The following is a 54,275-nucleotide window of genomic DNA, read 5'->3' as shown; positions in this document are numbered from 1 at the left end:
GCGCCCGGGGGACAAACGAGTGTCAGCCGTTGAGGACGAACACCGCGGTCGACAGCGTGCTGATGGCGTACTTGGCGTACCGGCGAACAGTCTTGACCATGGGACTCTCCCTATTCGTTCGGGATCGGGGGCTTTCGGGCTGCCCCTCTGCCTGTAAACGATCAACCCAGGTCCTACAAACCGGCTACAGAGCCGGTACACGCCTTCGCCGGCGCAGGAGGAGGCCGGTGGCGGAGGAGAGGATGAGCAGGAAGCCCACTCCCATCAGCACCCGCCCATCGGGTCCGGCCTCGCCACCGCCTCCTGTCTCGGCTCCTCCCTCCGGGGTCCTTGTGGTGGTGGCGGTGGATGTCGGCTGGGGGCTTGTGCTCTCTTGATCGCTGGCCTCGGGGCTGGGACTGGTCGACTGTCCCGTTCCGGGGATGGTGAGGGGGTACATCGTCAGGGCGCTCTTGTTCTGGACCTCGCACTTGATCGCGGGATCGTTGTTCCGGGGCCCGAAGTTGATGGACGCCGCGCGCACGGTGCCGGTGCCCGGGTTGTTCGGCGTCGTCTTCATCTCGACCGTCGTCGTGGGGAGCGGGATCGGCTCTCTTGGAGTGATCGTCCCGATCGGGGCGACTCCGGTGGCCGACGTGAGCCGGTCGATGTCGCTGATGCCCGCATACGCGTACAGGTTGATCTCGCCCTCCAGACCCGTGGTGGGGGCGCGCAGCTCGAAGCCGTCGACGTAGGAGCCGTTCCAGCCGATCGTCATCTCCTCGCCCACCTCGGCGTCCGTGGGCACCGTCAGCTCGACGTTGACCTTGACGTTCTGCGTCTCGGCCGTGCCTTGGAAGGCGCACTTGTACTCCACGACATCGGCCTGGGCGGCGGCGGACGAGAGTAACAGGGTGGCGGCTGGGACGAGCAGCAGGACACGCACGGCGGCTCCCTTGCTACGGACGGGGCACATGAGGAGACGGGGCGCGAGCGTGCCGGGTTGACACCTCTGTCCAAGTTCGGACAAGTACCTTCTGATCGGCTGCCTGTCCTTACGCATTCCCGCAGGCCAGAGCGGGCCCGGCCCGTAACGGATGTCACTCGTGTGCTGGGTCGGGAGAGGCGGGGCCTCTCAGCGGGAGTGACCGGTCGCCTTGGCGGCGGCGAGATGATCTTGCAGTTCGGCGTGGCGAAACTGGTAGAAGGGTCCAACGGTTCGCAGGACGCCCAGGTGGTGCCGGTTCGACGATCAGCCCGGCCACCACCGCCGCCACGATGGTGCCAGCGAGTCAAGAGCCCGTCAGGCGCGGCTCGGTGCCGGCTCCGGCTCGGAGAGAAGGGCGGCCGGGCGGCGGGGGAGCAGCAGCGGGGTCGCCAGCAGGAGCACGCCGGCCAGGCCGATGGCCGTACGCGGGCCGAGCAGGCCGCCCAGCACGCCCCAGACGGCCGTCAGGAGCGCGGTCGAGGCCTTGGTCGTCACCGCCCAGGCGGACAGCATGCGGGCGACCCGGTCGGTCGCGGTGCGCTCGAGGCGGTAAGTGGCGCAGACGGGGTTGAAGACCCCGCAGCAGAAGATGAGCCCAAGCTCGACGCCCATCACCAGCAGCAGCCCTCCGGTGCCCGGCCCCAGGAAGGCCAGGCCGACGGGCCAGAGCGCGCGCAGCGCCCCGACCACGACCAGGACCTGGTGCTGCCCGAACCAAGTGACGAGCGGTCGGGCCAGCCGCGAACCGAGCAGCCCACCGATCGAGGGCGCGGCGAAGGCGAGGCCGTACTGCCAGGGTGCGAACCCGAGTTGGCCGAGCATCAGGACGGTCAGCAGCGGCTGGGTGGCCATCACCAGGCCGTTGAACAGGGCGGTGTTGAACAACAGCCGACGCAGCGTCGCGTCGGCGCGGATGTACCGCCAACCGTCGAGCAGGTCCCCGGCCCGCATGCGCGCGGCCTCCCGGCGCTGGGGCCGCGGCTCGTGCCCGCCCATCGCGCCGATGCCCAAGGCCGAGAGCAGGTAGCTGACCGCGTCGGCCACCACCGTCGCCACCGGACCGAGGAGCCCGATCGCCGCGCCGCCCAGTGGCGGTCCGATGATCGTGGTCGTCCAGGCCGTGGACTCGAATCGGGCGTTGGCGACGAGCAGGTCCTCGGCCTGCAGCAGCGTCTTCAGGTACGCGCCGGAGGCGGCGCGGAAGGTGATGTCGGCCGCCGCGACGACGACCGAGACCAGCAGGAGCTGAAGGAAGGTGAGCACACCGAGCGCGAACGCGGTGGGGATCGTCAGCAGCGCCGCGAACCGCACCAGGTCCATCGCGATCAGCACCGGCCGCTTGCGGCGGAACTCCACCCACGGGCCGAGCGGCACCGCCACGGCCGCGCCCACCAAAGCCCCCACGCAGGAGAGCGCGGCGACCTCGGCCGGTCCGGCGTGCAACACCTGAATGGCGATCAGCGGGAACGCGCCGAAGGCGAGCCACGTACCGAGCGCGCTGGTCCCGTACGCTCCCCAGAGCCACCCGAACCGCCGCCCCAGCCGATGTCCGCGCAGATATCCCACCCGGTGCCCGCTCCTCATGCCCGACGCTCCTCGCTACTCACCCGTACAACCGATCCGCGATCGGAAGCATCAAAGCGCGCACCATACCCGGGGATCAAACAACTGCAGGGCCGTCGGCCACAACCAGCGGTTGTGCCCATAGAGTGTCGGCGTGGACCTCGACACCGTCCGGACCTTCGTCGCCGCCGCCGACGCGGGGCAGTTTCAGGAGGCCGCCGCCGAGCTGGCGGTCACCCAGCAGGCTGTCTCCAAGCGCATCGCCGCGCTGGAGCGCAACCTCGGCGTGCGGCTGTTCACCCGCACGCCGCGCGGCGCCGAGCTCACCATCGATGGGCAGGCGTTCCTGCCCCACGCGCGCGAACTGCTGCGCGTCGCCGAGCGCGCGGTCGCGTCCGTGCGCACCGGCCGCCGTCCGCTGCGCGTCGACATGATCGCCTCGCGCAGCGCGGCGTCGGGCCTGATGCGCGGCTTCCACCGCGCGCACCCCGAGATCGAGCTCGACGTGGTGATGCTGTTCGATGTCGAGACGGCCCTCGCCGCCATTCGGTCCGGTGCGATCGACGCGTCCTTCCGCGCCGTCGCCGTGCCCGGCCGGCCCCTTCCCGAGGACATCGAATCCGTCCGGGTGCTCGACGAGCCGCTCCAGCTCCTCACCGGGCCCGCCCACGCGCTGGCCGGCGCCCGGTCGGTGACCCTCGCTCAGCTCGCCGGGCACCGGATCTGGATGCCCGGTATCGTCCCCGGAACCGAGTGGGCCGCCTACTACGACGATCTCGTCGCCGAGTTCGGCCTCACCATCGAGGCGACCGGCCCCAACTTCGGCTCCGACGCGCTCCTCGACACCATCGCCGACACCCCGGCCTTGGCCACTTTCATGGGCGAGCAGACCCGCCTGGTCTGGCCCGCCGACCACGGCCTGCGCCGCATCCCGGTGACCGACCCGACGCCTGTCTACCCGCACTCGCTCCTGTGGCACCGCGACAACCCCCACCCAGCGCTGGCCACCCTCCGCGCCCACCTCGCCGCAGCGGCCGGCCACGACGCCGCCGGGACCTGGACGCCGGGCTGGGTGATTCCGCGCTGAACGCCGCCGCGTCTGCGATCATCGTGGCCGGATCGACGGACGGTGGCTCGGGGCAGGCACGGCCATCGAAAAACTCCGGCTCCGCCCGCCGCAGCGACCCCTCCATCCCGCGCGCCCGGCTCGCCCGGCAGGCCCTACCAACCTTCGCCCCAGCTCTCGCTGTTGCTGCAGATCTTCACCGCGACGCTCTTCCGGAAGCTCTTGGGGGTGACCACCTCGAAGACGATGTTGTACGTGCCGGCGCCCTTCCACGTGATGGACGGAAGCAGGGGCTTCGACGAAGGCGTGCCCTGCTGCCTGCCCTGGTTCTGACCGTTGACGAGCCACCGGTAGCTGTAGGTGCCCGTGGCCGCGACCTTGGCCCAGATGTTCGTGTCGTTGCGCCAGCAGTCGCCCAGCTTGAAGCCCTCGTAGGTGAAGGTCACCGATGTCACGCTCCCCGAGTCGCCGCTGGTCGCGGTCGGTTTGGCGGTGGTGGGTCTGGTGGTGGGCCGCGACGTGGGTTTGGTGGTGGGCTCCGTCGTGGGGTGGGCGGTTGCGCTGGTCTTGGGGGCCTTCGGGGTCTTCGTGGTCTTGGTGGGGCGGGGCTCGGAGGTCGGGTGGGAGGTTTTGGCGGACTTCGTCGCCCCGGCGACGGGGGCGGAGGGGGTGGGGGCCGGGGCTGTGACGATGGTGGCGTTGGTGGTCCGGCCGGGCCATATGGGTGACCAGAGCCAGGCTGCCGCCACGGCACCGGCCACGACGACCGCGGTCCCGCCGGCCACGAAGACCGGCGTGCGCTGGTTGCCGGAGGTCGCCCGGATGGGCCCGGCGTGGCGGTGGTGGACCGGAGGCTGCTGCGGATGCCCGGGTCCGGCGCCCTGGCCGGGGAATCCCGCCGGCGACGGACCGCCCGAGAATGCCGCGTGCCCGGGTCCGTGGCCCGGAAATGGCGCGCGCGCCGGTCCGTGGCCGGGGGAGGCCGTGTGTGCGGGACCGCCCGGCGATGCGTGGTACGCGTGTCCACCTGGAGATGGGGGCGCCTGGCCGCCGATGAGCTGGAAGAGGACGTCCTGCATGGCCGGGCGGACCGCGGGGTCCTTGGCGAGGCACGCGTACACGATCGAGCGCAGCGGCTCGGGCACCCCGTCGAGGCGCGGCTCCTCGTACTGGATCCGCCTGAGCACCGCGGGCAGGGAGTCGTTGCCGAACGGCGGGGCGCCGGTGGCCGCATACACGATGACCGCCCCCCACGCGAACACGTCCACGGCCGGGCCGGCGGCGGCGCCCATGAACTGCTCGGGCGCCATGTACGCGGGCGTCCCCACAATGCTGCTGGTACGGGTCAGCGCGGCGTCCGTGGCCCGGGCGATGCCGAAGTCGATGACGCGCGGCCCGTCCCGTCCGAGCAGGACGTTGGCGGGCTTGAAGTCCCGGTGGACGACGCCCGCGCGGTGGATGGCGGCCAGCGCGGTGGCCGTCGCGACCGCCAGCCGTTGCAGGTCGGCCCCGGCGTGGAGGCCCGCCTTCTGGAGCGAGGGGCCCTCGACGTACTCGGTCACGATGTACGGCCGTGCGCCCAGCGAGGCGTCCAGCACCTGCGCGATGCAGAACGGCTCCACCCGCCGCGCGGCCGCGATCTCCTTGGCGAACCGGCCGTCACCGGGCAGCCCCTCGCGCAGCACCTTGACGGCGACCGGGGTGCCGTCGGGGGCGGTGGCCAGGTAGACCACACCCTGGCCCCCCTCGCCGAGCTGCCTGACGACCCGGTACGGGCCGATGGTCTCCATCGTCACGAGGTTTCTATGGCGCAGACGTTGAACGAGACGCTCTTCTGCGCCGCGGAGGGCGAGGTGACCTTGAGGGTGACGGTGTGGCGCCCGGCCTTGAGCATGTACATCCCCGAAGTCGCGAACGCGGTGTATTGGTCCTCTGGCACCCACGACCTGTTTCGCGAGACCGACTTGCCGTCGAGTAGCCAGGCGTAGGAGACCCAGACCTCACGTCGGGTCGACTCCACATTGGTCTGGAAGTGCACCGGTGGCATGTAGCAGCCTTCGGCGTCGTTCTGGCCGGGACCGCCGAACAGCTCGATCTCGAGGATGCTGGCCCGCGCGTTGGTGACCGGCTTCTTGGTGGTGCGGGTGGGCGTCGGGGTCTTGGTCGGGCGCGCCGTGGTGGCCTTGGGCGTGGTCGAGAGCGTGGGAGTGGTCTTGGGGGTGCTCTTCCGTACGGTGGGCGTATGGGTGGGCTTGCGGGTCTTCCGTGGCGGCGGCGTCGTGGCCGGGTGTTTCGTGGTCTGGGTGGCGGAAGGGCTCGGGGAATCGGCGGCGAGGGATGCCGAGTTGGGCAGCCTCGACCAGGGGGCGAGCCAGACGACGCTGCCGACCAGCGTCACCACCACGACACTCGACACGCCCACGGCCACCGGCACGCCGATCCGGCGACCACCCGTAGCCCGAGCCCTCCGGCCTGGCCCAAGCCCTGCTCCCGGCATCGGCCCCTGGCCGGGCATCGGGCCTAGCCCCTGACCGGGCATCGGGCCAAGCCTCTGGCCGGGCATCGGTCCGGGTCCGTACCCAGGCATAGGCGTTGGTCCGGGCCCTTGGACCCGCACTTGCGCCTGGGCCTGGAAGTCCTGGTGCGGGCTCGGGACCGCGGGGTTCTGCCCGCTCAGCAGCCGCAGGATCACGTCCCGCATGGTCGGCCGGGCGCGCGGATCCTTGGCCAGGCAGTCGTACACGATCGACTGCAACGGCTGCGGCAGGTCACCGAGCTGCGGTTCATTGTGCAGGATGCGGTTGATGATGGCAGGCAACGTGTCATGCCCGAACGGCGGCGTCTCGTTGGCCGCCCACACCATGACCGACGCCCAGGCGAACACGTCGGTGGGCTGCCCCACCGGCTGCCCCGCCAGCTGCTCGGGAGCCATGTACGCGGGCGTCCCGACGATGCTGCTGGTATGCGTGACAGCGTCGTCCATGGCACGGGCGATGCCGAAGTCGATGACGCGCGGCCCGCCGGGACCGAGCAGCACGTTCGCGGGCTTGAAGTCCCGATGCACGATGCCCGCCGCATGGATGGCGGCCAGCGCGGTGGCCGTCGCGACCGCCAGCCGCTGCAGGTCCGCCCCGCTGTGGCGGCCTGCCTGCTGCAGGGAAGGCCCGTCGACGTACTCGGTCACGATGTACGGTCGTTCACCCAGCGAGACGTCCAGCACCTGCGCGATGCAGAACGGCTCCACCCGCCGCGCGGCCGCGATCTCCTTTGCCAGCCTGTCGTCGAAGCCCGCGCCCTCGCGTAGCAGCTTGACAGCCACGTACCGGCCGTCGGGCGTCTGCCCGAGATAGACGGTCCCCTGACCGCCCGCCCCCAGCCGGCCGAGCAAGCGATATGCGCCTAACGCCGCTGGGTCATCCTCCCGCAGCGGTTCGACATGCGCCATGAGAGAAGTGACTCCTGATACGGGTGCGGGTGATCTTTCGTACCATAGCGACTGGAATACAGATTTGTTGCGATGTTCCGGAGTCGTCGAAAACCTTCCCGCGTCAGGACCTGTCCCTGGATTGTCGGTGGCGACTGGCAAGGTATCCCCGGATCTTCGGATCGCACCGGCCACGACGGCCGAGTGCCGACGCCACGGGACCGCATGGGGGCACTTTGTCCGACCGCGCCGGCAAGAGCGCAGCCGCGCCTCAGCCACCCGACTCGAACGCGCCGCGCTCTGACATCCGCGCCGGGACGTCCGCACCGGTCGCTCGGGGCGGTGGCCGTGCTCGTCGCGGCCGTCACTCTGCTGGTGCCGTCGGTTTGGCGCATCCGAGCCGAAGAGGGCTGAACTTTTCGCCACGCCCGCCACTCGAAGCATGAGTACGGTTCGACACTCCCGGGGAGATCATCATGAAGAAGGTGCTCGCAGCGGTTCTGGCAGGCGGGGCTCTGCTCACCGCGGGCACGCCCGCGCTCGCCCAGGCCAGCGCTCAGGCCGGCGCTCAGACCACCGCCAAGACCACGCTGGGGCCGTACGGCTACGGCAAGGTCAGGCTCGGCATGAGCGAGAAGCAGGCCAAGGCGACCGGGCAGATCGTGCTCAAGATGCCCGGCGAGGAGGGCTCGTGCTCCGGCTGGGACCTGAAGGCACACCCCAGTGGCAAGAACGCCGTGGGCCTGTACATCTCCAAGAAGAAGGGTGTGGCCCTGATCGGTGCCCCGAAGGGGGTCAAGACACCCGAGGGCATCGGCATCGGCTCCACGATGAAGCAGATCAAAAAGGCGTACCCGAACGTGAAGACCCCGAAGGACGGGTTCCCGTACGTCAGCGTCCCCGGCAACCCCAAGGCCTACTACGCCCTCCTGGTCTCGAAGGGCAAGATCTACGAGCTGAACCTCCTGCTCAACTCGCAAGACTGCGTCAACTGACGAAGCGATCATCGCGGTGGTCGTACCCGAATGGTCAGCGCACGGGTTGAAGCCGTTCGGGGAGGACCAGCTCACACCTTCCCCCATCAACGACCGTGAGCCCGACCGGCACGGGTTCCCATCCGCGAAGGGGGGAGGTCGCTTCTGGCGGCGTCCACACCCAGCGAAAATGGTCCCATGTTGCACGTGCTGCTGGTGCGCTACACCGCTCCGATCGACCAGGTGACCCCGCATGTTCCCGGCCACGTGGCCTACCTGGAGCGGTGGCACGCCGACGGGACGTTCCTGCTGTCCGGCCAGACCGTTCCCGACAGCGTCGGCGGCGTGATCCTCGCCGTCGGCCCACGCGAGCATGTCGAGAAGGCGGCGGCGGAGGATCCGTTCGCGGTCGCGGGCGTGGCCGAATACGAGATCGTGACCGTCGACCCGGGCCGCGTCCGCGACGACCTGCGCGCGCTGCTCTCCAAGAGTCACTGAGGCTTCCCAAACGTCACTGAAGGGCCCGCGGCAGGGACGCGGTCACGACCAGGCCGCCGCCCTCCCGCGGCTGCGCCCTGACGTCCCCGCCGTGCGCGACCGCCACCGACCGCACGATCGACAGCCCCAGCCCGGCGCTTCTGGCTGTGACCACGCGCTCGGCCCCGTGCCGGTGGAACGGCTTGAACAGCAGCGGGATGTCGTACGGCGGCACGCTCGGCCCGGTGTTGCTCACCTCGACCTCGACCTTCCCGTCCGACACGGTACGGCTCACCACCCGCACCCACCCGGTCCCGTCGTCCACGTTGTGCCGGATGCCGTTCTCGACGAGGTTGTGCACCAGCCGTTCGAGCAGCAACGCGTCCCCGGTGGTGGGCGCCTGAGCGGCGACCTCGTACACGGTGACCTTCGCGTCGTGAGCGTCCCCGGCCGTCTGCGCGACCACGTGCGTCACCACGTCCGCCAGGTCCACCGGCGACCGGTCCGCGATCTCCTGCTCGGACCGGGCCAGCAGGAGCAGGCCGGAGATGAGTCGTTCGTGGCGGGCGTTGATCTCCAGCAGGCTCTCGCCCAGCTCCTTGACCTCAGGAGGGGCCGCACGGCGGTGCATGGCCAGCTCGACCAGCGCCCGGTTCAGGGTCAGTGGCGTGCGCAGCTCGTGCGAGGCGTTCGCCACGAACCTGCGCTGCCCGTCGAAGGACTCGTCCAGCCGCTCCACCATGGTGTCGAACGTGTCGGCGAGCTGCTTGACCTCGTCCGCGGGACCCTGCAGCGCGATCCGCTCGTGCAGCCCGCGTTCGGCCATGGGGGCGGCCGCGATCCTGCGCGCCGTGTCGGTCACACGGTGCAGCGGGGCCAGCGCCCGGCCCGCGACGAACCAGCCGAGCCCCAGCGCCGCGCCGCCGGCCACGACCAGCGCGATCGCGCCCTCCGTGATCAGCGACGTGACGGCCGCGCCGCGTATCTCCCCCTCCTGCCGCCGCAGCCACTCCACCGCGGCGTCGCCGGTGAGCACGACGCCGTCCTCGGCCAGGATCAGGTTCTTCATCTTGCCGGGCTCCGGCTTGTACCGGCTCTCGAACGACTGGGTCAGCTGCTGGTTGAACAGGAGATAGGTGACGCCGAGCAGGGCCAGCCCGGCGACCAGGAAGACGGCGCCGTACATCAACGTGAGCCGCAACCGGAGGGTCATGCGATCCGGTACCCCACCCCCGGCACGGTCTCCACGACCGGCGGGTCGGCGAGCTTGCGGCGCAGCTTGAGAATGGTGAGCCGGACCGCCCCGGTGAACGGGTCCGCGTTCTCGTCCCACGCCTTCTCCAGCAGCTGCTCGGCCGAGACGACGCTCCCGTTCGCCCGCAGCAGCTCGGCCAGCACCGCGAACTCCTTCTTCGACAGCGGCACGAACCGCCCGTTCCTGAACACTTCCCTGCGTGCCGGATCGAGCGTGATCCCGGCCCGCCGCAGCACGGGCGGGACGGCCGGGCGCGAGCGCCGCCCCAGGGCCAGCACGCGGGCGGCCAGCTCGGGGAACGCGAACGGCTTCGCCAGGTAGTCGTCGGCCCCCAAGGACAGCCCGGTCACCCGGTCGTCGAGCTGGGCGGCGGCCGTCAGCATCAGCACCCGCGCGTCCCGCTCCGACTCGACCAGCTCCCTGCACACCTCGTCGCCGTGCACGCGCGGCAGGTCGCGGTCCAGCACGACCACGTCGTAGTCGTTGACGGCGATCCGTTCCAGCGCGGCCTCGCCGTCGTGTGCCAGATCGACCGCATGGGTCTCCTCGCGCAGCCACTCGGCAATCGCGTCGGCGAGCAGCCGCTCGTCCTCAACCACCAGCACCCGCATGGCGTACCTTTCATTCGCTTACGGAGCTGAGTGTGGCCCAGGCGGCATTTGCTCAAAATAAGCGCGAACGGAAACGCTGAGGAAACAGCGACCCCTATTGCATCTCCCCTCGAAACGGCATTCATCCGACAGAGGAGAGATTCCATGCGAGCACGAGTCCTCGGAGCGCTGGCGGCCGCCGCTCTGTTCCTGGCCGGCTGTGGCGCGGACGACGGCGGCGGAGCCGACGTGGCCTCGGTCACCGGCACCGGCACCCAGGCCGCGGCCAGCGCGAAGCCGAGCGAAGACCCGTACCAGAAGATGCTCAAGTTCGCCCAGTGCATGCGCGAGAACGGCGTGCAGATGGACGACCCGCAGCCGGGCAAGGGCATTTTGATGAAGCTCGACGGGAGCGTCCCGAAGGAGACGGTCGACAAGGCTCAGGAGGCGTGCAAGCAGTACGCCCCGAGCGGCGAGCGGTCCGGCCAGCCCGACCCGAAGCGGGGAGAGGCGCTGCGCAAGCTCGCCCAGTGCATGCGTGACAACGGCGTGGAGAGCTTCCCTGACCCCGACGGCGGCGCCATGCGCATCACCGGCGAGGTCGGCGACGACCCCGACTTCAAGTCCGCCCAGCAGAAGTGCCAGAAGGAGTCCGCTGAGGCCGGTATGGGAGGGCTTTGATGGGGATGGCCACCCTTGATGGAAAGGCGGAGCCGGACGCGACGCCCTCCCGTACGCGCCGGCGTCGCGGCCGGGGCAAGGTGGTCGCCGGGCTCCTGATCGTGGTGGCCGTGGCCGGCGGCGGGTTCGTGGCCGTCAACAGCGCGGGCCTGCTCGAAGGCAGCGCCGGCCCCACGCGGTCGGCCAACGCCCTGCCCCCGGCCACCGCCACGGTGACCAGGCAGACCCTGAACGACACCAGGGACGCCGACGGCGAGCTCGGCTACGGCCCGGTGACCACGGCGGTGAGCAGGAAGCCCGGCACGATCACCTGGCTGCCCGACAGCGGCGCGCAGATCACCCGCGGCAGGTCGCTGTACCGGGTGGACAACAAGCCGGTCATGCTCATGTACGGCTCGACGCCCGCGTACCGCGACCTCAAGGCCGGCGTGGAGGGCAAGGACGTCGAGAACCTGGAGCGGAACCTCAGCAAGCTCGGCTACGACGGGTTCACGGTGGACGACGAGTACACCTATGACACGGCCGAGGCGGTCAAGGAGTGGCAGGAGGACCGCGGCCTGGACGAGACGGGCGTGGTCGAGCTGGGCCGGGTCGTCTTCGCCCCTGGCAAGGTGCGCGTGGAGAGCCTGGAGTCCGAGAAGGGCCAGCCGACCGCTCCGGGGCAGAAAGTCCTGACTTATACGGGCACGTCCAAGGTGGTCACGGTGAAGCTGGAGGCCGAAGATCAGCGGATGGCCAGGAAGGGCGCCCAGGTCGATGTCACGCTGCCGGACGGCAAGAGCGTGAAGGGCAAGGTCACCGAGGTGGCCACGGTCATCGAGCCGGGCGAGGGCCAGAACGCGGATCCGGAGACCCGGGTGGAGGCGCTCGTCTCGATCGGGAACGCCAAGGCCGCCAAGGGGCTGGACAAGGCGGCGGTGGACGTGACGTTCACGGCCTCCAAGCGCAAGAACGTGCTGACCGTGCCGGTGGCGGCGCTGGTGGCGCTGCAGGAGGGCGGGTACGGGTTGGAGGTCATCGAAGGAGGCAAGTCCCGATATATCAAGGTCGAGACTGGTCTGTTCTCCGGGGGGCGGGTCGAGGTCAGCGGCGACGGGCTCGCCGAGGGCACGACCGTGGGGATGCCGAAATGACGTACCCCATGATCGCTCTGACGGACGTGTGCAGAACGTACCCGGGCGGCGTGGCGGCGCTGAACTCGGTGTCGCTGCGGATCGAGCACGGCGAACTGGTCGCCATCGCCGGCCCGTCCGGGTCGGGCAAGTCGACGATGCTCAACGTCGTCGGCACCCTCGACCGGCCCACGTCCGGGACCATCCACATCGACGGGTACGACGTGTCGAAGCTGTCGGACAGCCAGCTGTCGGCGTTGCGGGCCACGACGATCGGGTTCGTGTTCCAGTCGTTCCACCTGGCCGCGAAGGTCCCGGCGCTGGACAACGTGGCCGACGGCCTCGTCTACACCGGCCTGGGCAGGTCGGAGCGGCGCCGCCGCGCGGCCCAGGCGCTGGAACGGGTGGGGCTCGGGCACCGGATGGACCACGAGCCGCACGAGCTGTCCGGCGGCGAGCGGCAGCGCGTGGCCATCGCCAGGGCCGTGGCGGGCGACCCGCCGCTGCTCCTCGCCGACGAGCCGACCGGGGCCCTGGACTCGGTGTCGGGCACGGGGGTGATGGAGCTGCTGCACGAGCTGAACGCGGCCGGCACCACCATCGTGATCATCACGCACGACCGGGAGATCGCCGCGAGCCTGCCCAGGCAGGTACGGATGCGCGACGGCCAGATCATCTCCGACACCGCGCGGGTCCCTCTGGAGGCGGTGTGATGGCCGTCGTGGAGGTGGCGCGCCCGAAACTGCGCCCGGCCAGAATGCGGTCCCGCGACGTGATGCGGGTCGGGGCGGTGGGCCTGCGCACCCGGCCGCTGCGGGCGTTCCTGTCCGCGCTGGGCATCGCCATCGGCATCGCGGCCATGGTGGGCGTGGTCGGGCTCTCGTCCTCGTCGGGCGCCGAGCTCGACCGTACGCTCTCCGCGCTCGGCACCAACCTGCTCACGGTCTCGTCCGGCACCACGATCATGGGCGAGGCCGCGCAGATGCCGAAGGAAGCGGAGGCGATGATCGAACGCATCGGCCCCGTCGAGGCCGTCTCGTCGATCGGGCGCATGGGCGACGTCAAGGTCTACCGGTCGGAGGAGATCCCCGAGGCCCAGACCGGCGGCATCGCCACGTACGCGGCCCGCCTCGACCTGCCCGCCACCGTGGGCGCGACCCTGCGGAACGGCACCTGGCTCAACGCGGCCACCGAACGCTACCCGGCCGCCGTGCTCGGCTCCTCCGCGGCGCAGCGGCTCGGCGTCGGCTCGGCCTCGCCCGACACGCAGGTCGTGGTCGGAGGGATCCGCTTCACGGTCGTCGGGATCCTGAACCCGGTGGCGCTCGCCACCGACCTGGACAGCGGCGTCCTGGTCGGCTGGCCGGTGGCGGAGTCCAGGCTGGGCTTCGACGGGCACCCGACCACGCTCTACACCCGCTCGGACGAGGCCAAGCTGGAGGCCGTACGCCAGGTGCTGGCCGGCACCGCCAACCCGGAGGCGCCCAACGAGGTGGACGTATCCCGGCCGTCCGACGCCCTGGCCGCCAAGCAGGCGACCAGCCAGGCGTTCGCCAACCTCCTGCTGGGGGTGGGCGCGGTGGCCCTGCTCGTGGGCGGGGTCGGCGTGGCCAACACCATGGTCATCTCGGTGCTGGAACGCCGCGCGGAGATCGGCCTGCGCCGCTCCCTCGGGGCCACACGCGGCCAGATCCGCACCCAGTTCCTCGCGGAGTCGCTCCTGCTGTCGGCCCTGGGCGGTGGTGGGGGGATCCTGTTGGGGACGGGCGTCACGATGGGGTACGCGCTGTACAGCGGCTGGCCCTCGGTGGTGCCCGCCTGGGCCACCATCGGCGGCCTCGCCGCGACCCTGGTCATCGGCGCGGCAGCGGGCCTCTACCCGGCGATCCGCGCCTCCCGCCTGTCCCCAACGGAAGCCCTCTCCACCCCCTGACGCCCCTCACCCCGGTACCCGCACACTCACACGCCGCCCGGTCCGGGTGCGTCGTTCGCGCCCGACAGCGAGGCTTGGCCGCGACGCTCGGCTTGGCCGCGACGCTCGGCCCGGCCGCGGCGCTGAGGCTCGGGTGTGCTGCTTGGTTGGGGCGTGCCGCTTGCACACCGCCTCGCGGCACGGCTCGGGTGCCGGCCGGTTGCGGGCGTGCGGCTCGCACACCGCCTCGCGGCTCGGCTCAGGTGCCGCTCCCACTCGGGAGCTCGGCTCGGCAGCGCGGCTCGGCTCGGGAGCGTTGTTCTATGGGGGCGCGGCTGTTCGGTTGGAGTGCAGCCGCGCCATCGTCGCGCCGTCGCCGTGCCGTCATGGGTGGCGCCGTCATGCGCTGCGCCGTGCCACTACGCGACCCGTGACCGCAGCAACGCCCTCGGCAGCGGTGTCGGCACGGGGAGGCCTGGCGATGCGGGCACGGGGGAGCCCGGTGGTGGCGACGCGGGCTGTGGCTGCGGGTGCTGATGCGAGCGCCGGGTGCAGGGTCAGGGCGGGTGGCGGTACCCGTGCGGGAGGCGTGTGCCGAGTGGGCGGGTGGAGTTAGTCGGTGGCGTAGCAGGTTGTCTTGCCGACGATGCGGATGCCGGGCTTCTCTCCGGAGATGACGGTCAGCTCGAACGTCAGCCGCGTCTTAGGATTGCGCAACACGGAAATATCCTGATCCCCGTCCCGCAGATCCAGATCGTCGACCACCTTGTCGTACCCCATTGCCTGGAGCCGTTCGAGAAGTCCCGCGGAGGCGTCAGTGAGGTCGCTCTCGGCGCGGAAGTACCGCCGCACCTGCCCTGGCACGCAGGAGCCGTCTTCATCCCGCGCGACGGGCGACAAATGAAGGTCGGAGGCGCTGAGCAGAGCGGTGGCATCGGAGTCGAGCTGCCGGGCGGCCTCTTCGAGACTGGGCAGTCCGGACGCCGTCGCGCAGGCCGTCATCGCCGCGACACAGAAGAGCACCGCGGAAAAACTGTGACGGCGGGCGCGCACGATCGGACCATATCGGAGATCGTCCACGAACACCCGGTAAACGGAACAGAAACCTCTGCGGACCTGATCCGTATAAATCATCTTTTCATGGGCAGAGGCACTACTTATCGCGATAAGGAGTCACTAGCGGAGCAGGATGACCTTCGAAACCAACGACCAAGCTCATGTGACGCCCATTTCGCACCCTTTCGGCCTACGCGTAACCGGTGAGATCGACTACGGCAATCACCGTCTCCTTGCCGGAGCCCTCCAGCGCGCGATTCGCGAGGGCGGCGATGAGATCCACCTCGACCTCGGGGAACTGGCCTTCATCGACGTGGCCGGGCTGCGCGTCATCGTGACGGCCGCCGCCCGATTATCCCCGCCGCGCAGGCTGATCCTCGACCCGATCTCTCCCGTGGTACGCCGCCTCCTCGCCGTAACGGGCTGGGAACGCATCCAGGGCCTGCGAATGGGCTGAGCGGATGGGCGGTCACCTGTCCGGCACGGCCCAAGAGAGGCCGCTGCGGAGCCGGGCGATGAGCCCCAGGTCGTCCACGAACCGGCCCAGGCCGAGGGCCACGCACTCCAGCGGCCGTTCCGCCCTCCGTACCGGCATTCTCAGCGACGCCCGCAGCCGCCGCGCGAGCCCCCGCAGCAGCGCGCCGCCTCCTATCAGCACCGCGCCCCGCCCTCCGAGGTCCGCGGCCAGTTCGGCCGGGCACCGCTCGACCGTCTCCATCGCCGCCCGCACGATCGCCTCGACCGGTTGCCTGGTCGCCTCGTAAATCTGCTGGACGGGCAGCCGTACCTCGCGCTCGTGGCCGGTGTCCGAGTCGCGGGCGTGCACCGTCACGTGCCGGTGCGTCGGTTTCCACTCTGCGCCGATGTGGCGTTTGGCCGACTCGGCCTCGTGCTCGTCGAGGAGGAGGCCGTGCTCGTGTTCGACCAGGCGCACGATGGCCCTGTCGACGGCCTCGCCGCCGCCTGGGACGGCCGTCGTGGACACGGCGGCCCCGGACGAGAGGACGGCGATCCTGGCCGAGTCGCGCCCGATGTCGATCACCATGTTCCCGGCGACGTCGTCGACCGGCAGCCCGGCGCCGAGCGCCGCCGCGAGCGAGTGCGGGACCAGAACGATCCGCCTGGCGTCCGCCTCGAACGCCACGTCGCTCAGCGCCGTCCGCTCGATCGGGGTGGAGCTGTCGGGCAGCGCCATGACCAGGCGTGGCCTGGCGAACGGACGCCGGTGCACCTTGCTCAGGAAATGCCTGACCATGCGCCAGGTGAGCTCGCCGTCGGCCGGCAGGCCGCCGCTGACCGGCCGGCACGTCTCGCCGTCGGCCGCGTCCGCGCCGTACGCGATGACCTTGCCGGTGCGGTCGTCGAGCATGACCGCCGAGGGCTCGTCGAGCACGATGCCCTTGCCCCTGGCGTAGATTCGTGTGCTCGCGCCTCCCAGATCCAGCGCCAGGTCACGGCCCAGGAGGCTCATGGCAGGACCGGGGGCTTGACCATCATGCCGGGTGTATTTCCTGAGCCGCTCCAACCCAACACCAGGAACTGAACGGTTCCCCTTTACCCTGCGGGCAGCACACCCGACGCCAGGAGGACCCAGTGCTCGACTACGACCTCGAGGCCGAACACTATGACGAGACGCAGGGTGGCCTGCCGCGCGCCAGGGCCGCCGCCGACGCCGTGCGGCTTGCCCTGCCCTGCTTTGTAGGAGTGCGATACCCGCCCCCGACCTGAACTGAAGGCCGAGGCATCCTCTCTGGAGAAATTCCGGCAAACATGCCGCTCGCCCTTTTGCTGATCGCAATCGTCGTGCTCCGGCTCCTGAATCGGCCGGGCACTGGGGGGTGGGCGTCCCGACTAGGCCGGCATCGCGATCCTCACCGTGGCCATCGGCGCGCTGCTGCTGACGGGGAAGGGTCTGGACGGGCACACCTGGGCCGACGCCGCCGTGGCCTGGCCGCCGCGCACGCCTCCGCGGCGGCCGTGGTCATCCCGTCGCTGGGGGTGGTGGGAGCGCTGATCGCCCTCGTGGCGTTGGTGGCGATGCCGGGCAGGCGGCTGGACGCGCCGGCGGTCTCGCAAGGCAGGGTCGAAGCCGGTTTCGCGTCGTAAGCGGGGCCATGCGAAGCTGTGAGTTGTCCCCAACACCTTGGAGGTCCTCATGGCGGATACACCGGAGCCGGAAGTCAGCGAAACTCCCGAGGACGAGATGAAGCGCAAGTTCCGCGAGGCGCTGGAGCGTAAGCGCAACCTGCACGCGGACTCGGGCGCGGGTGGCAAGGGCGGCGACCCATCGAAGATCCACGGGGCGCACGGTCCGGCTGCGAGTAAAAGATCGTTCAGGCGCAAGAGCGGCGGCTGAGGCTGGATTTTCAGGGGGTACGGCACTGCCGTACCCCCTTTTTTCTTTGTACGGGAAGGTAGATCTTCTGCCCGTTTCATGACGAAGTGTTTGCGTATGTCCGGAATGCGTGGTTAGAGTGTTGCCCAATTCACAGCCGGTGGCGTGGACCTCACAGAGGAGGAACAGCTGGCTGGCGCCGAATCCCGATCACTCGGGAACCGGGGACCCACCGCAAATGGGGTGAATCCGACCAAGCGTCGGTAGGGCATCTCCACGCCCGAACCCGCCAGCTAACCCGGTAGGCGAGATGGAGAGGACATATGAACGACTTGAACGACCGCGTCGAACTCCCAGACAGCGTGATAGCCGCCGCTTCCTGAGCGGTCCCTTCCTCAGGCTCGTTTCGCGCTCTGCGTAGCTTCTCCCCCCATTGTCAGGTGCTTTGCCCTGCTACGCCCTTTTTCGAGCGAGCGAACCTCCCTGCCCCCGTCGCGAAGGACTTAAATTCATGTCTGCACGTTTTGGCCTGCGTTCTCTCGCTCTGCTCACCAGCTCTACCGTGTGCGCGCTGACCTGCGCCGGCACCGCGGCTCACGCCGACTCAAGCACTGGCGAGAAGGTCCTGCTCAAGGGCTCGACCACCGCTTCATACTTCTGGGACGACTCCTCCGGCCGCGCCGGTGACACCGGCCTGCCCGCCAGCGGCAAGCCCATGCAGAAGGGCCTGGCCGCCAGCCCGAGCTGGCCGCTCATGACCGAGGGCTACGTGGTCTACGAGGGCAAGAAGCTGCCCTTCTTCGTCGGCGACCGCGGCCCGGGTGTGCCCTCCAACAACGGGGTCATGCTGGACCTGGACGCCAAGACCTTCGCGGAGCTCACCGGCGGCACGTTCAACTCCGACACGCTCGGCGTCGACGGCAACGGCGGCGAGGGCCACATCAAGGTCGACTACGTCATCACCAAGTGGGGCCAGGGTCCAGGCAAGAAGAACTACCCGGTCCCGTTCTCGACCGGCGCCTGGGCCGAGGAGGACAACAACCCGGCCGAGCCTCCCGCGGCCAGCGAGGCCGTGCCCGCACCGCTCTCGAAGAGCACGGCCGCCGTCGTGGCCGGCGCCGTGGCCGTGGCGGGCGGCAGCGTGGCGCTCACCAGCGAGCGCATCCGCAACCTCATCAAGATCTGACTTTACGGGCCACCACCAGAATGTCATTCTGGTCCTCGTGACCACCCGTGTAGCCGCGAACGGCATCGAAATCGCCTACGAGAGTTTCGGTTCGCACGAGGGCCGTCCCCTGCTCCTCATCATGGGGCTCGGCGCCCAGCTGATCCACTGGGACGAAGGGCTCTGCGAGCTGCTGGCGGGGCAGGGACACCACGTCGTACGGTTCGACAACCGCGACGCGGGCCTCTCCACCCACTTCCACGACAAGGGCGCTCCCGCGCTGGGGGCGCCCTCGCCGTATCTGCTGGACGACCTGGCCGATGACGCGGCGGGGCTCATGGACGCCCTCGGCTGGCCCGCCGCGCACGTGGTCGGCGCCTCGATGGGCGGCATGATCGCCCAGGCATTGGCCATCCGCCATCCGGACCGGGTGCTGACCCTGACCTCGATCATGTCCACGCCCGGACCCTCGGTGGCCCCGCCGACGGAGGCCGCGCTCGCCGTCCTCCTGGCCAGGCCCGCTCCCGACCGCGGATCCGTCATGGCCCAGGCGGTGCGGACCTGGTCGGTCCTCGGCTCGCCCGGATACGAGCTGGACCCTGAGAGGATCACCGAGCTGGCCGGGCTGGCGTTCGACCGCTGCTTCGACCCCGACGGCACGGCCCGGCAGCTCGCCGCGATCATGGCCTCGGGAGACCGTACGGCACTGCTCACGGGCCTACAGGTGCCCACGCTGGTGCTGCACGGCGAGGCCGACCAGCTCATCCCGGTCGCCGCCGGCCACGCCACGGCCGCGGCCGTCCCCGGTGCCCGCCTGGTGACCTACGCAGGCATGGGCCACGACCTGCCGCGCCCGCTCTGGCCGTCCATCGTGGACGAGATCACCAAGCTCACCGCCACCTGAACCCCTCTTTCCGGCCCTCCCGCCGCACTACGGGGCGGCGGGTCACTCGTGGCGTGTGCCGCCAACGGGATTAGCCGAAGTGGGCACGGGTCTCCGAGAACGCCTGATCCGTGCCCTCCAGAGCCTTCGCCACGTCCGCCTCCGTGTGCGCGGCCGACATGAACCAGTTGTGCCACGGGTGCAGGTAGACCCCGTGCCGCAGGCAGGCGTCGCTCCAGTACATCGCGACGGAGAGGTCGGCGTCCCCGTCGAAGCTGAGCCACGGGATCGTCACCGGCCCCGTCTGGTTCACCACGAACCCGTGGGACTTGGCCTGCGCGTGCAGCCCCTCGCGAAGCTGCGTGCCGGCCCGCTCCATGGCCCCGATGCCGTCCGTGTCGCGCAGGGTCTCGATGGTCGCCTTGGCCGCCGCCATGGCGACCGCCGAGAACCAGAACGAGCCGGTGGAGTACAGCGTCTGCGCCGGTCCGCGCAGGGCGTCCGTGCCGGTGACGGCCGCGAACGGGTGGCCGTTGGCCATGGCCTTCGACCAGGCCGTCAGGTCAGGGCGTACCCCATAGGGCTCCCAGGAGCCGCGCAGGTCGATCCGGAACCCCGCCCGCACGTCGTCGATCACCAGCGCCGCCCCGAGCCGGTCGGCCAGGGCGCGGGCGCCGCGCGCGAACGCGGGCTCCACCAGCTCCTGGTCCTCGAACGAGTCGTGCTTGAACGGCGTCACGATGATCGCCGCCACGTCCCCCTCCACGGTCGCCGCCGCGGCCTCCAGCGACTCCAGGGAGTTGTACGTGAACTCCACCAGGTCCGCCCGCTCGTTGGGTGTCGTGCCCGACAGGGACGGCGTGCACCAGGGGTCCGCCCCGTGATAGGCCCCATGGGCCATCAGCACCTTGGTCCGGCCGGTGGCGGCCCTGGCGACCATGAGCGCCTGGGTGGTGGCGTCGGTGCCGTTCTTGGAGAACATCGCCCAATCGGCGCTGGGCACGGTGTCCACCAGCAGCTCGGCCAGCTCCACCATGATCGGGCCCGGGCCGTTGAGGCAGTCGCCGAGCGCGGCCTGCCTGGCGGCGGCCTCCTCCACGCGCGGGTGTCGGTGCCCGAGCACGACCGGGCCCCAGCTGCACATGAAGTCGATGTACTCGCGCCCGTCCACGTCCCACTGGCGGCAGCCCTCGCCGCGTTCGAAGAACTGCGGGAAGCCGGGGGCGAAGAGGGCGGCGTTGAGGTGCCCGTACATGCCGCCGGGGACGACCTTCAAGGCCCGCCGGCGGAGTTCTGCGTCGGTCATCCGAGGATCCTTAGAGTCGAGTCGAGGTCGGTGAGGCCGGCGTCCGAGCCGAGCCCCGTGGCGACGCGGGCGGCGGCGGCCGTGCCCCAGCGGGCCGCGGTCAGCACGTCCTGCCCGTGCAGGAGCCCCGTCAGGAAGCCGGCGCAGTACGCGTCCCCGCAGCCGGTCGTGTCCGAGACGTCCGTCTTGATGGCGGGCACCGGCTCCGTCCCGTCCGGAGTGACCACGAGGCTGCCCGACGCGCCCAGCGTGACGAGGACGCCGCGCGGCCCGTCCGCCAGCAGTGTCCGAGCGGCCTCCTGGACGTCGGAGCAGCCGGTCATGAGGAGCGCCTGCGACTCGTTCGGCAGCACGTAGTCCACATGCGGCAGAAAAGCCCGGGCCATTCCCAATAAATCCGGCATCTCCGAAAGGAGGTCCATCGTGATGGTGGTGCCCGCGGCACGCACCGAGTCCAGGAGGGCGAAGAAGGCCGGGTCGCCCAGGCCGAACGTGACGTCCATGCCGCCCAGGTGGATCGCGCGCACGCCGCGCAGCACCTCGGCGTCCAGGTCCGCGTACGTCACCGTGAGGTTCGCCCCGGGCACGTGGAAGCTGGGCCGCCCCCCGTCCGGTCTGATGGGCAGGATCGAGGCGGCCGTCTGCTCCCCGGGCCTCCGCACCAGATGCGAGGCGTCCACGCCGCGCTTGGCCAGCACTGCCACCAGGAAGTCGCCCAGCTCGTCGTCGCCGATCGCGCCCATGGTGACCACGGAGTTGCCCAGCTTGACCAGGTCAACGGCTGTCCCGGCGGCGGCGCCGGCGGCGGTGAGGCGGATCTGGTCCACCAGCACGGTGTCCTGGCCCTCAGGAATGTGCTCGACGGGCCTGGCGAGGATGTCGACGATGTGGACGCCGACGGTGGCGACGGTCATAGTCTAAATAGACAGACGTCCGAATAAAAAGTCAATGGAGGAGCCGATGCCCAAGATCGTCGATCACGACGAGCGCAGGCGCGAGGTCCTGTCAGCCGCCCGCCGGGTGATCGTCAGGGACGGCATCGACGCCGCCACCACGCGGGCCATCGCCAAGGAGGCCGGATACTCCAACGGCGTGCTCGCCCACTATTTCGCCGACAAGGACGAGATCCTGCTGTCGGCGCTGCGCCAGTCGCACCAGCGCATCCGAGACCGGCTCACCCGCAAGATCGAGGGAGTGAGCGGGCTGGCCGCGCTGCGCGAGCTGCTGCTGGACAACCTGCCGCTGGACGCGGAGCGTACTCAGGAGACCCGGCTGGAGGTCAGCTTCTGGAGCCGCAGCCTGGCCTCGGACCGCCTGGCGGAGGTGCAGCGCACGGAGGCGGCCGAGCTGCGCGTCGGCGTACGCGACCTGCTGGGGCAGGCCCGCGCGGCCGGCGAGCTCCGCACGGACGACAACCTGGACGACCTGACCGAGCACCTCCTCGCCCTGATGGACGGCCTCAGCCTGCACCTGCTCCTCTACCCGGGGCGGCTCAAGCGCGTCGACATCGAGCGCCTCATGCTCCAGGCACTCGACCGCCTGTGAGGGAGCGCCGTCGCCTCACGGAGTGAGGCCATGAACATTGCTGTAATTCGGACGACCGACTACATTCGAAACGCATGAGCCTGCGCGAGCAGTTGTGCGACTACGGCCGTCGCGCCGTGGAGCTGGGCCTGGTCATCGGCACGTCGGGCAACCTGAGCGTGCGCGAGGGGGAGCTGGTCGCGGTCACGCCCTCGGGGGTGGCGCTCGACCGGCTGACACCGGAGATGTGTCCCGTCGTGGACGTCGAGGGCCACCTGGTGGAAGGCGAGCTCCAGCCGTCCAGCGAGACCCCCATGCACCTGGCCGTCTACCAGACCACGGACGCCCAGGCCATCGTGCACACCCACTCCGTGTTCGGCACGGTCGTGGCCACCACGATGACCGAGCTGCCCCCCGTGCACTACAACGCGCTGCTGCTCGGCGGCACGGTCAGGGTGGCCGCGTACGCCACCTACGGCACCCCCGAACTGGCCGCCAACGTGCGGGCGGCGATGGAGGGCAAGCGGGCCGCCCTCATGGCCAACCACGGCGGGGTGACCATCGGGGCGACGCTGGAGGAGGCGTTCGAGTCCACCCGGCTGCTGGAGTGGCTGTGCGAGGTGTACGTGCGGGGGCTCAGCGTCGGCAAGCCGGCCATCCTCACGGACGAGCAGCTCAACGCGGTGATCGAACGGGCGCTGAACCCCCCGGTGTTCCCCCGTCGGTTATGACAGCGCGACCTGCTCCGCCAGCCCCAGGGGCAGCCCGCCCGACCCGGCGATCCGGTCGTGGAACTCCTTCAGCGACCCCTGGAACGACTGCCGGATGCGGTCGATCTCGATCGCGCCCGTGAGGTAGGAGGGCGCCTGCGTGGGCCAGGCGCAGTAGCGGTTCACCTCGCCCTGGGCCGTGCCGGGAGACAGCGACGCCTTGGTCGCCATGAACGTCTCCGCTTCCTCGATAGACATGTCCTCGCAGTGCAGCGCCGTGTCCACGACGATCCTGGCGGCGCGGAAGATCCGGCAGTCCAGGTGGGCCAGCTCGGTGGCCGGGGTGTCGAAGTAGCCCTGCTCGTGCAGGAGCTTCTCCACGTAAAGGGCCCAGCCCTCCGTGAAGTACGGGGTGCGGAAGACCTTCCTGACGGTACGGGGGTTGCCCGCCATGTACGACAGGTGCCAGTGATGTCCCGGGTAGGCCTCGTGCACGGAGATCGAGGGCATCTGGGCCCGCGAGTTCGTCCGCAGGCGCTGGCGTACCTGCTCGGGGGTGAAGTCGTCGGGCGTGTAGGGGACGAAGAAGACGCCCTTACGTGAGGCGCTCAGCGGGGGCGGCGCGAGGTAGTGGGCGACGGACAGGATCGGGCGGGTGTACTCGGCCGAGGGGAGGACGTCGCACTCCTCGCCACCGGCGAACGTGACCAGGTCGAGCTCCCGCACGAACTCCCTGGCCCGCCGCGTCTCGGCCTCGTACTCGGCGCGCATGTCGGCCAGCGTCGGCGGATGGTCGTCCATGAGGAACTCCATCGCCGCCCGCCAGTCCTCGCCGCCGTTGACCAGGACCGCCACCTCGCGCATCCGCGCGTCCAGCTCGGCCCAGGCGGCCTTGCCCTTCTCGTGCAGCTCGGCGGCGCCGTACCCGAGCAGCTCCTTCTCGCGCAGCAACGTGGAGTAGAGCCGCTCTCCCATCCGCCAGGTGCCGCCGCACTGGAAGCCCTCGAGGAACGTGACAAGTTCGTCGAACGCCCGTGCGGCCGGCTCGGCGGCCTCGGCCAGCTTGGCGGCGAGCTCGGGATCCTCGACCATGGACGGGATCGTGCGGGTGAGGAAGTTGCGGCCGGTACGCGCCTGGCCGAGCCCGCGCTTGATCAGCAGCGGCGCGGCGAGCTCGGGGTCCAGGTTGGCCTGGCAGGCGGCCAGCACGCCGGGCACCTCGGCCAGCCTGGAGAGGGCGGACGACACCAGCTCGGGCTCCGGCTTGAGCCGCCGCTGGAACGGCGTGTACATCGAGGAGAAGATCGCCGAGAGGTAGACGGCGGGGTCGCGCCGCCACTCGGGCCAGGACGCGAGCGCGATCGAGCCTCTCAGCTGGGAGAGGACCAGTTCCCTGTCGATCGCGTCGTCGGGGGAGGCCGTCTCGATGCCCGAGAGGTGTCCGAGCCAGCGGACCTCCTCCCGCTCACGGGCGGTCCAGGCGGAGGCGGTGAAGTCACCGAGGGTGTGATCGTAACCGTCGGCCCCCAATGAGCTGGCCACGACGGGACGGTCGGAAAAGTACCACTTGAGAAACTCGTCCACCGATGCACCATATCCTGAGCAAATGCCCCTGCAGATCACTGGCGCGCTAGGCGATCCTGACCTGATCCGACTCCCCTGGGAAGTGCCGCTCCAAGAGTGGCCGCAGTACCACCTCGTCGATCTACCGCGTGGCATTTCGCGGCACGTCGTGCGGTTCGCGCGGCTGTCCGGCAAGGTGTACGCGATCAAGGAGATCAGCGAGCGTTACGCCAAGCGGGAGTATCAGCTGCTCTGGGATCTCGCCCGTCTCGACGCCCCCGCCGTGGAGCCGGTCGCGTACGTCACCGGCCGCGAGGACGGGCTGGACGCGGCGCTGATCACCAGGCACCTGCAGTTCTCACTGCCCTACCGGGCGGTCATGTCGGGCACGCTGCGGCCCGACACGCTCACCCGGCTGCTGGACGCGCTGGCCGTGCTGCTGGTGCGGCTGCACCTGAACGGCTTCTACTGGGGTGACTGCTCGCTGTCCAACACGCTCTTCCGCAGGGACGCGGGGGCGTTCGCGGCCTACCTCGTGGATGCCGAGACCGGCGAGATGCACCCGATGATCAGCGAGGGCCAGCGGCTGGCCGACATCGACGTCGCGCACACGAACATCTTCGGCGAGATGCTCGACCTGGAGGCCGGCGGGCTGCTGCACCCGTCCATCGACCCCATGGACACGGCCGAGGACATCGTCGCCCGATACCACCGCCTGTGGGATGAGATCACCCAGAGCGAGATCATCGACGAGGTCGACTGGCACCGGGTGGAGCAGCGGATCCGGCGGCTGAACCTGCTGGGCTTCGACGTGGCCGAGATGATGGTGCGGCGCAAGGTCGGCACCGGGCGGCTCATCGTACGGCCCAAGGTCGTGGACTCCGGGCACCACCAGCGGCGGCTGCTCCGGCTGACCGGCCTCGACGTGGAGGAGAACCAGGCACGGCGGCTGCTCAACGACCTCGACGGGTTCAGGGTGGCCAAGGGGCTGCGGCACGAGGACGAGGCCATCGTGGCGCACCGGTGGCTGGCGGAGGTGTTCCAGCCGACTGTCGAGGCCATTCCCGCGGAGCTGCGCGGGAAGCTCGAGCCCGCGCAGCTCTTCCACGAGATACTCGACCACCGCTGGTACCTGTCGGAGGAGCAGGGCGCCGACGTGGGGCTGGCCACGGCCGTGAAGTCGTACGTGGACAACGTGCTCGTGCACAAGCCCGACGAGAAGGCGCTCCTCCCGGACGAGCCGCCCCAATAAGTCAGCCTCAGTAGGCCACCGTGATGCGCTTGCGCGGGTGGGCGCCGTTCTCCAGCTCGTCGGCGACGGCGGCCGCGTAGTCCTCGGCGGAGATGAAGCTGCGGCCGTCGGCGTCGGCCAGCAGCGTGTCGCCGCCGATGCGGTAGACGCCGGTGCGCTCGCCCGGCGCGATCTCGGCGGCCGGCGAGATGTACGTCCAGTCGAGGTCCTCGACCTGCCGGTAGAGGCCGAGGGCCGACCTCTGGGCCAGGGACTCCTTTTTGTAGATCTCCGGGAAGTCGGGCGTGTCGACCAGGTCCTGGCCGGGCGCGATCTGGAGGCTGCCCGCGCCGCCCACGACGATCAGCCTGCGCACGCCGGCCGCGCGCACGCCCTCGATGAGGGCGCGGTTGGCGTCGAGGAACGGCGGCTCGGGCTCGGTGCCGTCACGCGGCGGGGCGATGGCGGAGACGACGGCGTCGTAGCCCTTGGCCAGCGTGGCGGCGTCGTGGACGTCCCCCTTGACCGGGCCCTTGCGGCTGACCGCGGTCACCTGGTGGCCGCGGTTGGTCAGCTCGGCGGCGATGCGCTGACCGATCATGCCGGTCGCGCCAAAGAGCAGGATCTTCATGTGCGCAGAGTATCCATCGGCCTGACCGACGGGCCGAAGCGCTCTGACGGTGCCGGTAATGCTTCCTGAATCCCGGACATGGGGTGAGTGGTGATATCGCCGCTATAAGGGAGAACGGATGGGAGTCGATCCCGAAAGCCGGTTCGAGGAGATCTACGGATCTTCGTATGGGCCGCTGCTCGGGTACGCGTTGCGTCGCTGCTCGGACCCCGACGACGCGGCCGACGTGGTGGCCGAGACATTCATGGTCGCGTGGCGGCGCATAGAGGAGGTCCCCGAGGGCGACGAAGCGAGGTTATGGCTCTTCGGGGTGGCCAGGAACGTGCTGGCCAATCAGCGGCGCGGGGAGCGGCGGCACGAGCAGCGGACCGCCGCGCTGCGCGCGCAACTGGCGGCTTCGCCGCTCGTGGCCGAGCCGCCCGGGGAGGACCTCTCGCAGCTGGGCCGGGTGTTCCGGGCCCTGTCCGAGGACGACAGGGAGCTGCTGGCGCTGGTCGCCTGGGAGCGGCTGGATGCCGGCCAGATCGCCAGGGTTCTCGGCCTCTCACGTAACGCCGTACGAGTCAGGCTCTACCGCGCACGCAAGCGCTTCGCCCGTGGCCTGGCCGAGGCCGGGATCGACTGTTCGCGCGCCGTCGCGATGGAAGGGAACAACCTGTGAACATCGCCGATCTCGCCCGGGTGCGGGACGAACAGCTGGCCGGGGACCCCGTGGGGCAGGCGTCCGGCGCGGGGGCGCGGGCGCTGATGGAGTCGATCATGGCCGAGGAGCGGGTGCCGGCACGAAGGCGTGCCCCGCGCAGAGGACGGTGGCTCGCGCTGGGTGCGGTGACAGTCGCGGCGGCCGCCGTGCTCGTCGTCGGGGTGCCGTTCGGCGGCCCCGTCACCGAATACGCCAACGCCGCCGTCTCGGTCAAGGCCGGCGACGGCTACCTGGAAGTGGCGATCAACGACCCCGAGGCCGAGGCGGAGGAGTTCACGAAGGCGTTCCGGGCGGTCGGGCTGGACGCCGAGGTGAAGAAGGCTCCGGTGGCGCCGGAGGATGTGGGCGAGCTGGTCGGCCCGATCATGGACGGGACCTTCCCGCCTGGCATGGGCGTGACCACCACCTGGGTGGAGAACTGCGCCTCCGCCTGGTGCGGCAAGGTCTCCATACCTGTTCACTTCGCTGGAAAGGTCATTTTCGGCATCGGCCGGCCCGCCGCGCCGGGGGAGCCCTACGCCACCGCGGGTCAGGTCTCCCCGCCCACTGACGGCGAACCCGACGACGGCTACAGAGCTCACGGCAAGCGGGTCTCCGAGGTCAGGGCCGATATGGAGCGGCTCGGACTGAAGATCAGCTACGTGGTGATGTGGCTCAACCCCGACGGCAGGGGTGAGGGGTACCACGTGGAAGACGCGTACATCAAGGACGACTGGATCGTCGAGGATGTCCGCAAGACCGCGTCCGACGCCGTCCAGGTGCATGTCGAAGCCGGCCCCGGGGTGCCGCTGAAGTCGCTGCCGCAGGCTTCCCCGCTCCTGGCCCCCGAGTGGTGGAAGGACTGAACCGCTCTTGCTCTCCTCGCCTCGGTCCACGATCCTGGCTCCAGGAAGCCCGCAGGCGAGGGGATCACGGCAAGGTCACGTCTCGATTGCGCCCCCTTGACGGGTGTCGGTGGCCGTTCGTACGTTCGGGCAAACGTTTAGGAAACTTTCCTAATTCCCAACGGGAGCCCTCATGACCCACCCGGGCGAGATCACTCGGCGTCAGATGCTGCGCCGCCTCGGCATGACCGCGTTCGTCGCCGGCCCCGGCGCGGGCCTCGTGAGCGCCTGCGCCACCGGCGGCACGGGAGGCGAGCCGTCGGCCGCCCCCAGCATCACCGCCTCCGCGAACTCCAAGAACCCGTTCGGCGTCGATCCGAAGAAGCCGCTCGAGGTGGTCATCTTCAGCGGCGGGTACGGCGACGCGTACGCCAAGGACCTGCACGAGGAGCTCTACAAGAAGGAGTTCCCCGGCGTGACGGTCAAGCACAACGCCACCCAGCAGATCGGCACCCAGTTACGCCCCCGCTTCGTCAGCGGCGACGTGCCCGACGTGCTCAACAACTCCGGCCCCGAGTCGATGGACCTGGCCGCGCTGGCCGCCGAGGGGCACCTGGCCGACCTGAGCGTGCTGTTCGACGCCCCCTCCATCGACGACCCGGCCAAGAAGGTACGCGACACCGTCACGCCCGCCGTGATCGACAACGCCAAGATCGACGGCAAGGACCTCGTCCTCAACTACACCGTGTCGCACCGGGCGCTCTGGTACAACGCCAAACTGTTCGCGTCCAAGGGATGGGCGCTGCCGAAGACGTGGGCCGAGTTCACGGCGCTGGGGGACACGGCCAAGCAGGAGGGCATCCTGCTGTTCGCGTACCCGGGGCTGAAGGGCCCGTACTACCAGCTCTGGAACGTCCTCTACACGGCCGCCAAGATCGGCGGGAACCAGGTCATCATTGACATCGACAACCTGGTCGACAACGCCTGGAACGCCGAGCCGATGAAGCAGGCGGTCACGGCCTGGGTGGACATCCAGGCGAAATATGGCGACAAAGCGTACTTCGGCCTCGATCACACCCAGACCCAGATCAAGCAGCTCCAGAACAAGCTGCTCTTCTACCCGGTGGGCTCCTGGATCGAGAACGAGATGGCCAAGGACAAGCCCGGCGACTTCGAATACGCCATCGCTCCTCTTCCCGACGTCACCGCCGCGGACAATATGCCGTACGGCGCCATCCAGGTCGGCGTCGGCGAGAACTTCATCGTGGCGGCCAAGGGCAAGAACCCGCAGGGCGGCCTCGAATATCTGCGCATCATGTTGTCCAAGGAAGGCGCGCGGGGATTCACCGAGAAGACCGAGAACCTCACGGTGGTCAACGGCGCCGCCGAGGGCCTCGACCTGCCGGCCGGGCTGCGGAGCGCCGCCAAGGCCCAGGACGCGGCCGGCCAGAACATCATCACCGACGCACGTTTCGAAGGCTGGTACAAGGAGCTGTTCGACTACGGCACCCAGCAGATCAACGTGGTCATGGCCGGGCGCATCACCCCGGAGAAGTTCTGCGCCGCCATGCAGAAGAAGGCCGACCAGATCAAGAAGGACGACGCGGTCGCCAAGCAGACGCGGAGCCAGTGAGCAGATGGAGCGGCTGCGCAAATACGGGTTCGTCGCCGGGTTTCTCGTCGTCCCGCTCACGCTCTATTCGGTCTTCGTCATCAGCCCGTACGTCCAGGCGTTCCAGCTCTCCCTGACGAGCTGGAACGGATACAGCTCGATCGTGCGGTACGTGGGGCTGGACAACTTCGGCCGGCTGTTCGACGACGAGGTGTTCTGGCAGGCCCTGCGCAATCACGGGATCATGCTGCTCGTGCTGCCGATCGTGACGATCGTCATCGCGCTGTTCCTGTCGTTCCTGCTGAACCTGGGCGGCGGCCCGCGCGGCGCCGGCATGAGCGGGGTGTGGGGGTCGAAGTTCTACCGGGTGGTGTTCTTCTTCCCCCAGGTCCTGGCCGTGGCCGTGGTGGGCGTGCTCTTCCAGTCCGTTTACCGGCCGGACGCGGACGGCGTCCTCAATGGCGTGCTCGCCAGATTCGGCATCGAGCCCGTCGGCTGGCTCACCGAGCCGGGCCTCGCCCTCTGGTCGATCATCGCGGTGATGGTCTGGCAGGGCGTCGGCTTCTACGTGGTGCTGTTCTCGGCGGGCATGGCGGCCATTCCCAAGGACTATTTCGAGGCCGCGGCGCTGGACGGCGCCGGGCGCGTGCGGTTGTTCTTCTCGATGACGCTGCCGCTGCTGCGTGACACCATCCAGGTCGGCTGGATCTATCTGGGGATCGCCGCCTTCGACGGGTTCGCGCTGGTGCAGGTGCTGGCGGGCGACAAAGGCGAGCCGGACGGCGCGACGACCATTCTTCCCGTCACCATCTACAAAACGGCCTTCGCCTACAACAAGGTCGGGTACGCGTCCGCGATGGGTGTGGCGCTGTTCTTCCTCACCGTGACGTTCGCCGTGCTGACATTGCGTACGACCAGGCGTGAGAGGGTTGAGCTCTAGAAATGGCCAGAAACCGTCCGCCGCGCCCCAGCGTGCTAGCCGGGCTCTCGCACATCGCGCTGGCCGTCTGGGCGCTGCTGATCATCCTGCCGCTGCTGTGGACGTTCCTGGCGTCTTTCAAGAACAACACGGAGATCTTCGGCGATCCGCTACAGCTGCCCGGCGCGTTGCGGCTGGACTCATGGGGCAGGGCGTGGGACAAGGCGCATATCGGGCAGTACATGCTCAACACCGTCATCGTCGTCTTTTTCGGTACGGCAGGCACGATGTTGTTCGGGTCGATGGCGGCGTATGTGCTGGCGCGCTACCAGTTCATCGGTAACAAGCTGATTTATTACTACTTCGTGGCCGGTCTGGCGTTTCCCGTGTTCCTGGCCCTCGGGCCGCTCTTCTTCGTCGTCAAGCAGTTCGGCCTGTTGGACTCCCATTTCGGGCTCATCCTGGTCTATATCGCCTATTCCCTGCCCTTCACGGTGTTCTTCTTAGCGGCATTTTTCCGGACATTGCCGGAAACCGTCGCCGAAGCCGCCATGATCGACGGCGCCTCGCACACCCGCACGTTCTTCCAGATCATGGTCCCCATGGCCAGGCCGGGCCTGGTCAGCATCACGATCTTCAACATCCTGGGTCAGTGGAACCAGTACCTCCTGCCCCTGGTCCTCCTGGCCGGCGACCCGAACAAATGGGTCCTCACCCAAGGCGTTGCCAAGATCTCCACATTGGCGGGATATGAGGCGGACTGGCCGGGCCTGTTCGCCGCCCTGAGCTTGACGATCCTGCCGGTAATGGTCGTCTACATCATCTTCCAGCGCCAGATTCAGTCGGGGCTCAGCTCGGGGGCGCTGAAGTAACGTGACGCCATGGACACCAACCTGCCCGAATGGCGGCGTGAGGGCGACGAGATCCGGCGCACGGTCACCGCGCCCGACTTCCCCACCGCCATCCGCATCGTCGACGAGATCGCGGTCAAGGCCGAGGAGCTCAACCACCATCCCGACATCGACATCCGCTGGCGTACCCTCCATCTGACCCTGACCACCCACGACAAGGGCGGCCTCACCGACCTCGACTTCACGCTGGCCGCCATCATCGATGACATCGCGGCGAAACATGGCGCCTGAACGCGAATACGAAACGTAGCGGCCCGATTACTCGTTAGAGTGGGTGCTCTCCCGGAGCCCGCAGTGCCGTAAGGGCTCGAACCATGGAGGGTCTCATGCGCGTGCCCGCACTCCTGCTCGTCATGCTCACCGCAGCCTGCGCGGGGTCTCCCGCCCCGCTCCAGGATCTCGCGGGTCCCAGCGAGGTGCCCCCGACAGGGGAGATCAAACTGTCCGGAGCGGGGGAGTTCACCCCGTCCGACACCTCGGCCATCGTGTACGACCGCAAGCTGGTCCCGCGGGGAGCCCAGGCCAGCGCCGCCGTCGAGTCGTCCGGCAACAAGACCCGGACCTCCCTCGTCGTCGAGGGCATGCTGCCCAACCACCGCTACGGAGCCCATCTCCACGCCAAGCCCTGCGGTGCCAAGCCCGACGATTCGGGGCCCCACTACCAGCACCACCGCGGCGAGATCAGCCCGACCAGCGAGGTCTGGCTCGACGTGACCACCAACGGCGACGGCGCGGGCCGCTCGAGCGCGCGCAACGACTGGGCTCTCGATCCGGCCGATCTGCCCGGTTCGCTCGTCATCCACTCCCAGGGCACCAAGACCTCGGGCCCGGAAGTGGGCACGGCCGGGACCCGCGTGGCCTGCCTGACCCTCAAAAAGGCGTCCTAAGCGTCAGATCCGGGCATAATTACACAATTACATAGCGACGTTGGGAGTAGTCGTGACCCAGTGGCAGCCCCCCAGATTACGGCTGTTCGAAAACCTGCACCGCCGGGCGACCTGGCTCGAGCTACTCTACGACCTCGTCTTCGTCGTCGCCGTCGCCGAGCTGGCCGACGTGCTCGCCGACAGCCTTCTGACGTTCGTGGGACTGTTCGTGCCGGTCTGGTGGGCCTGGGCGGGATATGTCTTCTACGCCAACAGGTTCGACACCGACGACGTCAGCCACCGGCTGCTCGCGTTGCCGCAGATCCTGGCCGTGGCGACGATGGCGGCGAGCGTGGGCGACATCAGCCAGCGTTCGGCGCTCTTCGCCATCTCGTACGCCGTGGCCAGGGTGCTGCTCATCGTGGCCTATGTCCGTGCCGGCCGCCACGTGCCCGAGGCCAGGCCGCTGACGACCCACTACGCCATCGGGTTCGCGGTGGCCGTGCTTATCTGGCTGGCCTCGCTCGCCGTCGATCCGCCCCTGCGCTATGCGTTCTGGGTCGTCGCGCTCGTGATCGACCTGGCCACGCCCCTCCTGGGGAGGCGACACCAGGGCAAGCTGCCGCCGCAGACCGAGCACCTGCCGGAGCGCTTCGGCCTGTTCGTGGTGATCGTGCTGGGCGAGGTGGTGGCGGCCGTCGTCGTCGGGCTGAAGGGTCACGCCGTCACGCCGGGCACGCTGCTGATCGCCCTGGTGGGAGTGGCGATCGCGATGGGCTTCTGGTGGCTGTACTTCGGGCACATCGACGAGTCCGTCGTGCTGCGTACCCAACTGGCCGGGCAGGTGTGGGTCTATTCCCACCTGCCGCTCTCGATGGGCCTGGTGGCGTTCGGGATCGGGATCGAGCACGCGATCGAGCACCCGGCGTCGACGAGCTGGTCCGTCGGGCTGCCCGCCGCCTTGGTGCTCGCCGTACTCGGCCTGCAGCACCTGTGCTCGTCCGACAGGCGCGCCGGCATGATCCGCCTCGCCGCGGCGGCGCTCACGCTCGCCACCTCGGCGCTTCCGGTCGCGGCAGCGCTCCCGCTCATCCTGCTGTACGCGGCGGCGCAGGTCGTGTATGACTTGATCCGCCCCCAGCCGGAAGGTGCCGCATGACCGCCGAGGATCTGTTCGACCGCCAGCTGGCCGCCATCGCCGACCGCGACCTGGAGGCCCTGCTGAGCCAATATCACGACGACGCCACGGTCGTCCGCTTCGACCGCGTAGCCCGGGGCCCCGCCGAGATCAGGGACCTGTTCAGCGCGTACCTCTCGGCGGAACCCCAGGTGGACGAGGTCGTCTCAGTGCGGACGACCGACGACGTGATCTTCTACAACGCCCTGATGACGATCGCCGGCAACCGCGTCACCACGTACGGCACCTTGGTGATCAGGGACGGCAAGATCTGGCGGCAGACGGCGGCCGCCGCGCCGGTCACCTGATCGCCGCCGCCATCGGCTGCCATGGCGCGGCGTCGAAGATCAGCATGATCGTGGCGATCTTCCCGTCGCGCAGCCTGAAGTGCTCGGCCGTCCGCTGGATCCCGGCGGGCGTCGCCGTGTGCACGTCGTAGACGAGCGTCGCCTCCGACTCGCCGTACAGCTCGCTGATCATCTCCACCTCCGTCACCACCCGCAGGAGCCCCTCCAGCCCCGCCAGGTGCCCGGCGGGGTCGGCGGAGGTAATGAACGGGCTCCTGAACGAGAACGGCTCGCCGATCAGCGCCGCGGCGGCCGCCACGTCACCCCGGAACCTGGCGTCGTGGTAGGCCCTGACGACCTCGCGCGTACTCATCGGCCCTCCTGAGCGGTCAAGTAGTCGGCCAGCCGCTGCTGGTTGTCTGCCAGCCGCAGGCACAAGTGGCGCAGCGAGGTCAGCTCCTCGGGCGAGAACCCCCGGAACATCGCCGCCATGGCGAGCTGCGACGGCTTCCTGAAGGCCTCGATCCAGGCCCGCCCCTCGGGGGTGATCCGGGCCAGCACCGACCGCCGATCGCGCTGGTCCTGAACCCGCCGGACGAGCCCGTCCTTCTCCAGGGTGTCGACGAGCCCGGTCACGTTCCTCGAGCTCACGCCCGCCGACTGGGCCAGGTCCCCGATGCTGAGTCCGTCCTCGTCGGTGGCGCTCAGCCGCAACAGCACGTCCATCGCTCCGGAGCTGAGCCCGCGGCCCTCACTGCCGTGCGTGCGCATGCGTTCGATGGCCTGGAAGGCCGTGCGCACGGCGGCCGCGGCCTCGAAGGTGAGGGTGTCGTCCCCTGCGAGCTCGCTCATGGCGGCCCTCGCTCTGGGATCGAAGAGCGATCCGGCTGAATCATGTTCCATCTTCATAATGAAGAGGCACTTTATTACATACTTCCAGAAACTGCGAGTTGGCCGGTTTCGTACGCTTGCCCGCATGATGATTGTGGAACGTGCTCCCACGGACACCGAGCTCGTCGCCCTGCTCGACGCGGCCTTCGCCGAACTGGTCGCCAGGTACGGCCCCGAGGGCCGCTCGGGCGTGCATGCCGACGCGAGGTTCCTGGTGGCCGTGATCGACCGTGTCGCCGTCGGCTGCGGCGCCGTACAGCCGGGCGATGGCGCGACCGGTGAGCTCAAGCGCATGTACGTCGACCCCCGCCACCGGGGGCGCGGTGTCGCCCGGTCCCTGCTGAAGGCCCTGGAGGAACTCGCGGTCGAGCTGGGGTACGACCGCATGCGACTGGCCACCGGAGTGCGCCAGCCTGAGGCGGTCGCCCTCTATGAGAGCTCCGGCTACGAGCGGACCGCCCTCTATGGCAGGTACGTGGACCAGCCGCTGACCCTTTGCTACGCCAAGAGCCTCGTGATGTGAAGTTCCCTGGGGTTGCCATCCGGAACAGTGCTCCGAATATAATCGGAGCACTGTTCCGGATGTTGGGCATGCTCTGCCCGAGACCTCCCTAGGAGCTCAACCGATGTCACCGATCCCCGAGGACTGGCAGGCCCGCAACGGCCGCTACGTCTCGACCCCGCGCTTCGAGGACTACTCCGAGAAGTACGCCGACCACTTCGCGATGACCCGCCGCGACGGCGTCATCGAGCTGCGTATGCACACCGACGGCGGCCCGGCTGTCTACGGCATGGGCATGCACAACGCCTGGGGCCAGGCGTGGCAGGAGGTCGGCAACGATCCCGACAACGAAGTGCTGATCCTCACCGGGACCGGCGACTGGCTCAAGCCTGCCCCGGCGGACAGGCTGGCGGAGATGATGCGCGAGCCGAGGCCCGACCACTTCGCCTACCGCACCTACTACGACGCGATGAAGCTGCTGGAGAACCTGATCCACGCGGTCGACATCCCCACGATCGCCGCGGTCAACGGTCCCAGCCCCGGCCACACCGAGTTCGCGTTGCTCTGTGACATCACCCTGGCCTCGGAGGACGCCACCTTCTCCGACACGCACCTGCTGGCCGGCACCGCCCCGGGCGACGGCATGCACCTCGGCCTCCAGGAGCTGCTGGGCACCAAGCGCGCGGCCTACTACCTGTACACCGGCGCCGAGATCGACGCGCGCACCGCCCTCGACCTCGGCCTGGTCAACGAGGTCCTGTCCCGCGAGAAGCTGCTGCCGCGCGCCTGGGAGCTGGCCGAGGCGATCCGCAGCCGCCCCAAGGCCGCCCGCAGGCTCACCCACGCCATCGTCTCGCGTCCGTGGAAGCGCCGCCTCGTCGAGGACTTCGGCTTCGGCCTGGCGCACGAGATGTTCGGCATCTCCGCCGACAAGATCTTCGGGTAGCCGGCCGGGATCAGCCGGCCGCGGCGGCCGCCCTCGCGGCGGCCTCCACGTTCTTGCGCAGGGCCGTGGCGACCGGCTCGACGGGCTCGGCCAGCATCGCGGCCCTGCCCCGGTGCTCGCGCCACTCCCTCCCGGGCACGACCCCCTTGAGCCTGGCCGCCGTGGCCAGCGCGGCCAGGACGCGGACATCCTGCCCCAGCCGGTCCACGGGCTGGCCGCCGCGGATCGCACGGCCGACCCGTTCGGCGAGCCTGCGCGAGAGGTACGGCCGGCGCGGCGTGATCCGCTCGACCGGGAACAGCACGAGCCGCCGCCGCTCGACGCGGATCAGCCGGGCGGCTTCCAGCTCGTCCCTGACCAGGCGGAACGCGCGCGAGCGATCCTTGCGGATCCAGTGCCGCCACGACCGGGCCGGGGAGTTCGTGATCTGCTCCCAGACGGCGGCCTGCAGGGGGCCGGGGTCGGCGGGGGCGGCGACCGGGCGTACCCGGCCCGACTCGTCCGCCACGTTGCCACCCATCACGAGCTCGGCGAGCGCCGCCGCGCGCAGGAGGTAACCCAGCTCGCCGCGGTTGGACAGCTTCTCCTTGCGCAGATCGAAGGCCAGCAGGAAAGCCGACCTCGGCAGGGACTCATCCAGTTTCACCTGTCGACTCCTCTTCATCCGTGGACGTCTTGCTCGGCCGCCCGCGCGGGCGCATCCGCCCCACGCCGTCGGGCAGGCGTCCGGCCTCGGAAAGGGCCTTGCGCAGCAGGAACTCGATCTGCGAGTTCGTACTGCGCAACTCGTCGGACGCCCACCTGGCGAGCGCGTCGTGGACCACCGGGTCGAGCCGCAGCAGGATCTTCTTCCGCTCCACGGCGTTTACTGGTAAAGGGTGCCGGTGTTGACCACCGGCTGGGTGTCGCGGTCGCCGACCAGCACCACCATCAGATTGCTGACCATGGCCGCCTTGCGCTCCTCGTCCAGCTCGACCACGTCGTGCTCGGCGAGCTTGGCCAGGGCCGTCTCGACCATGCCGACCGCCCCTTCGACGATCCGCTGGCGGGCCGCCACCACCGCGCCGGCCTGCTGGCGCCGCAGCATCGCGTGGGCGATCTCCGGCGCGTACGCCAGGTGGATGATGCGGGACTCGATGACCTTCACGCCGGCCGCGGCCACCCTGACCCCGATCTCCGCGGACAGCCGCTCGTTGATCTCGTCGGCGTTGTCCCGCAGCGACAGCCTCGGCTCGCCGTGCGCGTCGTACGGGTAGCTGCCCGCGATGTGCCGCACGGCCGTCTCCGCCTGGATGGCCACGAACTCCACGAAGTCGTCCACCTCGAACATCGCCTGCGCCGTGTCCCGCACCTGCCAGACCACCACGGTCGCGATCTGGATGGGGTTGCCGTCCGCGTCGTTGACCTTCGTCACGTCCGTCTCGTGGTTGCGGATCCTGGTGGACACCCGCCGCCGCACGGTGAACGGGTTGACCCACTGCAGACCGGGCGTCCGCAGGGTGCCGACGTACCGGCCGAGCAGCTGCACGACGCGCGCCTCGCCGGGCGCCACCGCGGTGAGCCCCCCGCACAGCACCACGCCGGCGATGAACGCCAGGCAGGCCACCGCGACCACCCACCCGCCGCCCTGCCCCGCCTCCGCGGCGAGCGTGAAGATCCCCCAGACGAACAGCGCGATCCCGCCCAGGACCAGCACTGCCGCGATCCCGAGCACCGCGAATCCGTTGACCGCCCGCACGGGGCGCTCGCTGGTGTGCGGCGCGGGCATGTCCACGACGGTTCCCTCAAGCGCGACCCCGCCCGATGTGTCCGCCATCTCCTGATCCCCCTTCTCCTGGCTTCGAGTGCTAGCAAAGTGATATCACTTTTTTCACAAGGGAGAAAGGGGTTCGTTTCGGTCTCTCGCGCGGTGGTGTCACTGGCGGTCAGCATCGCGCCGACGGGCGTGTGACGAACTCGCTCCCCAGGACGCTGACCGTGATCGTGTAGATCAGCCGCCGGTCGTGGGCTTGGCCGCCCAGGCTCGGATCGCCGGTGTCGTGGTCCGGCTGCCAGGCAGTCGGGCGACGGGTGGGTGAGCCCCGTTCGCGGACGTCAGCCGAAGACCGCGGGTGGGGGAACCGGGGCCAGGACCGGGTCGCCGTCCTTGATGGGGGAGGCGCCCGCGATGAAGTTCGTCAGCGCCTCCCCGTGCACGCATCTCGCCTGTGTGAGGCCGCCCGCCGCGCGTCGCGTCAGCAGGTCCACGGGCAGGGCCGTACGCGAGGCCGCCACGATCAGGTTGCCGAAGCGCCGGCCGCGCATGACGCCCGGCTCCGCCAGCAGGACCACGTGCCCGAACGTGCTCGTCACCGTGGCGAGCAGGCGCTTGGCGAAGGCCAAGCCCTTGCCGTCGGCCATGTTGATCAACAGCGTGCCGGTCGGCCGGAGGACTCTGGCTATGTCCCCCATGTACTCCGTCGTGGCCAGCTCCACCGGCATCGTCGCCCCCGTGAAGGCGTCCAGCACCACCAGGTCCGCCGATGCGTCCCAGATCTTGGCGGTGCCCTCCCGGCCGCCCTCCACGATGACCTTCAGCTTGGGCACCGACCGCAGGTCCAGCTGCTCGCGTACCAGATTGATCAGGAGGCCGTCGGGCTCGACGACGATGTGGCGGGAGCCCTGGCGGGTGGCGGCGATGTAGCGGGGGATGGTGCAGGCGCCCCCGCCCACGTGTACGCAGCTCAGCGGCCCTTCCGGCAAAAGGTCGATCACATCCGCCATAAGTCGTACATACTCAAATTCCAGAAATGTCGGGTCTTGTAGATCAACGTACGACTGAGGTACGCCATCCTTGGACAGCACCCAGCCGTCCTGCCTGTCCAGGTCCCGGAGCAGCTCGATCTCGCCGAACGTCACCGGATACAGGCCAGGCATCGGTTCCCGCTGTCCACGTGCCACGCTGATCCCCTCCTGGGAGAAACCGTATGCGACGACGAAGGCTGATTGTGCTCGTTATCGCTCTTGTCGCGGTAGTTGGGGCGGGTGCATTCGCTGTAATGGCGTCGAACCGGATCAAGGGGAGCGCTTCCCAGACCGCTGCGGCGTACTTCGACGCATGGCGCAAAGGTGACGTGTCGCGCATGGCGAGCCTGGTGTACCAGCCGCCCCCGGACTTCGCCGTCCGGCATTACCGGTTGACGGAGGACCTCCACGTCGAGTCCATCCGGCTGACTCCCGGGCGGTTGAAGAGCACGGGGGAGGGGGTCGCCGAGGTGCCGTTCGCGGGGGTGCGGCAGCTCGCCGAGTTCGGGGCGTGGCCGTTCGACAGCACGTTACGGCTCGGCGTACGGGATCGGGCCTGGAAGGTGTTATGGGCCCCGGAGACGCTGCACCCCCTGCTCAAGGACGGCGGCACGCTGGAGCTGGACGAGGTCGACGCCTCGGCGGCCGAGCTGGTCACCAGCGAGGGCGTCAGGATCCCGAACGACAGCTACGCGGACTCGTACCTCAATCAGCTCAAACCCGAGTTCGCGGAGGCTGGGCACGGCTGGGAGCTGGTCTCGAAGGTCCCGGGGCAGCCCGTCAAGCAGCTGATGACCCGCCGGCCCGAGGCGAACGTCGAGCGCACCACCCTGTCACGCAACGTGCAGGCGGCCGCCGCCAGGGCGCTGGACGGGGTCGAGGACTCCACGATCATCGCCATCCGGCCGAGCACCGGCGAGATCCTCGCGCTGGCCGACCGCCTCAAGGAGAGCTACAGCGCCGTACGCGACGTCTTCCCGCCCGGGTCCGTCTTCAAGACGATCACGGCGGCGGCGCTGCTCGAGAACGGGCTCGACCCGGCGGCGCAGGTCCAGTGCCCGGGCACGTACACGATCCCCTTCAACCGGCCCTTCGACAACGCCGGCAAGGTGGACCGCGGTCTCGTCAGCTTCACCGACGCGTACGCCTACTCCTGCAACACGACGTTCGTCGAGCAGGCCACCACCAGGCTCACCGCGGACCAGCTGCGCGAGACGGCGGACGAGTGGGGGTTCGGGCGGCCGATCGCGACCGGCATCGGCGGGACCTGCGGCACCATGCCGGACACCGACGACCCGAACATGTTCGGCGCGGACGCCATCGGCCAGGGCCAGGTCGTCGCGACGCCGCTGTGCATGGCCGCGCTCGCCGCCGCCGTGCAGAGCGGCACCTGGCGCTCGCCCAGGCTGCTGTCGGAGGCACAGGTACGCCGCATCGACGGCACCCCGCACAAGGACGTGCCGATGAACGAGCAGGTCGTGGCGGCGCTCAGGGACATGATGGCCGCCGTGGTCGATCACGGCACGGCCGGCGACATGGGGCTGCCGGAGGGCGTGGCGGGTAAGACGGGGACGGCCGAGGTGGACGGCGAGGAGTCGCATGCGTGGTTCATCGGCTACCGGGACGACCTGGCCTTCTGCGTCTTCGTACGGCACGGCGGCTCGGGCCGTACGGCCGCCGTTCCCATCGCCGCCCGTTTCCTCAACGGCCTCTAGCCGCAGGTATCGGTTTTCGAACCTATGGCTGGCCGCGTCCAGCGGACTGCCACAGGGAGCGAATTCGCAACCTACGGTACCGTAGGTTGCATGACGACCATCACCGTTAAGCCCAGGCTGCGAGGCTGGTTGCACACTGGAGCGATGCCCGTGGCGCTGGTCGCGGGGTTCGTGCTCGTGGCGCTCGGCCCGACCCTGCAGGCGCGCCTGGCCGCCGCCGTTTACGCCATCACGTCCGGTTTGTTGTTCGGGATCTCGGCCACCTACCACCGGGGCACGCTGGGCCCGCGGCTGGCGGAGTTCCTGCGCCGGTGCGATCACGCCAACATCTATCTGATCATCGCCGGGACCTACACGCCGTTCGCCCTGCTGGCGCTTGACGGGGTGGCGAGGGTCGCGGTGCTCTCCGTCATCTGGGGCGGGGCCCTGGCCGGGGTGCTGTTCCGGGTGCTCTGGATGGGCGCGCCGCGCTGGCTCTACACCGTCCTCTACCTGGCGCTGGGCTGGACCGCGATCTTCGTGATGCCGCAGCTGCTGCAGGGCGCGGGCGTGGCCGCCGTCGTCCTGGTGGCCGTCGGCGGCGTCTTCTATTCGGCGGGAGCCGTCGTGTACGGCCTGCGCCGCCCGGACCCGTCGCCCCAGTGGTTCGGCTTCCACGAGGTCTTCCACGCCCTCACCATCGCCGCGTACCTGGTGCAGTACATCGCGGTGTCGATTGTGGTTTATTCACACGTGTGAATCTTGGGACAGAACAGTACGTCTCGGTGACGACGTACCGCAGGGACGGCACCCCGGTCGCCACCCCGGTGTGGGCGGCGCAGGACGGCGACGCGGTGGTCATCTGGACCGTCGCCGACTCGGGGAAGGTCAAGCGCATCAGGAACAACCCCGAGGTCAGCGTGGCGGGCTGCGACTTCAGGGGCAACCTCAAGACCGAGCCGGTCAACGGGCGGGCCGTGGTGCTGGACGCGGCGGAGACCGAGCGGGTGCGCGGGCTGCTGCGGCGCAAGTACGGGCTCATGGGGCGCATCACGCTGCTCGGCAGCAAGCTCCGCAGGGGGAGCACCGGCACCGTGGGGGTGCGGATCACCGACATTTGACCCCGTGCTGGTCTGTTTTCGGGCACAGCTCGGAAAGCAGATCAGCATGGGAGATATCACTCAATCGTGGTGGCTGCTGCTGCTACGCGGCCTCGCGTCGATCCTCTTCGGTTTGCTGGCGCTCATCTGGCCGGCGATCACGCTCCTCGTGCTGGTGATCTTCTTTGGCGCGTACGCGCTGGTGAGCGGGCTCTTCGAGCTGTTCGCCGGGTTCCGGCACGGGGCAAAGTCGAGAGCCTGGCTCATCATTTCCGGAATTGTCGGGATATTGGTCGGGATAGCGACATTTTTCTGGCCGGGCATCACCTCGCTCGCCCTGCTCTTCGTCGTGGCCTTCTGGGCCATCGTCACCGGCGTCCTGGAGATCGTGGCCGGGATCCGGCTGCGCAAGACCATCGACAACGAGTGGATGCTCATCGTCGGAGGCATCCTGTCGGTGATCTTCGGCGTCCTGCTGCTCATCTGGCCGGTCACGGGCCTGCTCAGCCTCGTCTGGCTGGTCGGCATCTACGCGATCCTGCACGGCATCGCCGAGATCGCTCTGGCGTTCCGCGTGAAGAACTTCACTCCGGGGGTAGGTATGCCGTAAATTTTATGTAGTTAGCCGTATTCAACAAGAGGAACGCACGCCTGTCCGACGCACGTGGAGTCGCCATGGACGTACACGCCCGCCTTGCCCGCCACCTGCTCGTCGACGGATACCGCCTCGTGCTCGACCTCGAGCTCAGCCGCGGCTCCTGGCTTGTCGACGCCCGAAACGGCCGCCGCTACCTGGACTTCTACACGTTCTTCGCCTCCGCGCCGCTCGGCGTGAACCCACCCTTCGACCCCGACTTCGCCCAGCTGCTCGGCCAAGTCGCCCGCAACAAGCCGGCGAACCCCGACATCTACACCGAGCACCTGGCGGACTTCGTCGACACCTTCGCCCGGGTGCTGGGCGATCCGGAGCTGCCCCACCTGTTCTTCGTCGAGGGTGGCGCCCTGGCCGTCGAGAACGCGCTCAAGACCGCCTTCGACTGGAAGAGCCGCCGCAACGAGGCCGCCGGCCGTTCACGCGACCTGGGCACCAAGGTCCTGCACCTGACGAAGGCCTTCCACGGCCGCAGCGGCTACACCCTGAGCCTGACCAACACCGAGCCGGGCAAGACCGACCGGTTCCCGAAGTTCGACTGGCCGCGGATCGACGTGCCCGCCATCCACTTCGGCGACGTCGAGGCAGCCGAGGAACGTGCGCTGGCGCAGGCGCGTGAGGCGTTCGAGCGGAATCCGTACGACATCGCCTGCTTCATTGCCGAGCCCATCCAGGGCGAGGGCGGCGACAATCACATGCGGCCCGAGTTCCTGCAGGCCATGCAGCGCATGTGCCACGAGTACGATGCCCTGTTCATCCTCGACGAGGTCCAGACGGGCGGCGGCATGACCGGCACGCCGTGGGCGTACCAGCAGCTGGGCCTCGCTCCGGATGTGGTGGCGTTCGCGAAGAAGGTCCAGGTGGGCGGGATCATGGCGGGCCGCAGGGTCGACCTGGTGCCGGACAACGTGTTCCAGCAGAGCGGGCGCATCAACTCCACATGGGGCGGCGGGCTGGTGGACATGGTGCGCAGCCGGGGCATCCTGGAGATCATCGAGCGTGACGGCCTGATCGCCCGCGCCGGCACCCTCGGCTCCACGCTGCTCGACGATCTCACCAAGCTGGAGGCCGAGAGCCCCGAGCTGGTGTCCAACGTCCGTGGCAGGGGCCTGATGTGCGCGTTCGACCTGCCGGACCAGGCCGCGCGTGACGCGCTGGTGACCCGGCTCAGGGAGGATCACGGGGTGCTGGCGCTGCCCTGCGGGCCCCGCTCCATACGCCTGCGTCCTGCGCTGAACATCCCGGAGGCCGATGTCGACCACGGCCTGCAGGCACTGTCGGAAGCTCTTACTGCGTGACGCTGGTGGCCGTGCGGCGGGGGCCGAAGTAGCGCCAGAAGAAGTTGAGCAGCACGGTCATCCGGTTGCGCCCGCCCAGCAGGTATGCCACGTGCACGAAGATCCACACCAGCCATGCGGGCAACCCGCGCATGGTGAGCCCGTTGGACAGCTGCAACACGGCCTCCGCCTTGCCGACGGTGGCCATGATGCCCGGATCGCGATAGGAGAACGCCTTCAGGGGCCGCCCCTGCGCGGCCGCGAGGATCTGCGTGGCCACGTGCTCGCCCATCTGGATCGCCGGCTGGGCGAGCTGGGGGAGCGGGTTGGGCGGCCCCGCCAGGTCTCCGGCCACGAAGATCTCGGGATGTTCGGGTACGTTCAGCGCCTCCGTGACACTGATCCTGCCGCCCTTGCCCTGTGGCAGGCCCCAGTCGCCCACCTGCTTGGGCGCGGTGACGCCGAGCGCCCACACGGTCACGTCGCTCGGCAGCCGCGTGCCGTCGGTCAGCACCACCGCGTCCGGCTCGACGGACGCCACCGTGGAGCCCAGCCGCAGCCGCACCCCCCTCCGGCGCAGCGCCCGCGCCGCCGAGTCCCGCAGCCTCCGCTTGTACGGCGCCAGCACGAAGTCGAACCGCTCCACCAGCGTCACACTGGTCTGGCCCGGCTTGATCTCAGGATGCGTCAGCGGCAGCGTGCGCCGCCGCAGTTCGGCCAGCGTGCCGGCCATCTCGACCCCGGTCGCGCCCGCGCCGACCACCACGACGTGCACACTCTTGCGCCGGCCCGCCGCGGTGTCCTCCAGTTGGTGCTGGAACCGGCGGCGCAACGTCGCGGCGTCGCTGAGCGAGTAGATCGGCTGCGAGTTCTCCCGCGCGCCGTCGATGCCGAGCCAGTTGGTGGTGACGCCGGTGCCCAGCACGAGGTAGTCGTACTCGAGCTCGCTCCCGTCGTCGAGTTCCACGCGCCGCTCGGCCGGGCGGATCTTGCTCAGCGCGGCCTGGCGCGCCCGCACGTTGGGCCACTTGGCGGCGAACGTGCGGATGGGATACGACACGTCCGAGCTGCCCATCCCTGCGGTGGCCACCTGGTAGAGGAGCGGCTGGAAGGTCGAGTACGGGTTGCGGTCGATGAGCGTCACCAGCGCCCCCGCCTTGGCCAGCTCCTTGGTGGCGGCCAGTCCGGCGAACCCCGCCCCCACCACCACGACTCGCGGTCTCTGCTCCATGCCAAGGTCCATGGCCCTGCCGGCGGCTCTCAAACCATCAAGGGACCTCTTGCCGAAAAGGTATTTTTGCCTTTTCGGCAAGATCTGTTACGGTAACGCCATGCCGACCAGCAACGGTTTGCGCGAACGCAAGAAGCGGGAGACCCGAGTGGCGTTGAGCCTCGCCACGATCCGCCTGTGCGTCGAGCGCGGCTGGGACAACGTCACCATCGAGGACATCGCCGCCGCGGCCAATGTGTCCGTGCGCACCTTCCGTAACTACTTCTCGAACAAGGCGGAGGCGATCGCCGCCGCCCACGTCGAGCGCACGCTGCGGATCGCGGACGAGATACGCGCCAGTCCGCCCGGCGAACCCCTGTGGGAGTCGATCGTGGAGGCGGTCCAGGCCAGCTTCGCGCCGGACGACAGCACGGGCGTCGAGTTCGGACGCTGGCGGGACGGGGTCTCACTCATGCTGGCCGAGCCGGCGCTGCAGGGCGAGGTGCTCAAGGCGAACGCGGCCGCGCAGGACGAGCTGGCCAGGGCGATCGCCGAGCGCACGGGCACCGATCTCGTGCACGACGTCTACCCGAAACTGGTCGCCGCGGTGATCGGCGCCGGCAGCGCCGTGGCCATCGAGCACTGCCTGCGCGCCGAGCGGCCCGCCCCGCTCGACCAGGTGCTGCGCGAGGTGTTCGACCGGCTCGCCGCGGGCCTGACCATCCCCTCGGACCTAGGAAAACACCGTGATCACTGATGTCGTCATCGTCGGCGGCGGCCCGAACGGGCTGATGCTGGCCTGCGAGCTCACTCTGGCCGGGGTCCGCCCGATCGTGCTGGAACGCCTGGCCGCGCCCAGTGCGGAGCCCAAGGCTAACGGCCTGCTCGGCCAGGTCGTGAGGATGGTCGACCGGCGAGGCCTCTACGAGCGCCTCAGCGGCAGCCCGGATCCGCCGCAGCCGAACTCCGCGTATTTCATGTTCGCCGCGATGGGCCTGGACCTGAGCCTGCTGGCGGACAGCCCGATCTACGGCCTGGCGGTGCCGCAGCTCCGCATCGTGCAGGTGCTGGAGGAGCGCGCCCGCGAGCTCGGCGTGGAGATCCGGCGCGAACACGAGGTCACCGGCCTGGCGCAGGACGACGACTCGGTCACGGTGGACGTCTCGGGTCCGGACGGGACGTACCGGCTGAGCGCCCGCTATCTGGTCGGCGCGGACGGAGCGCACAGCGTCACGCGCAAGCTGACCGCCATCGGGTTCCCGGGCATCACCTACGACAGGACGACCGTCCGTTCGGCGCACGCGACCGTTCCCGCGGAGTGGATGGACCCGGTCACGGGTGCGCTGAACGTGCCCGGCTACGGCCCGGTCCCGCCGTTCCTGCCGCACCGCACCGAGCGCGGCGGGTTCTCGTACGCGCCCTTCCCCGGCCACCCGCCACTGATCAGCACCACCGAGTGGGATCAGCCCGAGCCCGGCGCTCCGATGAGCCTGGACGAGCTCCGGGAGAGCGCCGGCCGGGTGCTCGGCGCCGACGTGCCGCTCGGCCCGCCCGCCGGCGAGGGGCCGCACGTGCTGCGCCGGCTGACCCACGGCAACACACGGATGGCCGAACGGTTCTCCGACCGGCGCGTGTTCCTGGTCGGGGACGCCGCCCACGTGTACGCCGCCGCCGGCGGCGGCCCCGGGCTCAACCTCGGGCTGCAGGACGCGATCAACCTCGGCTGGAAGCTCGCCGCCGAGATCGGGGGCAGCGCGCCGGCCGGGCTGCTGGACAGCTACGAGACCGAGCGCCGGCAGGCGGCCCGCCGCATGATCACGAACGCCCAGGCACAGTCCGCGCTGATCGGACCGGGCAACGACATCACCGCCCTGCGCGAGCTGTTCACCGAGCTGCTCGGCTATCGGGACAACATCCAGCACCTCGCCGAACTCATCGCGGGCGCCGACGTCCGCTATGACATGGGGGAGCCCGGCGCGCACCCGCTGGTCGGCCGGTTCGCGCCCGACATGTCGCTGAGCACCCCGGACGGGCCCGTCCGGCTCGCGGAGCTGACCCGGAGCGCGCGGCCCCTGCTCCTGGACCTGACCGAGTCCGCGTGCCTGACGGGAACGTTGTCCGGACGGCACGAGGCGGCGGTCGACCTCGTGACGGCGCGCCCCGAACCGCCTGCCCCCGAGGCCACCGCCCTCCTCCTCCGTCCGGACTCCTACGTGGCCTGGGCGTCGTCCTCGTCCCGCCCGGGCCCCGACGAGCTGAAGGCCCTCCAGGCTGCCCTGGAACGCTGGTTCGGCTGACCCCGCCCGCCCTTTCCGCGTGGTGGCGCGGCTGGCCGACTACGCAACGCTGGTTCGGCTGGCCCCCGCCCCCTCCGCCGGCGGCCTTTGCGTGGCGCAGCTGGACGGCTGCGCACCGCCCCTCGACCGCGCAGCGTCCTCCCGTCGCAGTGCACTTGGGCAGTGGCACTTGCCGTCCCTCTGCGGCGGCGCATTGGGGCGTCGGCGTAGTGGGTGGTTGAGCGGCGTGATGGGTGCCGGGCCCCGCCTGAGGGCGTGCCGCGCGAAGGCAGGCTGGATGGGAGGGTCCCGGTGGTTGGGGCCGTGGGATTGCAGGCCGACGGAGCGGGCCGCGCCTCGTCGGCGGGCCGCTCGGTCGGCTGGTGCGGTCGGGTTTACTCCTGGCGGGACAGCCACAGCCCGATGGCCGTGACCCGGGAGTCCACCCCTAGCTTGGCGTAGATGCGATTGACGTGGTTCTTGACCGTTTTCTCGCTGAGGAACAGCCGTTGCGCGATCTGGCCGTTGGATTGGCCGGTCGCGATCAGGTCCATGACCTCGGCTTCGCGCTTGCTCAGGGACGTGAATACGCTATCGAGCGCTGCGTCGTCGACTCTCATCCGGCCTCCGGGGGCGCGCAGACGGTCAGATCGCCGATGGCCCCCGTGCTTCCGGCGTTAGCGGTAGACAGCGAGCATAACTCGCATTGTCGTGATTTGGGGCCGTTGTCGGGAGAAAACGGCAACGGCCGGTCCCGAAGGACCGGCCGTGCGCACTGGGGTGAGCGAAGGGACTTGAACCCTCGGCATCCAGGACCACAACCTGGCGCTCTGCCAACTGAGCTACGCCCACCATGAGCCGCCCTCGTATGGCGGCACAGGAAAAGTGTAGCGAAGTTCAGGAGTCTTTACGCCACTCCTTTAATCGCTGACACGCTCTGCCAGCGATCTCGCGGTCGCCGAGTCGGGCCCAGGCTGCGTCACGAAGATCGCCGCGCGGTAGTAGCGCAGCTCCCTGATGCTCTCCGTGATGTCGGCCAGAGCCCGGTGCCCGCCCTGCTTCTCAGGCGCGGCGAAGTAGACCCGTGGGTACCAGCGGCGGACCAGCTCCTTGATCGACGAGACGTCGATCATCCGGTAGTGCAGATAGGCGTCGACCCCGGGCATGTCGCGTGAGATGAACGTGCGGTCGGTGCCGATCGAGTTGCCGCACAGCGGCGCCTTCTTCGCCTCGGGGACGTGGCGGCGGATGTAGTCGAGCACGAGCGACTCGGCCTCCGACAGCGTCACCCCGCCGGCCAGCTCGGGCAGCAGCCCCGAGGCGGTGTGCATCTCGCGCACGACCTCCGACATCTGCTCTACCGACTCCGGCGGCGGCTTGATGACCACGTCGACGCCCTCGTCCAGCTGATTGAGCTCGCTGTCGGTGATGACACACGCCACCTCGACGAGCGCGTCGCGGCTCAGGTCGAGCCCGGTCATCTCGCAGTCGATCCAGACCAGCAAGTCACTCATTCGATCTCCTCGCCCAGCGGCTCGGAGCAATCCGCCCGCTTGTTACCCCACCAGCCTAGTGCCACACGTTAGGCGGGCTTGAGCGAGCCGAGAACCTTACCGAGCACGTCGGTGCCCAGATTGTCGGGTACGGACGCGTACACGATGGCAGGTCGCTCACCCTCACCGCGATCCATGAGCACGATCGCGCCGTTCTCCTTCTTCCACTTGTAGCCCTTCTCCTGCGACACCTTCGAGAAGTCGAGCTCGAACTGCAGCACCCAGGCGTCCTTGCCGCCGATCTTCATCGCCTTGTCCTGCACGACCTTGGTCTCGTGGGGGAGCTGGTAGAACCTGGTGGAGAAGTCGACGAAGATCGCCTTGGCCGTATCGCCCAGCCCCGAGGCGCCGGAATAGGGATAGAGCTCGTTGAGCAGCCCCGTGTAGACGTTGCCCACCCAGTCGCCCTGGCCGTCGTACTTCGCCTGCGCGGTGGCCTGCACCGCGCTCGACCACGTCTGCTGGGTCGGGTCCGTGCCGTTGATCTCGTTGGACGGGGGCACCTTCCAGCTGTCGGGCACCTGGAAGGAGAGGCCGGCCTGCTCGTCGGTGATGCGGCCGTCGACCGGCTCCGGCAGCTCGACGGTGCCCTGGGTGGGCGGCTGGCTGGGCGGCGGCTCGTTGCTGGGCGGCGGCTGCTGCTCGAAGGTGTCCGCCGGACTCGGCGGCGAGGCGGTCTCCGAGCTGTTCCTGTTGACGAAGAAGATGCCGGCCACCACGATCAGCGCGACCACCACCAGCGCGGCCAGCCCTCCAAACACCCACGGCATCGGGTTGCCCTGCTTGCGCGGCGGGCCGTAGCCGGGGCCCGGCAGGGGAGCGCCAGGCCACTGGGCGGTCGGCGTGGGCTGGCCGTAGGCCGACTGGCCGAACGTCGGCTGTCCGTACTGGAGCGTGGGGTTCGCGGGCGTCGCCGACCAGCCGGGGCTCGACTGCGGCTGTGGCCCGGAGCCCAGCTGGGGCTGGTGCTGGGGCTGCGGTCCGGAGCCCGGCTGGGGCTGGGGCCCGGAGCCCGGCTGAGGCCCGCCCTGCCCCGGCTGCTGCGCGTGTACGGCATCTGTCCACTGGTTGCCGTCCCACCAGCGGAGCTGGGGCTCTCCGTAGGGGTCTGGGTACCAGCCCGCGGGGGTCTGCGTGGTCATGCTGGCCAGATTAGTAAGAACCGCTTTGATATGCATTGCTGGGAGGGCATCAACACTTGTACGTGAAGCTCGCCTTGTCGGCGCGCACCGGGCCAGGCGTCAGGATCCGCAGCGTCGCGGTGGCTTTCACGTTGCTCTTCCCCTGCAGCGTCCACCGGAAAGGCACCTGGTACGTCGTCTGGTCCGACTTCGTGCGCAGAGTTCCCTTGACAACCTCTTTGTCCAGATTCTTGCGCCATTCGTAGGTGATCTCGCCAGGCGCCCCGTTGGTGACGACCGTGCCAGTGATCAGAACGGCCTTGCCACAGCCCTGGGTCTTCTTCGGCGCTGTCACGTCGATCGACATGACCGCCAGCGCCGGAGAGTCGCCCGTGTAGAGCCAGGCCAGGATCGCCCCCGCCATGATGACGGCGAAGACGGCCGCGGAGATGATCGTGCGCCGCCGCCGCGCCCGCGAGGCCTTCTTCAGCCTGCTGCCGGGGTGGTGCTCGGTGGCGACCTGGTCGCGCCCGGCCCGCCAGATCCGCTCGGCCGTCGTCTCGGGCCGCTGCACCTGTGTGCCGATCCCGGGCCCGAACTGCACGGGCCCCGAGGACCGGCCGGGAACGTGCAGCAGCGTGACGATGTCGCCCTCGTCCCTGGGCGGCAGGGTGGGCGGCGGCGCGTACACCCGCGCCTGCGCGAACGCCGACCTCCCCCGGGCGGCCTGCGCCAGCCCTTCCTGGCCTGCCGCCTCGCCGACCAGCATGTCGCGGGCGGCGGCCAGGCCCAGCGTGGCGGCCGTGGCCGCGGCACGTTCCAGCACCTCGGCGGGACGCGGCCGGCCCTGCCCGAGCGAGGCGGCCAGGCCGCGCGCCAGCGAGGCCCACCCGGCCGCGTCCCGCTCGCGCGGGGAGGCCTGGCCGCGGATGGCGTCGGACAGGCCGCGCTCGGACAGCAGCGCGGCGCCATCCGCCGTGATCACCACGGTGCCCGGGTGAACGGAGCCGTGGGTGACCCCGGCCGCGTGCAGCGCGAGCAGGGTCTGGGCGGTCTCCACCAGCACGGACACCGCGCCGGGCGGGTCGATCGGCCCGGTGGCGAGCAGGTCGGACAGGGTGGGGCTGACCGCCTGCGCGGTGAGCAGCCACACCTGGTCGCCCGCCGCCACCACGTCGGCCACCGGGATCAGCCCGGTCAGCCCGCCCAGCACGAGCCGCTGGTCGGTCATGACCGCGTGCACCACGCGATCGCGCACGCCGGGCAGGCCGATGATCTTGGGATCGAACAGCAGCGCCCCCGCCCTGCGTCCGTCGGGTGAGATGGCGTCGATCCAGTTGCCGAGCTCGGTCATCCAGGTGTGCTCGGTGAGCCGGAATCCGGCGATACCGTGTGCAGGGTTAGTCATCGCCGTCCCCCAGGCGCGTCCTAGCGCTTCCTTCGGTGCCGTCCCGCCATACGGCGTTTCACCGCAAGTGTGACCGGAACCGCGCCGGACGTCATCAGGCCGAAGGCGACGAGCGCGGCCGAGGCCTTGCTCGCGCGGTCGAGCCGCGGCTCCTCAGGCATCGGCTCACCCCCGTCCGTCGGCTCCTCGCCCCGCGTCGGCTCGCCCTTGGTCGGCACCTCTCCTCCGGCGTTCCCACCGTCCCCGGAGGGCTCGCTGGGCGCTTGCGAGGACCGGGTCGGCCGGGGCGCCGGCGTCGTGAAGATCGGCGTCGGAGTGGGCGCGGAAGCGGACGAGGACGGCGGCTGACGGTCCTCGGGCTCGTCGGCCTTGACGGTGATCTCGGGCTCCTCCGACGTGGGCGTCGGGGTCGGCTTCTTGGTCTTGGCAGGTGGAGTCCTGACCGGGGTGGGCGTGGGCCTGGGAGTGGGAGTCCGCGTGGGCCGCCTGCTCGCGGTCGGCTGGACGGGCGGCGGGGGCGCGTCGCTCTGCGTGGGCATCGGCTCGGGCGTGCTCTCCTCCGGAGTGGTCTCCTCGGGGGTGGGCGTGGGCTCCTCTTCCGTCTCCGCCGGCTCGAGCGTGGCCGGGGTGGCCGTGGTCGGCGTGACCGTGCTGGTCTGCGCCCGCAGCACCGGCTCGTCCGCCGAGACGTTGGCGATGACCACGACCGCGGCGACCAGCACGCCGACGGCGCCCGCGCCGATGGCGATCTTCGCGGGGAGCTTGCTGAGGATGCGGGACGGGTCGCGGAACCGGGTCTCGGCCAGCGAGGTCTGCACCTGGTCGGGTTCGGCGAGCTCGGTCGGGAAGAGCAGGACCAGCAGCCCGGCGAGCGCGGCCAGGCGGCGGCGTCCGCGCTCCTCCCAGTCCGATCCGTACCCCTCGACCGCGACCGCCTCGAGCTCGGTCAGGAACGCCTCAGCGGACTCCGGCCGCTCGGCCGGGTCCTTCGCCAGGCCGCGCTCGATCAGGCTCTGGAGCGGCGCGGGCACCTCGTCCACCGGTGGCGGCGAGGCCTGGTGCTGGTGGGCCAGGGCAGCGATGTTGGACGCCCGGAAGGGCCGGGTGCCGGTCAGGCACTCGAAGAACACGACGGTGGCCGCGTACACGTCGGTCGCGGGCCCCGCGCGGCCGCCCGACCACTGCTCGGGCGCCATATACGGCGGCGTGCCCGCCGCGCCGGCGCCCTCGCCCGCCCTGACCGCGATGCCGAAGTCCACGAGCTTGCTGATGCCGTCGCCCTGGACCATCACGTTCTCTGGCTTGAAGTCGCGGTGCACGACGCCGATCGCGTGCGCCGAGGCCAGACCCTGGAGCGAGCCCTTGAGCACGGTCAGCGCCGCTTCGGGCCCCGTGGGGCCCTCGGACCTGAGGATCTCGCGCAGCGACACCCCGTTGATCAGCTCCATGACGATCGCCGCGCCCTGGCCGCTCTCGACGTAGTCGATCAGCCGGGCGTGGTACCTGCTCTGGAGCGTGGCGAGCAGCCTGGCCTCGTGCCGGAAGCGGGCGACGAACCCCACATCGGACCTCAGCTCGTCACTGAGGTACTTGATGGCCACCTCGACGCCGTCGTGGTGGCGCCTGGCCAGGACCACGCGACCGGCCGCCCCCGAACCGAGTTGTCGTACCTCGGTATAGCCGGGGACCCCCCACTGCCCATCACCGTGCATAACGGTTCTCCTCTGGAGTATGCGGGCCCCCACCCTCATCAATCGGGCGTAGCTTAACCAGAGGGAACCGCTTTCCCGCTACCGGTATCCCCATTAGTCAGGAATGTCACTTGATGGTGTTATCTGAGCCGGGGCTAGGGGTCCTGCTCGGCTCTTCCTCCTTGGGACATTCCTCCGTGGCGCCGCCTGCGCTGTCGCTCCCGTTGCCCGCCGCCGGGTCGGTGGAGGCCGTCACGGACCACTTGGTGCCGCACGGGAGCTTGATGGAGTGACTCAAGGTCCTGGTGTACGAGGTGTCGCCGGACAGCGTGACCGACTCCGAGCCGCCGCCCTCGCCGGCCGAGAACGACACGACGAGCCGTACCGGCTGGGTGTTCGACGTGGTCACCGAGACGGTCGCGACGAGCCCGCCCTCACCCGCAGCGGCCCTGACGATCGACACCCGCTCCACCTGTGGCGGGCAGGGCACCGTGGTCCGCGCGGTGGCGGTCCTGCCGCCCGCGTTCACCCGTACCGACAGCGTCGCGCCGCAGGGCCGGGACCTGAAGGTGTGGGTGAACGACCGCGAGTAGGAGGTCCGGCCGGACAGGCTCGCGGTACGGGTGCCGACCGGGTCGCCATTGACCGCGAACTCGGCCTGGACGGGGATCTCCCCGGTGCTGCTCGCGGCCACCCTGACCAGCGCCTCGGCCGTGCGGCCCGGCGCGGCGGGCAGGTTCAGTGAGACGCGCAGGCCGGTCACCCTCGTGGGGCAGGGCGGCACGGAGAGCGAGGCCGACCTGGCCCCGCCCGGGGCCGCCGGGGAGGTGGTGACGGTCAGCGTGACCGTGCTGCCACACGGGCGCTCGCCCATGTCCCAGGTGAGCGCGCGGGTGTAGGACCTGGCGCCGGACAGGCGCAGGCGCTGGACGCGGCCGTCCGCGCGGGGGGCGGTCCAGGCCGCGGTGGCGGTGACGGCGGCGGTGCCGCTGGTGCGCACGGTGACCGTGGCGGCGGCGACCCCGTCCTCGTCGACCGTGAGGCCGCCCACGCTCACTCCGAGCACCTCGGTCACCGGCGCGGGAGTGGGCGTCGGCGTGGGGGTCGGCGTGGGAGTCGGCGTGGGGGTGGGAGTCGGCTTGGGGGTGGGCTTCGGCGTGGCCTTCTTGGTGGGTTTGGGGCTCTTCACCGGCTTGGTGGCCGACGGGGTGCTGACCGCGCTCTTCTCCGGGCTCGTTTCCGGGCTCTTGACGGGTACGACGGCGTCACGCGTGCTCGCGGGCGTCTCCGGCGAGGGCGTCGCTTCCGGGGTCGTCTCGGGCGTGGACTCCGGCGTGGCCGGCGGATCGGTCGCCGGCTCCGTCGTGACCCGGTCATCGTTCCCAGCGGCGTCGGGAGGGGCGCGTTGGTGGGGTAGTAGGTCTGGTAGTTGGTGCCGGGGGCGAG

At 69.8% G+C, this 54,275-nt stretch carries 58 protein-coding genes, 1 tRNA gene, 1 pseudogene and 1 riboswitch; of the genes and pseudogenes, 34 read left to right on the top strand and 26 right to left on the bottom strand.

Going from position 1 to position 54,275, the window contains the following annotated elements; all coding sequences use genetic code 11:
* Positions 1-184 precede the first annotated feature (184 nt).
* Both AB0J09_RS07290 and AB0J09_RS07285 read right to left on the bottom strand, forming a co-directional pair.
* Positions 185-925, bottom strand: a complete 741-nt coding sequence (locus tag AB0J09_RS07290) for a hypothetical protein (RefSeq protein WP_360686565.1) — start codon at positions 923-925, stop codon at positions 185-187.
* 357 nt (positions 926-1,282) lie between these two features.
* Entirely contained in the window at positions 1,283-2,551 is a 1,269-nt protein-coding gene (locus tag AB0J09_RS07285; RefSeq protein ID WP_360686562.1) for an MFS transporter, read from the bottom strand.
* A 133-nt stretch (positions 2,552-2,684) separates the two neighbouring features.
* Between AB0J09_RS07285 and AB0J09_RS07280 the strand changes: the two genes are divergently transcribed.
* Entirely contained in the window at positions 2,685-3,617 is a 933-nt protein-coding gene (locus AB0J09_RS07280; RefSeq protein ID WP_360686559.1) for a LysR family transcriptional regulator, read from the top strand.
* 134 nt (positions 3,618-3,751) lie between these two features.
* Here the strand turns inward: AB0J09_RS07280 and AB0J09_RS07275 are convergent, their stop codons facing one another.
* Both AB0J09_RS07275 and AB0J09_RS07270 read right to left on the bottom strand, forming a co-directional pair.
* Positions 3,752-5,386, bottom strand: coding sequence for a protein kinase (locus AB0J09_RS07275; protein ID WP_360686556.1), 1,635 nt, complete (start codon positions 5,384-5,386; stop codon positions 3,752-3,754).
* Positions 5,387-5,388: 2 nt separating this feature from the next.
* Positions 5,389-7,041 carry a serine/threonine-protein kinase gene (locus tag AB0J09_RS07270; protein WP_360686553.1) on the bottom strand — a complete coding sequence of 551 codons (1,653 nt, stop codon included), beginning with the start codon at positions 7,039-7,041 and terminating at the stop codon, positions 5,389-5,391.
* Between the two features lie 455 nt (positions 7,042-7,496).
* Between AB0J09_RS07270 and AB0J09_RS07265 the strand changes: the two genes are divergently transcribed.
* Together AB0J09_RS07265 and AB0J09_RS07260 are read left to right on the top strand one after the other, a co-directional pair.
* Positions 7,497-8,015, top strand: coding sequence for a hypothetical protein (locus AB0J09_RS07265; protein ID WP_360686550.1), 519 nt, complete (start codon positions 7,497-7,499; stop codon positions 8,013-8,015).
* Between the two features lie 177 nt (positions 8,016-8,192).
* The gene (locus tag AB0J09_RS07260) at positions 8,193-8,492 is read left to right on the top strand and encodes a YciI family protein (protein WP_360686547.1); all 300 of its coding nucleotides are present in this window, start codon (positions 8,193-8,195) and stop codon (positions 8,490-8,492) included.
* 13 nt (positions 8,493-8,505) lie between these two features.
* Here the strand turns inward: AB0J09_RS07260 and AB0J09_RS07255 are convergent, their stop codons facing one another.
* Positions 8,506-9,684, bottom strand: a complete 1,179-nt coding sequence (locus AB0J09_RS07255; protein ID WP_360686544.1) for an ATP-binding protein — start codon at positions 9,682-9,684, stop codon at positions 8,506-8,508.
* Positions 9,681-10,337: a response regulator transcription factor gene (locus AB0J09_RS07250; protein ID WP_349449369.1), complete on the bottom strand. Its 657-nt coding sequence runs from the start codon at positions 10,335-10,337 to the stop codon at positions 9,681-9,683. Before AB0J09_RS07250 ends, AB0J09_RS07255 begins: the two co-directional genes overlap by 4 nt.
* Before the next feature lie 144 nt (positions 10,338-10,481).
* Between AB0J09_RS07250 and AB0J09_RS07245 the strand changes: the two genes are divergently transcribed.
* Genes AB0J09_RS07245 through AB0J09_RS07230 form a run of 4 tightly spaced genes read left to right on the top strand, consistent with a single transcriptional unit; the run spans position 10,482 to position 14,042 of the window.
* On the top strand, positions 10,482-10,997 hold the full coding sequence (locus AB0J09_RS07245; protein ID WP_360686540.1) for a hypothetical protein: 516 nt from the start codon (positions 10,482-10,484) through the stop codon (positions 10,995-10,997).
* Positions 10,997-12,130, top strand: coding sequence for a peptidoglycan-binding protein (locus AB0J09_RS07240; RefSeq protein WP_360686537.1), 1,134 nt, complete (start codon positions 10,997-10,999; stop codon positions 12,128-12,130). The genes AB0J09_RS07245 and AB0J09_RS07240 overlap by 1 nt, the downstream gene beginning before the upstream one ends.
* A gap of 8 nt (positions 12,131-12,138) precedes the next feature.
* A complete protein-coding gene (locus AB0J09_RS07235) occupies positions 12,139-12,822 on the top strand; it encodes an ABC transporter ATP-binding protein (RefSeq protein ID WP_360686535.1) in 684 nt (227 codons plus the stop codon).
* Complete coding sequence (locus tag AB0J09_RS07230) at positions 12,822-14,042, top strand: ABC transporter permease (RefSeq protein ID WP_360686532.1); 1,221 nt, start codon at positions 12,822-12,824, stop codon at positions 14,040-14,042. The genes AB0J09_RS07235 and AB0J09_RS07230 overlap by 1 nt, the downstream gene beginning before the upstream one ends.
* A gap of 591 nt (positions 14,043-14,633) precedes the next feature.
* Here the strand turns inward: AB0J09_RS07230 and AB0J09_RS07225 are convergent.
* Positions 14,634-15,107, bottom strand: coding sequence for a hypothetical protein (locus AB0J09_RS07225; protein WP_360686529.1), 474 nt, complete (start codon positions 15,105-15,107; stop codon positions 14,634-14,636).
* 103 nt (positions 15,108-15,210) lie between these two features.
* Here AB0J09_RS07225 and AB0J09_RS07220 point away from each other — a divergent pair, with 103 nt between their 5' ends.
* Positions 15,211-15,534, top strand: a complete 324-nt coding sequence (locus tag AB0J09_RS07220) for an STAS domain-containing protein (protein WP_360686526.1) — start codon at positions 15,211-15,213, stop codon at positions 15,532-15,534.
* 12 nt (positions 15,535-15,546) lie between these two features.
* Here the strand turns inward: AB0J09_RS07220 and AB0J09_RS07215 are convergent, their stop codons facing one another.
* Positions 15,547-16,548: a rod shape-determining protein gene (locus tag AB0J09_RS07215; RefSeq protein ID WP_360686523.1), complete on the bottom strand. Its 1,002-nt coding sequence runs from the start codon at positions 16,546-16,548 to the stop codon at positions 15,547-15,549.
* 122 nt (positions 16,549-16,670) lie between these two features.
* On the opposite strand from AB0J09_RS07215, the gene AB0J09_RS07210 reads away from it, so the two are divergent.
* The 5 genes from AB0J09_RS07210 to AB0J09_RS07190 all read left to right on the top strand — a co-directional run bounded on the left by AB0J09_RS07210 (position 16,671) and on the right by AB0J09_RS07190 (position 19,481).
* Positions 16,671-16,805, top strand: coding sequence for a hypothetical protein (locus AB0J09_RS07210; protein ID WP_360686520.1), 135 nt, complete (start codon positions 16,671-16,673; stop codon positions 16,803-16,805).
* A gap of 148 nt (positions 16,806-16,953) precedes the next feature.
* Positions 16,954-17,091, top strand: coding sequence for a hypothetical protein (locus tag AB0J09_RS07205; RefSeq protein WP_360686517.1), 138 nt, complete (start codon positions 16,954-16,956; stop codon positions 17,089-17,091).
* Between the two features lie 141 nt (positions 17,092-17,232).
* Entirely contained in the window at positions 17,233-17,433 is a 201-nt protein-coding gene (locus AB0J09_RS07200; protein WP_360686514.1) for a DUF5302 domain-containing protein, read from the top strand.
* Between the two features lie 166 nt (positions 17,434-17,599).
* Positions 17,600-17,735: riboswitch (cyclic di-AMP (ydaO/yuaA leader) on the top strand.
* 188 nt (positions 17,736-17,923) lie between these two features.
* Positions 17,924-18,598 carry a hypothetical protein gene (locus AB0J09_RS07195; protein ID WP_360686511.1) on the top strand — a complete coding sequence of 225 codons (675 nt, stop codon included), beginning with the start codon at positions 17,924-17,926 and terminating at the stop codon, positions 18,596-18,598.
* A 37-nt stretch (positions 18,599-18,635) separates the two neighbouring features.
* Positions 18,636-19,481 (top strand): alpha/beta hydrolase, encoded by an 846-nt coding sequence (locus AB0J09_RS07190; protein WP_360686507.1) that lies wholly within the window; start codon positions 18,636-18,638, stop codon positions 19,479-19,481.
* Positions 19,482-19,551: 70 nt separating this feature from the next.
* Here the strand turns inward: AB0J09_RS07190 and AB0J09_RS07185 are convergent, their stop codons facing one another.
* Entirely contained in the window at positions 19,552-20,766 is a 1,215-nt protein-coding gene (locus AB0J09_RS07185; RefSeq protein ID WP_360686504.1) for an aminotransferase class III-fold pyridoxal phosphate-dependent enzyme, read from the bottom strand.
* Positions 20,763-21,680 carry a carbohydrate kinase family protein gene (locus tag AB0J09_RS07180; RefSeq protein ID WP_360686501.1) on the bottom strand — a complete coding sequence of 306 codons (918 nt, stop codon included), beginning with the start codon at positions 21,678-21,680 and terminating at the stop codon, positions 20,763-20,765. Before AB0J09_RS07180 ends, AB0J09_RS07185 begins: the two co-directional genes overlap by 4 nt.
* 46 nt (positions 21,681-21,726) lie before the next feature.
* On the opposite strand from AB0J09_RS07180, the gene AB0J09_RS07175 reads away from it, so the two are divergent.
* Together AB0J09_RS07175 and AB0J09_RS07170 are read left to right on the top strand one after the other, a co-directional pair.
* Positions 21,727-22,311 carry a TetR/AcrR family transcriptional regulator gene (locus AB0J09_RS07175; RefSeq protein WP_360686498.1) on the top strand — a complete coding sequence of 195 codons (585 nt, stop codon included), beginning with the start codon at positions 21,727-21,729 and terminating at the stop codon, positions 22,309-22,311.
* Positions 22,312-22,385: 74 nt separating this feature from the next.
* Positions 22,386-23,021 carry a class II aldolase/adducin family protein gene (locus tag AB0J09_RS07170; RefSeq protein WP_360686495.1) on the top strand — a complete coding sequence of 212 codons (636 nt, stop codon included), beginning with the start codon at positions 22,386-22,388 and terminating at the stop codon, positions 23,019-23,021.
* Here AB0J09_RS07170 and AB0J09_RS07165 read toward each other — a convergent pair.
* Positions 23,016-24,584, bottom strand: a complete 1,569-nt coding sequence (locus AB0J09_RS07165; protein ID WP_360686492.1) for a DUF885 domain-containing protein — start codon at positions 24,582-24,584, stop codon at positions 23,016-23,018. The genes AB0J09_RS07170 and AB0J09_RS07165 overlap by 6 nt on opposite strands.
* Before the next feature lie 22 nt (positions 24,585-24,606).
* Between AB0J09_RS07165 and AB0J09_RS07160 the strand changes: the two genes are divergently transcribed.
* A complete protein-coding gene (locus tag AB0J09_RS07160; protein ID WP_360686489.1) occupies positions 24,607-25,815 on the top strand; it encodes a DUF4032 domain-containing protein in 1,209 nt (402 codons plus the stop codon).
* Between the two features lie 7 nt (positions 25,816-25,822).
* Here the strand turns inward: AB0J09_RS07160 and AB0J09_RS07155 are convergent, their stop codons facing one another.
* Positions 25,823-26,425: an NAD(P)-dependent oxidoreductase gene (locus AB0J09_RS07155; RefSeq protein WP_360686487.1), complete on the bottom strand. Its 603-nt coding sequence runs from the start codon at positions 26,423-26,425 to the stop codon at positions 25,823-25,825.
* A gap of 118 nt (positions 26,426-26,543) precedes the next feature.
* Here AB0J09_RS07155 and AB0J09_RS07150 point away from each other — a divergent pair, with 118 nt between their 5' ends.
* The 9 genes from AB0J09_RS07150 to AB0J09_RS07110 all read left to right on the top strand — a co-directional run bounded on the left by AB0J09_RS07150 (position 26,544) and on the right by AB0J09_RS07110 (position 33,745).
* Positions 26,544-27,086: a sigma-70 family RNA polymerase sigma factor gene (locus AB0J09_RS07150; RefSeq protein ID WP_360686484.1), complete on the top strand. Its 543-nt coding sequence runs from the start codon at positions 26,544-26,546 to the stop codon at positions 27,084-27,086.
* Positions 27,083-27,973, top strand: coding sequence for a hypothetical protein (locus AB0J09_RS07145; protein ID WP_360686481.1), 891 nt, complete (start codon positions 27,083-27,085; stop codon positions 27,971-27,973). Before AB0J09_RS07150 ends, AB0J09_RS07145 begins: the two co-directional genes overlap by 4 nt.
* A gap of 172 nt (positions 27,974-28,145) precedes the next feature.
* Positions 28,146-29,585 (top strand): N-acetylglucosamine/diacetylchitobiose ABC transporter substrate-binding protein, encoded by a 1,440-nt coding sequence (ngcE, locus tag AB0J09_RS07140; RefSeq protein WP_360686478.1) that lies wholly within the window; start codon positions 28,146-28,148, stop codon positions 29,583-29,585.
* 4 nt (positions 29,586-29,589) lie between these two features.
* On the top strand, positions 29,590-30,504 hold the full coding sequence (locus AB0J09_RS07135; protein WP_360686475.1) for a sugar ABC transporter permease: 915 nt from the start codon (positions 29,590-29,592) through the stop codon (positions 30,502-30,504).
* A 2-nt stretch (positions 30,505-30,506) separates the two neighbouring features.
* Positions 30,507-31,355 carry a carbohydrate ABC transporter permease gene (locus AB0J09_RS07130; RefSeq protein WP_360686472.1) on the top strand — a complete coding sequence of 283 codons (849 nt, stop codon included), beginning with the start codon at positions 30,507-30,509 and terminating at the stop codon, positions 31,353-31,355.
* Between the two features lie 9 nt (positions 31,356-31,364).
* Complete coding sequence (locus AB0J09_RS07125) at positions 31,365-31,625, top strand: 4a-hydroxytetrahydrobiopterin dehydratase (RefSeq protein WP_360686469.1); 261 nt, start codon at positions 31,365-31,367, stop codon at positions 31,623-31,625.
* A 95-nt stretch (positions 31,626-31,720) separates the two neighbouring features.
* A complete protein-coding gene (locus tag AB0J09_RS07120) occupies positions 31,721-32,281 on the top strand; it encodes a hypothetical protein (RefSeq protein WP_360686466.1) in 561 nt (186 codons plus the stop codon).
* A gap of 52 nt (positions 32,282-32,333) precedes the next feature.
* Entirely contained in the window at positions 32,334-33,419 is a 1,086-nt protein-coding gene (locus AB0J09_RS07115) for a low temperature requirement protein A (RefSeq protein WP_360686463.1), read from the top strand.
* On the top strand, positions 33,416-33,745 hold the full coding sequence (locus AB0J09_RS07110; protein ID WP_360686460.1) for a nuclear transport factor 2 family protein: 330 nt from the start codon (positions 33,416-33,418) through the stop codon (positions 33,743-33,745). Before AB0J09_RS07115 ends, AB0J09_RS07110 begins: the two co-directional genes overlap by 4 nt.
* Here AB0J09_RS07110 and AB0J09_RS07105 read toward each other — a convergent pair.
* Together AB0J09_RS07105 and AB0J09_RS07100 are read right to left on the bottom strand one after the other, a co-directional pair.
* Complete coding sequence (locus tag AB0J09_RS07105; RefSeq protein ID WP_360686457.1) at positions 33,738-34,097, bottom strand: nuclear transport factor 2 family protein; 360 nt, start codon at positions 34,095-34,097, stop codon at positions 33,738-33,740. The genes AB0J09_RS07110 and AB0J09_RS07105 overlap by 8 nt on opposite strands.
* Positions 34,094-34,576, bottom strand: a complete 483-nt coding sequence (locus AB0J09_RS07100; protein ID WP_360686454.1) for a MarR family transcriptional regulator — start codon at positions 34,574-34,576, stop codon at positions 34,094-34,096. The genes AB0J09_RS07105 and AB0J09_RS07100 overlap by 4 nt, the downstream gene beginning before the upstream one ends.
* A 124-nt stretch (positions 34,577-34,700) precedes the next feature.
* Here AB0J09_RS07100 and AB0J09_RS07095 point away from each other — a divergent pair, with 124 nt between their 5' ends.
* Together AB0J09_RS07095 and AB0J09_RS07090 are read left to right on the top strand one after the other, a co-directional pair.
* Complete coding sequence (locus AB0J09_RS07095) at positions 34,701-35,138, top strand: GNAT family N-acetyltransferase (protein WP_360686452.1); 438 nt, start codon at positions 34,701-34,703, stop codon at positions 35,136-35,138.
* A 103-nt stretch (positions 35,139-35,241) separates the two neighbouring features.
* Positions 35,242-36,063 carry an enoyl-CoA hydratase/isomerase family protein gene (locus AB0J09_RS07090; protein WP_360686449.1) on the top strand — a complete coding sequence of 274 codons (822 nt, stop codon included), beginning with the start codon at positions 35,242-35,244 and terminating at the stop codon, positions 36,061-36,063.
* Positions 36,064-36,073: 10 nt separating this feature from the next.
* Here AB0J09_RS07090 and AB0J09_RS07085 read toward each other — a convergent pair whose 3' ends face one another.
* The 4 genes from AB0J09_RS07085 to AB0J09_RS07070 all read right to left on the bottom strand — a co-directional run bounded on the left by AB0J09_RS07085 (position 36,074) and on the right by AB0J09_RS07070 (position 39,003).
* Positions 36,074-36,709, bottom strand: a complete 636-nt coding sequence (locus tag AB0J09_RS07085) for a GPP34 family phosphoprotein (RefSeq protein WP_360686446.1) — start codon at positions 36,707-36,709, stop codon at positions 36,074-36,076.
* The gene (locus AB0J09_RS07080) at positions 36,696-36,923 is read right to left on the bottom strand and encodes a hypothetical protein (protein WP_360686443.1); all 228 of its coding nucleotides are present in this window, start codon (positions 36,921-36,923) and stop codon (positions 36,696-36,698) included. Before AB0J09_RS07080 ends, AB0J09_RS07085 begins: the two co-directional genes overlap by 14 nt.
* Before the next feature lie 5 nt (positions 36,924-36,928).
* On the bottom strand, positions 36,929-37,879 hold the full coding sequence (locus tag AB0J09_RS07075) for an SPFH domain-containing protein (protein ID WP_360686440.1): 951 nt from the start codon (positions 37,877-37,879) through the stop codon (positions 36,929-36,931).
* Between the two features lie 278 nt (positions 37,880-38,157).
* Entirely contained in the window at positions 38,158-39,003 is an 846-nt protein-coding gene (locus tag AB0J09_RS07070) for a fused MFS/spermidine synthase (protein ID WP_360686437.1), read from the bottom strand.
* Between the two features lie 26 nt (positions 39,004-39,029).
* Here AB0J09_RS07070 and AB0J09_RS07065 point away from each other — a divergent pair, with 26 nt between their 5' ends.
* From AB0J09_RS07065 to lat, 5 genes are all read left to right on the top strand, one after another.
* Positions 39,030-40,562 carry a penicillin-binding transpeptidase domain-containing protein gene (locus tag AB0J09_RS07065; protein ID WP_360686434.1) on the top strand — a complete coding sequence of 511 codons (1,533 nt, stop codon included), beginning with the start codon at positions 39,030-39,032 and terminating at the stop codon, positions 40,560-40,562.
* 90 nt (positions 40,563-40,652) lie between these two features.
* On the top strand, positions 40,653-41,300 hold the full coding sequence (locus tag AB0J09_RS07060; protein ID WP_360686432.1) for a hemolysin III family protein: 648 nt from the start codon (positions 40,653-40,655) through the stop codon (positions 41,298-41,300).
* Positions 41,297-41,662 (top strand): PPOX class F420-dependent oxidoreductase, encoded by a 366-nt coding sequence (locus AB0J09_RS07055; protein WP_360686429.1) that lies wholly within the window; start codon positions 41,297-41,299, stop codon positions 41,660-41,662. The genes AB0J09_RS07060 and AB0J09_RS07055 overlap by 4 nt, the downstream gene beginning before the upstream one ends.
* Positions 41,663-41,708: 46 nt before the next feature.
* Entirely contained in the window at positions 41,709-42,251 is a 543-nt protein-coding gene (locus tag AB0J09_RS07050; RefSeq protein ID WP_360686427.1) for an HdeD family acid-resistance protein, read from the top strand.
* Between the two features lie 65 nt (positions 42,252-42,316).
* Positions 42,317-43,591: an L-lysine 6-transaminase gene (gene lat / locus AB0J09_RS07045; RefSeq protein ID WP_360686424.1), complete on the top strand. Its 1,275-nt coding sequence runs from the start codon at positions 42,317-42,319 to the stop codon at positions 43,589-43,591.
* On the opposite strand, the gene AB0J09_RS07040 is transcribed toward lat, so the two are convergent.
* A complete protein-coding gene (locus AB0J09_RS07040; RefSeq protein ID WP_360686421.1) occupies positions 43,581-44,801 on the bottom strand; it encodes an NAD(P)/FAD-dependent oxidoreductase in 1,221 nt (406 codons plus the stop codon). The genes lat and AB0J09_RS07040 overlap by 11 nt on opposite strands.
* A 100-nt stretch (positions 44,802-44,901) precedes the next feature.
* Here AB0J09_RS07040 and AB0J09_RS07035 point away from each other — a divergent pair, with 100 nt between their 5' ends.
* Positions 44,902-45,537, top strand: a complete 636-nt coding sequence (locus AB0J09_RS07035; RefSeq protein ID WP_360686418.1) for a TetR family transcriptional regulator — start codon at positions 44,902-44,904, stop codon at positions 45,535-45,537.
* Positions 45,527-47,077, top strand: a complete 1,551-nt coding sequence (locus AB0J09_RS07030; protein ID WP_360686415.1) for an FAD-dependent oxidoreductase — start codon at positions 45,527-45,529, stop codon at positions 47,075-47,077. The genes AB0J09_RS07035 and AB0J09_RS07030 overlap by 11 nt, the downstream gene beginning before the upstream one ends.
* A 374-nt stretch (positions 47,078-47,451) precedes the next feature.
* Here the strand turns inward: AB0J09_RS07030 and AB0J09_RS07025 are convergent, their stop codons facing one another.
* From AB0J09_RS07025 to AB0J09_RS06995, 7 genes and pseudogenes are all read right to left on the bottom strand, one after another.
* Positions 47,452-47,676: a helix-turn-helix transcriptional regulator gene (locus AB0J09_RS07025; RefSeq protein WP_360686412.1), complete on the bottom strand. Its 225-nt coding sequence runs from the start codon at positions 47,674-47,676 to the stop codon at positions 47,452-47,454.
* Positions 47,677-47,832: 156 nt separating this feature from the next.
* Positions 47,833-47,908, bottom strand: a tRNA-His gene (locus tag AB0J09_RS07020).
* 68 nt (positions 47,909-47,976) lie between these two features.
* Positions 47,977-48,570: an oligoribonuclease gene (gene orn / locus AB0J09_RS07015; RefSeq protein ID WP_360686409.1), complete on the bottom strand. Its 594-nt coding sequence runs from the start codon at positions 48,568-48,570 to the stop codon at positions 47,977-47,979.
* 68 nt (positions 48,571-48,638) lie between these two features.
* Complete coding sequence (locus AB0J09_RS07010) at positions 48,639-49,751, bottom strand: DUF2510 domain-containing protein (RefSeq protein ID WP_360686406.1); 1,113 nt, start codon at positions 49,749-49,751, stop codon at positions 48,639-48,641.
* A gap of 49 nt (positions 49,752-49,800) precedes the next feature.
* Positions 49,801-51,138, bottom strand: coding sequence for a hypothetical protein (locus tag AB0J09_RS07005; RefSeq protein ID WP_360686403.1), 1,338 nt, complete (start codon positions 51,136-51,138; stop codon positions 49,801-49,803).
* A gap of 20 nt (positions 51,139-51,158) precedes the next feature.
* Positions 51,159-52,850, bottom strand: coding sequence for a serine/threonine-protein kinase (locus AB0J09_RS07000; protein WP_360686400.1), 1,692 nt, complete (start codon positions 52,848-52,850; stop codon positions 51,159-51,161).
* A 106-nt stretch (positions 52,851-52,956) separates the two neighbouring features.
* Positions 52,957-54,275 (bottom strand): annotated as a pseudogene (locus AB0J09_RS06995) (hypothetical protein); the annotation flags it as partial.

The organism is Nonomuraea sp. NPDC049784 (assembly GCF_040659615.1).
GTDB lineage: Bacteria > Actinomycetota > Actinomycetes > Streptosporangiales > Streptosporangiaceae > Nonomuraea.
This window is presented reverse-complemented; position numbering and strand designations above follow the sequence as displayed.

Bases quoted from the DNA above. Each gene is read 5' to 3' on its own strand.
- AB0J09_RS07095 (WP_360686452.1), top strand. From the start codon at position 34,701: ATGATGATTGTGGAACGTGCTCCCACGGACACCGAGCTCGTCGCCCTG.
- AB0J09_RS07180 (WP_360686501.1), bottom strand. From the start codon at position 21,680: ATGACCGTCGCCACCGTCGGCGTCCACATCGTCGACATCCTCGCCAGG.
- AB0J09_RS07130 (WP_360686472.1), top strand. From the start codon at position 30,507: ATGGCCAGAAACCGTCCGCCGCGCCCCAGCGTGCTAGCCGGGCTCTCG.
- AB0J09_RS07125 (WP_360686469.1), top strand. From the start codon at position 31,365: ATGGACACCAACCTGCCCGAATGGCGGCGTGAGGGCGACGAGATCCGG.
- AB0J09_RS07060 (WP_360686432.1), top strand. From the start codon at position 40,653: ATGACGACCATCACCGTTAAGCCCAGGCTGCGAGGCTGGTTGCACACT.
- AB0J09_RS07100 (WP_360686454.1), bottom strand. From the start codon at position 34,576: ATGAGCGAGCTCGCAGGGGACGACACCCTCACCTTCGAGGCCGCGGCC.
- AB0J09_RS07025 (WP_360686412.1), bottom strand. From the start codon at position 47,676: ATGAGAGTCGACGACGCAGCGCTCGATAGCGTATTCACGTCCCTGAGC.
- AB0J09_RS07265 (WP_360686550.1), top strand. From the start codon at position 7,497: ATGAAGAAGGTGCTCGCAGCGGTTCTGGCAGGCGGGGCTCTGCTCACC.
- lat (WP_360686424.1), top strand. From the start codon at position 42,317: ATGGACGTACACGCCCGCCTTGCCCGCCACCTGCTCGTCGACGGATAC.
- AB0J09_RS07270 (WP_360686553.1), bottom strand. From the start codon at position 7,041: ATGGCGCATGTCGAACCGCTGCGGGAGGATGACCCAGCGGCGTTAGGC.
- AB0J09_RS07050 (WP_360686427.1), top strand. From the start codon at position 41,709: ATGGGAGATATCACTCAATCGTGGTGGCTGCTGCTGCTACGCGGCCTC.
- AB0J09_RS07155 (WP_360686487.1), bottom strand. From the start codon at position 26,425: ATGAAGATCCTGCTCTTTGGCGCGACCGGCATGATCGGTCAGCGCATC.
- AB0J09_RS07255 (WP_360686544.1), bottom strand. From the start codon at position 9,684: ATGACCCTCCGGTTGCGGCTCACGTTGATGTACGGCGCCGTCTTCCTG.
- AB0J09_RS07110 (WP_360686460.1), top strand. From the start codon at position 33,416: ATGACCGCCGAGGATCTGTTCGACCGCCAGCTGGCCGCCATCGCCGAC.
- AB0J09_RS07075 (WP_360686440.1), bottom strand. From the start codon at position 37,879: ATGGCGGACACATCGGGCGGGGTCGCGCTTGAGGGAACCGTCGTGGAC.
- AB0J09_RS07105 (WP_360686457.1), bottom strand. From the start codon at position 34,097: ATGAGTACGCGCGAGGTCGTCAGGGCCTACCACGACGCCAGGTTCCGG.
- AB0J09_RS07040 (WP_360686421.1), bottom strand. From the start codon at position 44,801: ATGGAGCAGAGACCGCGAGTCGTGGTGGTGGGGGCGGGGTTCGCCGGA.
- AB0J09_RS07150 (WP_360686484.1), top strand. From the start codon at position 26,544: ATGGGAGTCGATCCCGAAAGCCGGTTCGAGGAGATCTACGGATCTTCG.
- AB0J09_RS07010 (WP_360686406.1), bottom strand. From the start codon at position 49,751: ATGACCACGCAGACCCCCGCGGGCTGGTACCCAGACCCCTACGGAGAG.
- AB0J09_RS07000 (WP_360686400.1), bottom strand. From the start codon at position 52,850: ATGCACGGTGATGGGCAGTGGGGGGTCCCCGGCTATACCGAGGTACGA.
- AB0J09_RS07245 (WP_360686540.1), top strand. From the start codon at position 10,482: ATGCGAGCACGAGTCCTCGGAGCGCTGGCGGCCGCCGCTCTGTTCCTG.
- AB0J09_RS07035 (WP_360686418.1), top strand. From the start codon at position 44,902: ATGCCGACCAGCAACGGTTTGCGCGAACGCAAGAAGCGGGAGACCCGA.
- ngcE (WP_360686478.1), top strand. From the start codon at position 28,146: ATGACCCACCCGGGCGAGATCACTCGGCGTCAGATGCTGCGCCGCCTC.
- AB0J09_RS07090 (WP_360686449.1), top strand. From the start codon at position 35,242: ATGTCACCGATCCCCGAGGACTGGCAGGCCCGCAACGGCCGCTACGTC.
- AB0J09_RS07160 (WP_360686489.1), top strand. From the start codon at position 24,607: ATGCCCCTGCAGATCACTGGCGCGCTAGGCGATCCTGACCTGATCCGA.
- AB0J09_RS07135 (WP_360686475.1), top strand. From the start codon at position 29,590: ATGGAGCGGCTGCGCAAATACGGGTTCGTCGCCGGGTTTCTCGTCGTC.
- AB0J09_RS07260 (WP_360686547.1), top strand. From the start codon at position 8,193: ATGTTGCACGTGCTGCTGGTGCGCTACACCGCTCCGATCGACCAGGTG.
- AB0J09_RS07220 (WP_360686526.1), top strand. From the start codon at position 15,211: ATGACCTTCGAAACCAACGACCAAGCTCATGTGACGCCCATTTCGCAC.
- AB0J09_RS07195 (WP_360686511.1), top strand. From the start codon at position 17,924: ATGTCTGCACGTTTTGGCCTGCGTTCTCTCGCTCTGCTCACCAGCTCT.
- AB0J09_RS07215 (WP_360686523.1), bottom strand. From the start codon at position 16,548: ATGAGCCTCCTGGGCCGTGACCTGGCGCTGGATCTGGGAGGCGCGAGC.
- AB0J09_RS07250 (WP_349449369.1), bottom strand. From the start codon at position 10,337: ATGCGGGTGCTGGTGGTTGAGGACGAGCGGCTGCTCGCCGACGCGATT.
- AB0J09_RS07185 (WP_360686504.1), bottom strand. From the start codon at position 20,766: ATGACCGACGCAGAACTCCGCCGGCGGGCCTTGAAGGTCGTCCCCGGC.
- orn (WP_360686409.1), bottom strand. From the start codon at position 48,570: ATGAGTGACTTGCTGGTCTGGATCGACTGCGAGATGACCGGGCTCGAC.
- AB0J09_RS07240 (WP_360686537.1), top strand. From the start codon at position 10,997: ATGGGGATGGCCACCCTTGATGGAAAGGCGGAGCCGGACGCGACGCCC.
- AB0J09_RS07065 (WP_360686434.1), top strand. From the start codon at position 39,030: ATGCGACGACGAAGGCTGATTGTGCTCGTTATCGCTCTTGTCGCGGTA.
- AB0J09_RS07230 (WP_360686532.1), top strand. From the start codon at position 12,822: ATGGCCGTCGTGGAGGTGGCGCGCCCGAAACTGCGCCCGGCCAGAATG.
- AB0J09_RS07285 (WP_360686562.1), bottom strand. From the start codon at position 2,551: ATGAGGAGCGGGCACCGGGTGGGATATCTGCGCGGACATCGGCTGGGG.
- AB0J09_RS07170 (WP_360686495.1), top strand. From the start codon at position 22,386: ATGAGCCTGCGCGAGCAGTTGTGCGACTACGGCCGTCGCGCCGTGGAG.
- AB0J09_RS07235 (WP_360686535.1), top strand. From the start codon at position 12,139: ATGATCGCTCTGACGGACGTGTGCAGAACGTACCCGGGCGGCGTGGCG.
- AB0J09_RS07175 (WP_360686498.1), top strand. From the start codon at position 21,727: ATGCCCAAGATCGTCGATCACGACGAGCGCAGGCGCGAGGTCCTGTCA.
- AB0J09_RS07200 (WP_360686514.1), top strand. From the start codon at position 17,233: ATGGCGGATACACCGGAGCCGGAAGTCAGCGAAACTCCCGAGGACGAG.
- AB0J09_RS07120 (WP_360686466.1), top strand. From the start codon at position 31,721: ATGCGCGTGCCCGCACTCCTGCTCGTCATGCTCACCGCAGCCTGCGCG.
- AB0J09_RS07005 (WP_360686403.1), bottom strand. From the start codon at position 51,138: ATGACTAACCCTGCACACGGTATCGCCGGATTCCGGCTCACCGAGCAC.
- AB0J09_RS07275 (WP_360686556.1), bottom strand. From the start codon at position 5,386: ATGGAGACCATCGGCCCGTACCGGGTCGTCAGGCAGCTCGGCGAGGGG.